Here is a 55,802-nt window from a genome sequence, read left to right on the forward strand (position 1 = left end):
AGGTTTGAGGCATATACCAAGCCAAAACGCCATAGACAAGAAAGCTCACGCAGAGCAAAACTGCCACAGTCAGAATAAAGACTTTAGCAAACAGACTGCCTTTAATTCTCTTTATCAACTTTATATCCCACCCCTCTGATCGTTTGAATGAAATCTATCCCCAGCTTCTTGCGTAAGTTTTTGATATGGGTATCAACAACACGCTCGTCCCCATAAAAATCATATCGCCACAGCTTATCCAACAAGTTCTGCCGGGTCAATATCCGGCCCTGATGGGTCAGCAGTTCCCGCAGTATTTCAAATTCCTTTTGTGTCAGTTCAAAATTAGCTCCGTCCACTGTGGCGGTGTAGCCGTCACAGTTCAAACGCAAATTGCCATAAGTAATGATTTGATACTTTTCATCTGTTCCCCGGTTACTGCGCCGAAGTACAGCCGCAATTTTGCGGAGCAGGACAGGCATAGAAAACGGTTTTGTAATGTAGTCATCCACCTGCAAATCCAATCCTTTAATCTGATCTTCTTCTCCGCTTAATGCGGTTAGCATGATGATAGGAACATCAGATTGTTTGCGTATCAATTCACAGACACCGTAACCGTCAATTTTGGGGAGCATAATGTCCAACACAATCAAGTCATATTGTTCTCCCGCAAATAAAGATAGTGCCTCGACACCATCATTTGCAACAGCTACTTCATATCCTGCTTCTTGTAAAAAATTCTGTAAAAGTTCTTGAATATCAAAATCGTCCTCAACGACTAAAATCCTTTGCATAATAACACCTCCAAAGATAGCGTATCATAGATTTTTGTGATTAAAGTGTAGTTTTCAAATTTTCTTTCTGTTATTATACCTTGTCCGTGTAACATCGGCAACCTTGCCGACGGGCAATAAAATACTACTAAAACATAAAATTGTGTTTCGTTCTCATAGTCAAACCCGAAATGTAAAATAATATAGGGGTGATATGAGAATGTACCAAGACACCAGACGGCTTGACTTCCACGCATTAGGCCGGGAGATCAAGCGCAAGAGAGAGGCGAAAGGCTGGACACAGGAATACCTTGCACAGCTCGTAGACCGTACCCCTCGTTCCATCATGTATTTTGAGAACCGGGGCCAGCATCCAAGCCTGAACACCTTTTACCAAATCGTCACCCTGTTGGATATTTCCGTAGACCAGTTCTTTTATCCTGACAGGCAGAACGGCGAAAGCGACTGCCGCCAGCATATTGACAGGCTGCTCAATACAATGGACGAAAAGGAATTGACGGTCATGGAGGCCACAGCAGAGGGACTACAAAAAGCCAGAGAAACGGAGGTCAAGTAAAAAGGGCCTTCGTTTTTCTCGTTTTTAGGGGGCTTTTCGGGGGTGCCGCTAAATGGCAAGCAATTCGGGTGTGGCCACACTCCGAAATTTTTGCAGGGCGCAGGGCCCGCAAAAATGCTTGTTGGGGAGCTCCCCAAACCCGCTGTACTTCGGGACAAATTGTCCCAAAGTCCCGGTGCGTTGCACCGTAGTCTGCGGCCCGTCACTATCGTTCCTGGGCCTTATTTTCACGCTCGTCTGTTATGCCGAGCAGATGATCAATGTTCGCTTTTATTGCCACGGCCTCCCGCATTTGCCGCTGGGCCTCCCGGTATTCTGCATAAAGCGCTTTCTTTTGTCCCGCCAGCTCACGGCGGGATTTTTTTAGTGCTTCAATCTTAGGGAGTTTTGCGCCGTTCAGTATGGTGTTCATAGTATCCTTTGCCGCCCGGTAAGTGGCAAGCTCCGCTTCGTGCTGGGCCAGATACTTTTTGCTGTACCGCGCAGCTTTGTATCCATCAAACACCGGGCGAGTCTTGGCATAGTCCACCGTGGCAGCCATCAGCTCCGAGGTTTTGGAAAGAGCCTCCTCCGTTGTGCGGAGCTCGTCAGACAGCTTGTGAAAGTGATCCACCGCAGCCTCGGTGCTGGCCGTCAGTGCCGCATAGTCTGTCAGATGATGCTCCTGCAAATACTGGAGCGCGGCGGCCATCTGTTTTAAGTTGTAGACCTTGGCCCATCGCTCATAGGCTGGGCCCTTGCCCTGAGCCATACGCTCTTGAATGTCGATGATGAGATTAACTCGCCGTGGCGGAACCGTGGGCTCCTCTGGCAGCTCGGGGAGCGGACGTTCCCCGGCAATTACTGCCTTGATGTCCTCCGGGTCAAATCCGGCTCCCAGTGTAGAAGCCCGGAGCCGAGTCGGTTTTTCCTGCCCGGGCGCAAGGAATGAGATGACACCGCCGCGTCCCTGTTTCACCGAAAAGCCGGACTCCTCCATGAGACGAAGAAAGTCGGCAAAGTCCGTGGGCTTTTTCTCCAAAGTGGCGAGAACAGCCAGCCGCACCCGCTGCTTGGCAGAGGGTGGCTTTTCTCCGATCCACTGTCCATAGTGGAGAAAACGACCCTTGCTGTGCTGGCACGGATTTTGGATAACAGACAATTCATGTTCGATGCACACGCGGTCAGAGAGCCTCCGCAGGGCAAAGGACGAACCAATGAAATTATGAAATTTCCGGGAGCGGTCAAAGGCCGTTGCATTGAAATAAATGTGATTGTGAATATGGGCCTTGTCGGTATGCGTACAGACGAAGAACTGATACTTTCCCTTTGTCCAGCGCATCGCCGTTTCATAACCGATACGATTTGCTTCTTCCGCCGTAACCTCCCCGGGCAGGAACGCCTGTCGGATCTGAAAGAACAGTGCCCCGCGAGATACGGCCCGGCCTGTCTCTGCATGGTATTGACTTTTTACCAGAAGAAACTCGGCGGGAGCCGTGTTCTGATCGCAGAGATAGGAAGATACGGCTCCCAGCTTTTCCGGGTTCAGACCATAGGTGAAACGATCCTCCATCGTTTGAATTGCACTTTTTCCCGCCGCTGTTTTATAAGGGCGGATGTAGGTGGTCGCCGTAAAAATCCCTCCTTCCGGCAAACAGTATTTTTACTTTGGGACACTTTGTCCCGAAGTAGAAAAAGCCGGGGAGTGGTATCAACCACTCCCCGGATGGATCAGAGCTCTACCAGCGCGGAGAGCTGTTTCAAGAGATCAGACAGCGGCCCCCACAAAGCGGCATAGTCCCGCTGTAAGGCTGCGAGTTCTTCGGGATAAATTGCGCCGTAGGTGTTGGCCTGAATTGCCACTTGGTTCAGATTGTTGGAGCAGCGCCGCTGGAGCGAAACCAGCACACGAACAGGCGAAAGGTCAACATGAAGCACATACCCACTCAGGGCCATTTTCCGCATATAGGCTCCCATATTACGGATGCCAGCCTCCGCCATACGTTCTTGAATCAGAGCCTGCTCCGCCTCCGACACCATCACATGAAGATGGATCGGACGGCGGCGCTTTTTTGTCATCGCTCCTCACGCTCCCGGCTGCGGCAGGCGCGGGGCGGCTCCTTTACCTTATCCAGCGGCTTTTCCTGTTCGTCTGCCGGAACAGGGTGCGGCAAATGAAATTCACGGTGCAGGCGCAGCACCTCCAGTACAGACAATTCCTGTTCACGTTTCTTTTCCATATACGCACCTCCTTATCTATCGCCACGGTCAGGCTGCCTCCGTTGGGGAGCCGGAGCCTCCGAGCCGCGATCTGCCTCCGCCAACTTTGCCGCATTTTTCATCTGCTCGGCAATCGGACGGGGCCTGTCGGGATTATCAGGCGCAGGACGCAGCTCATAGTCGGATGCCTGTTTTTCCGTTAGCGGGCGGGTATAGGTAAGATAGCCCCAAGTCAGGAACGAGCCATTTTCCACCGGGATGCGCTGATCGTAATTGAAGATTTCATCCGGCTTGTTATAAGGCGGCTTCGGGAATGTCCCGATGTCCACAGGCCGCTGGGTCGAATAATACTTGTAAAGGCCGGGAGCCTCGGTCTGCCTGATCCCCACGTTATAAATACGCTGATAGTCCTGCACCCGGTCTGCAAAATCCTGTTCCATCGCGGTGCGGTCATTTCCATAGTGACCCCATTCGTACTGCCGCTGGCCGTCCTTGTCATCATAGCAGGCCCATGTGACATAGCGGGATGGCGCGGTGGGATGTTCGCCCAATGCAAATTCCCGCCCATTTTCCAGCATGACCGCCTTCAAAATAGCATAGCCTTGATTTTTGTCCATAGTACACCTCCCATCATCGAGACATTTCTTTGTTTTCTCTTTTCACAAACGGCTGGAGCTGATAGGGGCTTGTACCGTCCTCGGGTCGCAGAAAGTCTATCCGGGCCGCAGCACGGATGGCGTTCTGGTTAAGCTGCCGCTGCCATGCCCCTTGGCTGGGAGCCCACTTAAAGCCGTTGCTTTTCAGTTCCTGCCGCTGATCGGCATCGGGCTTTTCCTCAAAAATAAGCTGCAAACGGTTTTCAGCCTCGTTGATTTTGGCCTCACCTCCGGGGAATGTCCAGCCAGCAAACTCGGAGCGGCTGCTCAGTTCCTCAATGCGCTGGCGTACACGGCGGATGTTGGCGTTGTTGTTGGAAAGCAGATAGGCGGGATACGGCTTGCTTTTATCCAAGTGCCATGACTGCGCCATATCTGCTTTGAGCTTTTCTGCCTGCTCCGGCGTAAGCTCCGGGCTGCCGTCCAGCGTTTTGTGTTTCCGAAAATACGCATTGACCGCCTTCATGGTGGCCTGCTGGGACTCCAGCCCCTCCAGCTTTTTTGTCAGCTTTTCCACGGCCAGATCATCGTCTGCGCTGATCCCGCCCATACCAACAGAGCGGATTTTATCAAGCAGCTTTGAAATCTCCGCATACTCTCCATAGTTGCGATCCCGGGCGGCGTTCTGCTTGTGCTTTTTTGCCACAGGGAAATTACCGCCCCCGGAGATCAGAATAGAGGGCACCCGGGCATCAATCACATTGCGTTCATTCAGATTTTCCGCAAGTTTCCGGGCATAGCGATCCACCAGAGCGTCAATCTTATCGTGGTACATGGGATCGACACGCGCTTTCTGGCGTTCCGCCGCTGCATACGCTTCATCGACCATTGCCCGGTAGCCCGCCGTAGCGGAGCCCGGCTGATAGTCGGAAAAGCTGTTCATATCTTTTGCCCGCTTTGCGGCTTCTTCGTTGATCGGATAATATTTCGGCATAGTATCTCCTTCCACAAAAGCTGGAACTTTGGGACAAATTGTCCCAAAGCCCCGGCAGCTAAAATGTTGACAGCATCTCACGGAAACAGGGGCGGACGTAGAAACATACGCCTCCCGCAGAAAAGGGCCTTAAAAAGCCTTGTCACAGGCGGGTTTGGGGTGTCCTAATTGTCAACACATCAGCCCCGTTTTTTTCGCATATATTCCCGCTGCTGTCTGCGGTGTGCCGCCTTTGCACAGGCCGCCGAACAATAGGTTTGCCGTCCATCAGGAGCCACGGCTCTGCCGCATACCGGGCAAGCCTTGAAATCCGGCCTTGGCCCTTCTGCCAGCAGCGCAGCCTCCAGCGCCGGATCAAGGGGCAGAACTGCCTCGCGGAAGTAGCGGCAATAAGCCCCCGTCCAGCATTTCCCAAACATATAGCACTCGCAATCCAGCGGCAGGCAGCCGCAGTCCCGGTCATAGTTGGCACACCATTTTGATACCAGCCTGCGGATTGCCGTTTTTTCTGTCCGGGTCAGTTCTCGGCCCACAGCATCACCTCCCGTTGCCCGGTGGTTTGAGTTGCTCCCGGTAGCAGAACACGCAGCCGATCCCGCGCCAGTAAGGGCAGCCGTCACAACGGGAGCCCTTCGGCGGCAGGCTGGGCGGCACACCCTTAAAGTAGCTTTTTTCTTTCATAAATCCCTCATAGGGGTTGTTGGTAAATCTCATTCATTATCCTCGCTTTCGGTATCGTCCTCGTCCCAAGGCGGCCCATCGTCCTCGGGATCGTCATAATCAGCCAGTTCCTCACTGTAATCCTCTTCGGGTACAGCAGCTTTTTCATGCTTCGGGCGGTAGATTTTCAAGTACCAGCCTGCACCGCCGCCCAGCACAGCCACTGCCAAAATCAGCAGAAGCGTCCCGGTATTGCTTTTCTGCTGGGGCTCGGGTTCCGGCTCCTCCGCAGGTTCCGTCACCGGAGCGGATTCGGGAGCTGTGCCAGCACACTCGGTCATGTTGACCGCGCAGACCTCGCAATCCGTATGGATGGCTCCGGGCGCACATTTTTCTGTGCAGGAGCAGGCCGGAAGTTCTCCGCCAGCGGCCTCCAGTGCCGCCAGCAGATCGGCTTCATCCACCATGTTCAAAAAGTAGGTGTGATACTGTTCGCCGTCCTCGTCCACAGGCTTGTCATAGTCAATGACAATGTAAAAGGTGTTGCCGCCGCTGGTTTCCACCGTGATGAACTGTTTGTTGGTTGCGGCATCGTAGAGCAGATCGCGGGTCACAAGGTTTCCATCCTCCGAAAAGCCCTCGCCCGGGGTAATGGTAGGCGCTGGCTCCGGGGCCGGAGTTTCTTCCACAACAGGCGGTTCCTCATTCCCGCCGTCCGAATAGGCATAGGCCGGGATTGCAAAGCCGCATAAAAGAACGGCGGAGCAAAGCCCCGCCGCCAACATACGAAAGTGTTTCATATTCAGTTTTCCTCCTTTTCTTCTTCGGACTTCGGGACACTTTGTCCCAAAGTACCTCCGTCCTTCAGCTTTTCAAACAGCAGCGGGAGCTCCGTAAGGGAAATGCTCATACCGCGCACAATGTCCACGATCTCGCTGTTTTCCGCCTCCAGCTTTTTCTGCTCCAGCTCCTTGAGCCGGGCCTGCTGTTCACTGATTTTGGCCTTGACCTTATCAATCTCGGCCTGAATTTTCATGCTTTTGGTAGTTGCCATTTCAAAACCTCCTGTCACGGTAAACGCCCATAGGCGTAAAAATGAGATTGCCAGTAGCTTGTATTCAAATTTGCGTAGCCGATGGGATCTCCGCAATGCAGCATTTTCCCGTCACCGACATAAATCCCGCAATGGCTCACGCTCGGCGTGTCATAGGTGCCTTTGAAGAAAACCAAATCACCGGGTTTGGGAGAGCTTGTTGGCGTACAGATGTTATAGAGCCCCTGGGCTCCCAGCCTGCCCACATTCCAGCCGGAGTGATTGATGACCCACGAAACGTACCCCGAGCAATCAAAGGAAGTGGCGGGAGAACTGCCGCCCCACACATAGGGATAGCCGATATATTTCTGTGCTTCGGCAAGCATCGCGGCAAAGGTTTCATCGTCCAGATATCCTCCGGGCACTTCGTAATCACCGGGTTTCCCGGTAATATACTTGTTCACATAGGGAGAATCCGGGAACAGATCAGGGCGGTTCCCCAGCGTTGCCATATAGATGGCATATCGGGAAAGCTGATCCTCGCCCATAACGTACACAGGTACATGGGACAAATCAAAGTTTTCCAACGTGACCGTACAGATGTAATAGTCGTAAGGCACCTGATAGGTGTCCGTATGGGAGTTGCCGTCCTCGTCCGTCCATGTGTCGGTTTCCGTGCGATACCGGGTTTCCACCACTACATCCTCCGTGAGAATGTACTGGCGGTCAAACAGCATTTGCAGCGTTCCCTGTACTTCGTCTATTGTCCATTGCCCCTCATGGAGCGCACACAAAAGAGAAAGCAGCACATAGGGGTCATGTTCGATTTCGTCCAGATCGAAGTGGTATTCGTCATAGTCATGGGTGCTTTCATAGGTGTCCAGATAATGCTGCAAATCATCTTCCAGCGCACAGTAGGCAGCTTCGGCGGCCAGCATATCCCGATCCTCGCAAGGATAGGTGCTGGCCCCTAATGCATCGGCCCCGGCGTTCCCCAGCATAAGCATGGTAGAGGAACAGGACTGCATAGCAAACAGGAGTAACACACAGAGCACCGCAACCACGGCACCTGCGGGATGACTTTTGACAAATTCCACTGCCCGGGCGGTCAGGCGTTCTGTGGCTGTGGCAGTTTTCCCAGCCGCAGCCGCGCCCTGCTTTGCAGCCTCCTTTGCCTGCTTGCGGTATTGCCTGCGAAGCCGTTGCTTTTGCCAGTAGCGGGTAAGGGCATTTTTCGTCAGCTCCGGGTGCTCCTGTGCGGCGGTGTGAAAATGGTAGTCCGCCGTGTATTTGGTATAGCGGGCCTCGGCCTTGCGTACCACTTTTGCCGGATGTTCCCGGACTTTACGGCGCACAAAGCGAGAGCCATGCCGCAGCGCGGTTTCTCCCACAAGCTCAGAACGGTGTGCGCCTTCCGTGCCGACATTTTCCTGTTCCACTTCAAAAATCTTGCCATGCACGAAGCTGTGAACGGAACCGCTGGCAACACGGCCTATGCGTTTTACCGGGCCGGGCTTTTTCGGCGGCTTTTGCTTTGCCAGCTTCTCCCGGGCCTGTTCCAGTTTTTCGCCTTGGGACTCCATGTGGAGCTTTGCCGCCGCAGCCTGTTCCTGCTGGCTCTTTTTGCGGAACTTGGACTTCGGGACACTTTGTCCCGAAGTGTCGGAAGCCTCCGGCCCGGGCTGTTCCCCGTCAGGGGCGTGGGCGGTCTGTGACCAAGCCTCCTCCTTGGTCTTATTCGTTTTTCGTTTCATTCTTCATATCCTCCGGGCGGGTAGTCAGCAGGTCATAGATTTCTCCGCGAGGGAACCGATCCACAAACGGAATGGTTACATTTCCATAGAACAACAGCCCCTCGCCGGAATTGCTGTGTGTGATATAGGAAAGCTGGTGCTCGGAAATACCGAGCTGTTTTGCCAGAATGGTACGGTCACTCTGCGCCTGCGAAAGCAGGATCATAAAATCCGTGTTATCCAGAATGTTCTCGATTTCCCGGCTGGCCAAAAGGTCTTTGACGTTCTGCGTTAAAGCAGACGGCACACATCCTTTTTTACGCAGCATTTTCCAGACCGCTACAAAGTAGCTGGCCGTCAGCGGATCGCGGAGCAGAATATGAAACTCGTCAAAGTAGCACCAAGTCGCCGCGCCCTCGTGGAAGTTCTGATCCACCGCCTGCGAAACAAACTCATTTGTGATGTGCATTGCAATCTTTCTAAGATTTTCGCCCATGTTTTTCAGAACGATGCACACTACACGGCTGTCCGTTTTGACGTTGGTAGGATGGTTAAAAAGATTGAGGGAGCCTGTGCAATAAAGCTCTAAGGCAGTTGCCACGCGCCGGGCCTCGGGCTCCGGCTGGCGTAAGAGCTCTTCGTACAAATCCTGCAACAGCGGTGTTTTTGCAGTTTCCAGTCCGAGCGCCTGTTCCCGGTACACCAAACGCACACAGCGGTCAATGACCGTCTTTTCAATGGGCTGCAAGCCTTCCTTGCCGCCGACCACCAGCTCGCATAGGGACAAAAGAAAATCCGCCTTCATGGAAAGCGGGCTTTCTCCGGCGGCCATATTGAGCTCCACATCCATCGGATTGAGGTGGTGCGGGCTGTCCGGGGCAATCTCGATCACCTGGCCGCCCAGCCTTCGCACCAGCGGAGCGTATTCGCCCATCGGGTCAACCACGATGATCCGATCCTGCGGGATGGTGAGAAACACATTCAAGAGCTCGCGCTTTGCGGCAAAGCTCTTGCCGGAGCCCGTAGAGCCCAAATACATCCCGTTTGCCGATTTCAGCTTTTTGCGGTCAGCCATGATGACATTGTGAGAAAGTGCGTTCATGCCATAGTAGAGGGCCTGCCCCGCCATGCGGAGCTCCCTTGTCATAAAGGGGATAAAGATGGCTGTGGAGCTGGTTGTCATACCGCGCTGGATTTCTACCTCGTTGTAACCAAGGGCCAGCGAAGAAACAAATCCCTGTTCCTGTTGCCAGTCCAGACGGCGCAGAGCGCAGTTGTATTTCTGCGCGATGCCGCCCACGGTAAACACATCGTTTTCCAGCCGCTGGCGAGTAGGGGCAAGGTTTACCACCGTAAAGGTCAGCAGAAACATTCGCTCATTGCGGGATTGCAAATCAGCCAGAAGCTCCGCTGCGTCCTTGCTGAATGTAATCAGGTCAGGGGGAAGAATATCCGGGTCATAGCCGGAGCGCACAGCCTTTCTCTGTTCCTCCACTTTCATTTTTCCGATGTCCGAGATTTTCCCCTTGATGGTCTTAATTGCCTTGAGCTGATCCACGGTCTGAATGTGCATGGTCACAGTCATTTCTGCATCCAGCTCCAAGATTTCCGCCAGCAGCTTATCCGAAAGCTCCGATGCCATAATCTGCAAATAGGACACCGCACCCCAATACTGGCCGATGCGGAATGTGCGGGACTGGCGGAAGTCGAGACTGTCCGGGGCAATAAAGTCTTTTGTGCCAAGCCCGGTCTGTGGGATGTCTTTCCACGAAAAGCGGAACGCCTCGCGGCTCCCCGGATGCATCTGGCTATGAAGCAGCGCAAGGCGGGCCCGCCCGTCCATCGGCTCCGAGGGAACGCCCAGTCGCTTAAAGTTTCCCATGACATCGGCCTCCACACGCTCCAGACGGGGCCGTGCCTCCGCAATCCCCTCGGCGGGTATGCCAAAGGTGATGTATTTTGAGCGTTCAATGCCGTTATTGCTTTTGGCAATCTGATTTTTCAGCATCCCGGTAAACTCATCCCGGACGCTGTTATAGTTGTCATCCGCTTTCGGGATATTGACCTGATAGCGGCTGCGGGAATGAGAACGGCGGTTGATAAAGGAAAGCTGGAACGGCAGCGAACTGTCAAAGTAGTTGAGGAATGAGCTCCATCCGCTGAATATGGCGGTCTGATCCTCGGTGGATGCCACGGAGTAATTGATGTCCTCATATTCCACGGTTTTTGTATAGAGCCCGCCCGGGAGCTTGCACACACCGTCCGGGTGCATGGACAGATACGGGATTGTCTGCTGAGCAGACAGAGTCGCCCGGCCTTTACCCTTGGCGGCGGCTCCGTTTTTCTTCTTTGTGTTTTTCAATCACATCCTCCTTTCCAGCGCCCAGCCCGGCAAAGGGCGCATAAATGTTTTCGGTTCGGTAGGCCCTGATCCCCGGCCTTAGAAACTTGGCCCGGATGATGTTTCGCACAACCTTTTCAAAGGGCAAGCCGTCCTTTTCATACATCGCCAGCAGGAACGCCGGGAGCATAATTCCCAGCATGAGAAACATCGCCCCGGTATTGCCGAGGGTGCCACGGGTCAGCAGATAGGCCGGAATCCCCACCGCGCCCGCGCTGCCGAAGCAGACAAGCTGGCGTTTGGTGAGGTTGAAAGCCATCTTTGTTTTGATTTTGGATAAATCGTTTGGTACGTTTACATAGGGCATAGATCACACTCCTTTCTGCACTTCGGGACAATGTGTCCCAAAGTCCGGGATGGTTGGCGTTACTTCATTCCCCCATACAGCCCAACCGGGCGGGGTCTGTCTGGCAAAGAGCTCCACGCGGGGCAGATCGCCCATCAGGGAAATAATTTTGTCGCGGGCCTCGTCCGGCTTTTTGCTGTGGGCCTCAATCGGGGAAACGATAAATTGATGGATGTTGGCAGCCTGCCGCTTCGGGTGGCCCTTGGTTGCCAGCAGGCAAATTTCTGCATTGCCTCTTGTCCAGAAGCCAAGGCCGTAAAACCAGCTATCCGCCTTCTTGTTCTTTTTCAGCCAGACAAAAGCAACGGATTTATAGTTGAAGCCCCAAGCCTCGATCAGCCGGAGCGCCTCCGGGAGCTGCGGGAAAGTGGCCCATAAAAAGAGTGCGCTGTCCGGGGCTGCAAGATCAGCCACAGGCAACGCACATAACTCCTCAATGCTCATAGTGGGATAATGGTTTTCCGCCGCGCCCTGTACTTTTTTAGCCGAGTAGCGCCACGGCGGGTCAGCGTAAATGATAGAATACTGCTGGATAATTACACTCCTTTCTCGCCAGAGCTTTTTACTGCCTGCGCCGCACGAATACGCTCACTGGCTGCGGCATAAAAGGCCGGGGCCGTTTCAAAGCATACAAAGCGGCGTTCTGTGTTGATAGCTGCAATCGCGGTTGTGCCGGAGCCAACGCAAATGTCCGCGACCAGTTCTCCGGGGCGGGTGTAGGTGCGGATCAGGTACTCACAAAGCTCCACAGGCTTCTGTGTAGGATGGATGCCGCCGGACACCGTAGGCACAAATAGTACATTTCCGGGATAGCGGCGGCCATCGTTGGACTCGGAGCCCTGCCGTTCAAATTTCCCATAGTTGGAGCTTGTACCGCTTCGGGAATGAACACGGGTATAAGGCTTGCCATAAGTAAACTGCGGATTGTAGACCGGGGACTTTTGGTAAAACACCAAGATGTTCTCGGACTTCTTCAGTGGAGCCCGGTTTGCATTGAGAAAGCCCGTTCCGCGCTCTTTGTACCAAATCCACTCATAGCGGAGCATGGCGAGGTTGGATGCGCCCAGCACCTTGTCAAAGGGGCACTGTGCGAAAAACAGCACTGCGCCATTCGGCTTGACCGCCCATTTCACCGCCTCCCACAGCTCCGGGAGCGGCAGGGGCACATCCCAATAATTCCGGGTTGTGCCGTAAGGCGGATCAGTCAACAGCATATCCACGCTATGTTTGGGCAAGGAGCGCAGGCCCTCAATGCCATCCATGAGAAACAAGCCCTCCTTCGGGACACTTTGTCCCAAAGTGCGGCTATCGGTCATTACGGGCCTCCTTTGCCTTGGCAGGCGCAGGCCGGGCAGCGTTTTCTTTTCCCGCTTGCTTTGCAGCCTCGGCCATCTGCTCCTTGATCGGGGCAGGTCGTACCGCCTGGGCCCGTGCAACAAGCTGTTCCACCGCCGCATGATACGCCTCCACACCAGCCGCGTTAATCCGTTCCTGTGTGGCTCGGTCAGGAATCCGAACCGTAGCCCGGTATCCCGTCCGGCTGGCAGGATCAGGTTTAGAGGGAGCGCCGAGGAAAATCCCGTTTTTCCCGTCCACAACCTTAAAATCGTCGATGACCACACCGCCAAAATTGACGCTGGCGAAGCCGATCAGTTTTCCCTGCGGCTCAATCGGGCGGACAGATACCGTGATCGGAACAACCGCCTCCTGCAAGACAGCATCTGTCCGCATTTTTACTGCCTCATCAATGCTAACGCCCTTGACTTCTGCAAGCTCCGCGATGGGAGCATCAAACAGCCAGCGCCGTTCCTCCGCAGCAATCTGCTCCGGGGTCAGCAATACATCGTCTTTCTTACTCAGATAAAATTCCTCCTTTCCGCTTGCCGGAGCAGGCTGGGCGGGGTCGTCCATCAACTCTTTTCTTTGCAGGACGGCCTCTGTTTCCGCCATAAAGCGGTAAGCGTCTGCCTCAGTAAACTCCTCCGGCGTTTTTCCATTCCATAAGCGCGTTCCGTCTGCCCCGTATCTTCTCGGCATAAGCACCACCTCCTGTTAATGAGCGCCAAAGATACGCTGGGCAATGCTCCCGGTCTTAAAGAGCATGAAGCAAAGCAGAACCGTGTAGCCCACAGTTCCCCAAATCGCCCCAATGGGATCGCCGCCTGTTGCGATGCCTTGAATGAGCACTGCGTAAATTGCAACACATACAAGGATCAGCAGCCCTTGAAAGCCCACGGCAAACAGGGACTTGATGTAGTTCTGCCCGGTGCCGCCAAGCTCCCGGTTGGAAAGCGTAGCAACGGGGATGGGGGCCAGACTGGTCAGCAGATAGATTTCCAGCATCCTGCCATACACCAAAACGAAAATGATAATTCCCATCGCCTTCATTGTGAAGCCAATGAGCGCAGACTGCAGCCACAGCCCCAAAAGCGGCCCCAAGTCCGTCGCCTCCAGCGAGGTTTCCAGTTCAGCAAGCATATCCGCCGAAACATCGGTAGAGCCTTGAATGAGCCCGCCTGCCTGCGCGATGACGCTCTGCGAGACATCGAACACGGCCATAACGATATTGAATGTGTTTGACAGGATCAGGATTGCACAGGCTGTTTTGAACATCCATTTATAGAGGTTCGCAACGTCAACCTCGTGCATATTGTTCTTTTCCAAAAGCATCTGTATGAGCTCATAAGTGGCAACAAAGGTCAGCACCATTCCGGCAATCGGCAGGATCACCGTTTCGGAAAGCTGTCGGATCAGGGAGAAAACCCCGGCGTGCCACGCCGCCGGGGTAGTCCCTACCTGTGCCGCAATCTCTCCGACTTGGGTATTGACAGTATCAAAAAGACCTTCGAGGTTCCCCATGATCCCGCCAATCAGAAGCTCTTTGAGCCAGTTTGTGAGCCAGTCGGTGAGAAAATCCATAAGCGCCTACCTTAAAACAGGCCAGACAGCAGAGGGATCAGTGTGGTGCCAATGACGATGATGCCGCCGCCCGCCATGAGCTGCTTCATGCCCTGGGACTTGGAGCCCGGGTTATCCGAGCCGTAGCCCTCCAGCAGATTGACCACGCCCCACACGCCAAGGCCAGCACCGAGAGCAATAACGAGGGTCTGTAAAGTGTCGATTGCAGATGAGAAAAATGCCATATAAGCCTCCATTTCTCCGGGATTTTCCCGGTAACAAAAAAGCCGCCCTTGCAGGCGGCAGGTTACAAACTTCGGGACACTTTGTCTCGAAGCGTTTATGCAAAGGCGTCTGGATCGTCGATGTCATCATAGTTGAGGATGTCCTCGTCCTCTTCTGTGAGCGCATCGTCCGGCACAGTCACCTCATACATCGTACACGCCTCGTTCAGACCGGGCCGCCTGCGGCGGTTAATGAGCCTGTCGAGGTCAAAAGCGTTTTTCTGTTTATCGGCCTCCGCCGTATAACGGTAGTTCGGATGCCGTTTCAGATCATACTTGGGAGAGAAGAACGGGGGTAGGCCCCGAAGCTGCAAAATACATTTATCTCCCGGCATGGTTGCAAGTTCGGCTGGGGTCATCAGTTCCCGGCCCAGCCGCTGGGTATTTTGACTGTAGCTTTCCGACTGACCACGGGAGCGGCTGTCGGTCTGCATACTGATTGTGGCCTTTCCCAGCCAGTTCTCGGATATTTCCTTGATGGTGCTGGCTTCGCGGCCACCGAGGAACACCACGCTGTCCATGTTGCCGAGGATTGTCTCGGCGTGTTTATCGTAAATGGCCTTGCACTGCGCCAACTGCTGATACAGCAGGCAAAGACTCACCTCACGGGAGCGGATAACCGCGACCAGCTTTTCGAGCTGGGGCACCTGTCCCGTGTTGGCTGCCTCATCCCACAACACCCGTACATGGTGCGGCAGGCGGCCACCGTGAACATTGTCCGCCCGTTCACACAGGAGGTTGAACATCTGCGAAAATGCAAGCGCCACTAAAAAGTTGTAGGTCTGCGTGGTATCGGAAATGATGAAGAATACCGCCGTTTTCCGATCTCCGATGCGGTCAAGCTCCAATTCGTCATAGGCCATGACTTCACGAAGCTGCGGGATGTCAAAGGGAGCCAGCCGCGCACCGCAGGAAATTAAAATGCTTTTTGCCGTCTTGCCGCTGGCCAATTTGTACTTTTTATACTGTTTGACCGCGAAGCAATCCGGCTTGCGCTTTTCAAGCCCGGCAAACATATAGTCCACCGCGTTCATAAAATCCTCGTCATCCTCCTTGACCTCCATGCCGGAAATCATATCCACAAGGGTATTCATGTTCCGATCCTCGGCAGGCCCCTCGAAAATGATGTAGGCAATCAGGGCGCAGTACAAAAGCGTTTCCGATTTTGTCCAGAATGGATCGCCTTCCTTGCCTTCGCCCTTGGTGTTGGAAATCAGGGCATCCACGAATTTCAGAATATCGGCCTCGTTGCGGATATACGCCAGCGGGTTATAGTGCATGGATTTTGAAAAATCTATGCTGTTGAATACCTTGATTTTGTACCCGCGTTTTTGCAGGAAAGCTCCGACCTGTCCCAGCACACCGCCTTTGGGATCGACCACCACATAAGAGGAATGAGCCTGTAAAAGCTGGGGCGTAAGCCAGAAGCGGGTTTTGCCGGAGCCGGACGAGCCGATAATACAGCAATTCAGGTTTCGGGCATTTGCGGGGATTTTCGGGCGGGTGTTCATCGTGAGAAACTCCGTCCCGGTCAAAATCACGTTGTTTTCAAACCTTGGATCAACAAACGGTTTGATGTCTTTTTCCGTTCCCCACCGGGCGCTGCCGTATTCTGCATCCCGCCGGAACTTCTTAGCGTTCTTGCTTTTGAAATAGATCAGCAGCCGGAAACCAACGGCTCCTACAATACCGATAAGCCAATCCAGCGGGGCAAGACCGGGTGCAAAGTCAGCAAAGGCCGGGCCAATCATCTGGCCCAGTCCGATGAGCTTATGTGCAAAATCGTTACCCGCTGCCAGCCGGTAGGCCGTTCCCAGCTTGAGGAACGCCCACAGGATGAACAGATAGGGAATGTTCGGAATGAGATATTTTCTAATCTTATCTGTCCTCATGGGCCACCTCCTTTGCACGTTCTTTCTGCTTCGGCTTTTCTTTGGAAAGCTGATCTGCCGCCTGTTGCAGTTGTTCCCGGATGGGAACACGGTTCGATTTTGCTTTGCTTAACACCTTCCGGGAATACTCAGAAAAGCAGGCGGTCATTGCGTCTGCCTGTCCAGCCTTGAAAAACAGCAGGTATTTGTCCGGCCCGGTTTTATAGAACGCATAGTCTACATTCCATTTCCGGGCCACGCGGTCAAAGGACTTGGCATCCCCGGATAGCTCAATGCTGTTTGTGGCTGTGCCGTGGGCCATGAGCTTTCGCACACTTTGTTTGCCATGCGGTACTTGCCGCCCACGGTATGCCTTGCGGATCTTCCGGCCCACCATGCCCAGCACATACGCCAGTCCCCGCGCCGTCAGCTTGGTCGTTTTTACAGATATGGCTATCGTGCGCCGGGAAATATCTTCATCAATCAGTTACACCGCCTCCTTCCTTGGGACAATTTGTCTCGAAGTACCGTCACCGATCCCCACGGTCTTTTTTCTGCATTTGACGGTAGCCCTCCAGCGAAGAACCGTCTATGATTTCCTGATAGGCCGCCATTTGCTCCCGGATAGAGAGCTTCGGGAAAGAGAACACCTTATGCTCCTTGGGAATATCCTGCAAGCCGTGATACACTTCCACGAAATGATCGCTTTCTTTGACAACATAGCCGCCCGGGGCAAAATGGCCGTTTTCGTGGATGCAGGCATCCCGGCCATACGCCTCATAATCGAAATACGGTTTTACCTGATCCGGCACATCCAACATTTCCAGATCGTCCACATAAATACGCCCCAGCGTTTCCTCATCGGATACGCCGGGGTAAAAGCCGTAACAGTCCAGATTTTGTGTCAGATTGATGATGTCCCGCACCGAAGAACAGTGATCGCCGCTGTCGAGGACGGCCTCCAGTGTTTCCAGCTCCGATGAGGTAAGCTCGGAAAGCAGGCAGGCCAGATGATTAAGCTCGTCCAGATTTTCATACTCGCTCAAATGGTCATAGAGCCCCAGCACATCCCCATCGAAAGAGGTAATAAAAATTTCCTGATAGCGGACGCCATCCACGCCGATCCGTTTCAAAAGAGCCTCCACCTCCTGGGCGGTTGTGGGAAATTTCAGTGTTTCACCCACAAGCTGGCCCTCGCTGTACTTTCCGGCGTTGGTAACGTAGGCTTCAAACAGGGTTGCCATTAGCGGCGGCCCTGTCCCTTGACGGTCAGGATGCCCTCAAGGGTTGTTGCCGTAATTCCCAGCCGCTGGGCCACGGCAATATCATTTTTCATGGCTTCGGTCATACTGTGCCCGCAAACAACCAGCACATGAGAACGGCGGAGCAGGTCACGGCTCATGTCGATGCCGCTTTTATGCTCCTCGGGAACAGCATCATTGAGAAACAGGGGCAAGTACAAAGGCGGACAAATAGGAGAAAAGCCTGCCTCATACACGGTGCGGCAATACTGCGCCGCCAGTTCTGCGTTTTCGCTATCGCCGCCGAGCCATGCAGCGGTGATATAAGCAAGGGGTCGTTTCATCGTTCATACCTCCGATATTTTAATAAGAAAGTTCAACCCAAACCCCACGCCCTTTCCCAGTCTTGGGAAAGGGGGCGGCTCTGGAGGATATACCCCCGCCGCTTGCCGGGGAAATAGCACAGCCGGGGCAGACCGTCAAGGGCGAGCCGCCGAAAACGGCGGTGCGCTGCACCCTTGACGGCCCACTCCCGGCTGTACTAAAAAACAGGCGGCGACGGGGGATATATACCACCAGAGCCTCTGCGCGAGGGCGGGGCCCTCGGGACAAAGTGTCTCGAAGTTGTTACTTGTCAAGTTCCTGCTTTTTCGGGGCTTTTGCCAGCTCCGGCGGCTGTTTTTCTTTCCAGTCATCCAGCAGGGACATAATCTGTTCTTTCATTTTGGCGGGAGTGACCTCCTTGCCAAAATACTTTTCCAGTTCCGCAGTAGAAATAATCACGCCTCGATCCTCCTTTTTCTGTTCTGATAAGATACCGTCAATGACATCGCCGTTGAGCTTGCCTTCCTTATCCAGCTCCCGGAGCCGTTTGGCCTGGGCCAGCGAGGGCGAAGCCTGCTCCCCGTCAATGGAAACAGCAATAAGCCTCTGATTTTTCGGTTTGATGTAGGAAAGCTCCACGGCAGGCATGAAGCCCATCTTTTTATCGTCTACCTTATCCAGAAGCTCCGGCACAAGGGAGTTGAGCCGCAAGTAGCGCATGACCTTTTTATAGTTCATTTCATGCGCCTCGCCCACAATCTCAACCGAGCGTTTTCCGACATCGCCTTCCGCAACGCCTTTCAGCCGCCCGCCCTGATGCTTGATGTCCTCAACTTCGAGTTCCAGCAGCGCGGCCAATTCGCTGGGGAGCATCCCGTCACGCTGCTTGTTGCTGTCCTTCATGGCCTGAACCGCTTCGTGGTCGGTCATTTCACGGACGATAAAGGGCATTTCCTCCAGCCCCGCCAGTTCACTGCCGTGGGTACGGCGATGGCCCGCTACAATTTCATAGCCGTTTCCGTCTTTCTCCGGGCGGGCAAGACCGGGAACCATTACACCGTTTACGCGGATAGAAGCAACGATTTCCTGCATCTTCGCATCGTCCCGTACCTTAAAGGGGTGCGGACGGAATGTGTGAAACGGATGAACCTCGGAAAGTTTCAGATAAACCAGCTTGCCTTCCTCAACCGGGCGGGGCGGTGTGGTCGGCTCGGGAGCCGTCTGTTCCGCAGTAGCAGTTTCCTTCGGTGCCGTATCCTGTGCGGGCTTAATGGGCTCCTTGGCATCCGGGGCTTTTCCGTCACTTCGGGACACTTTGTCTCGTTTGGACGGCTTGGGCTTGTCAGGGGCCGTCTTATCCGCCTTGGGTGGGCGGCCCTTGCGGGCCCCAGCCAATTTCTCCGATTTTTGATTTTCAGTCGCGGCCTTTTCTGCTTTCGGCGGACGGCCACGGCGCGGCTTTTTCGGTTCCTCCGTATTGGTGGGCTGCGGTGTTTCTCCGGGGGTTGCCGCCTCCGGCGCTTCGGGGGTTTCCGCCTTTTCGACTTCGGCGCGGGCGTTCTGTCTCTTTTCTGCCATAAGCTCATTGATTTTGTCAAAGGACACAACCACATCGCTGGGCTCAGGTATGGCAGGCCCGGTCTGTTCCTGCTGGGGTTCAGATGCTGCGGCCTGTTCGGGTGTGGCGATAGGCTCGGCGGCCTCCGGGGAAATATTCTCCGCAGGGCCAGTATTCAGTTTTTCATCGGCCATTTACGATCCTCCTTTTCGTTAAAGTTGCACAAATTAGAGCGCTGAAATTTTGTAGTTATTTTTGTGCCTCCTTTCCGTCTATCCACGCAAAAAAGCCGCCCGTTTCTCATGCCGGACGGCTTTTTGCGTAATGTGATAGATCAAATATTATTTTTTCTGGTTTGTAGGCTCCGAAAAGCCTTGTATTTACAGTGTTCCTAATAGGAAGTAATCATAAGCTGAACGCCTGGAAATATATCGTATAACTGTATGCTGGCATTTCCTTTTTCCATAGAATAGATAACATCCATGACAAACGGTTCATCTCTAAAAACGATTTTCTTATCTTTCAAATATTTTAATTCCGGCATGGCATTCTCCTTGTGTCCTGACTGATTCTATTTATATCCAAATGAATATTTCTTAATGTTACGGTCATCTCTTTGTTTCTACATCATTGTAAAATGTTTTATCTCTGATGGTTAGCAGCAACTAACTACACGGTGTTCATTATACTTCTTTTTGCGGTCAAATTCAATATCAAGCAGATTTTTGACAGGTAATTTCGTAAAAATATTCCTTTCGTACACAAATAAATTACTAATAATTATAGCTTACAATGTAAAAGATTCAGCTGGTTAAATAAAACATAAATAAAGCAGGAAAGCGGGAGTGCATCATTCAAAATGCACTCCCGCTGGAGTTTTATCGCTCCCAATCTCTTTGTTTCTGTTTATTCTGCTTCTGCTGAGTCTGCTGTTGCTGTTTCCGACGCAGCCGTTCACGAACAGATCGTGTTTCTGCTTCCTCGTGGAGAAGCGTTGCCACATCCCGCTTGCTGTCATACATCAGCATCGGGTCAAACTTTTCACCGTAGGCGGCCTTTATCCGGCTGGTGGCGGAACGTTCCTTTTCTCCACGGATGGAAAGTCGTGCGTCTATCAGCTCGGCAGCATCCATACCGGTGGCCTGCTCTTTCAGCTCATCATAGGTCTTTGTGTGCGATGAGCCGACGGCCAACCTCGATGCCGCCGGGACGAAGCAGCTTGAGCAGACCCTCCGGCAGCTCAAGGAGCAGGGCTTTACCCTGCTCATCGCGGAGCATCGGATCGACTGGCTGATGGGAATCGCAGACCGATTTTTGTATCTGCGGGACGGCAGAATAGAGGCCGAGTATACACCGGAGGATTTGCTCCTTCTGCCGGAAGCAGACATCTTGGGCATGGGTCTGCGCTCTCCGCGCAAGGGAATGAGCCCTCCCGCTCCCTCCGTATTGGACGAAAGCCCTGCCGTCTTGAAGACAGCAGGGCTCTCGAAAAGAATACGCAAGGAAGTCATTTTTGAGGATATTTCGCTGTCTGTTCCAGAGGGCGGCGTGACCGCCATAACGGGGCAAAACGGCGCGGGGAAAACAACCCTTGCGCAGATCCTCTGCGGGCTGGCAAGGCAGACAAGGGGACATATCCTGATAGACGGGAAAAACGAAAGAGCGGCAGTCCGGCGCAGGGAGGTCTATTACTGCGGCAACGACACGTCAACGCAGTTTTTTACGGCAAGCGTGGCGGAGGAGCTGCTGCTGAATACCAGATTGACAGAAGAAAGCAAAGATCGGGCAAGGAACCTGCTCAAAGAGTTTGGGCTTTACAAGTGCAGGGATGCGCACCCGTCCACCCTGTCCGGCGGGCAGAAGCAGCGCCTTGCCATTGCCTGCGCCGTCTTTTCCGGCCGCAGGATACTGATTCTTGATGAGCCTACCAGCGGCCTTGACGGGAAGAATATGCGCCTGATCGCAGAAAAACTGAAAAGCGAAGCGCGGAACGGCAGAACCATTCTCGTGATCACCCATGATAAGGAGCTGATCGAGAGCTGCTGCGATAACATTGTGGAGGTTGAAAAACAATCGCGGTGAAACCGCCGAGGACTATTATGGGATATCCGCGCCGGGGGGATCGTTTTCCGCCCCTGCCGGCAGCTCTACCGCGATGGTCGTGCCCTTGTCCGAGCTTTCCTCTACCCAAACGGAGCCGCCGTGGAGATCGGCGATCTCCCACACCAGCGAGAGCCCCAGCCCCGCACCGCCGTACTCGCGGCTGCGGGACTTATCCACCCGGAAAAAGGGCTGGAAGATGCTTTGTTGATACTTCTCCGGAATGCCGCAGCCGGTATCGGAAACGCGAATCAGGAGTTTTTCCGTTTCCTGTGTGACACAGACCCGCACCGAGCCGCCCGGCCGGTTGTACTTGACAGCATTCTCCGTCAGGTTGAAGATCAGCCGGTAGATCAGTGCATCGCTGCCGGTCATAATGCTGTCACCCTCCGCCGTCAGCGTGACGCCGAGCTTATCTGAGAGCGGCGCAAGATCTGTGAAGATCTCCTCGATCATGGGAGCAAGCTGGATCCGCTCGTTCCGTGCTACCTGCCGCAGATTGCTCATCTCCAGCAGCGTCTTGGTCAGCCGGGTTAGGCGTTCCGTCTGCTCCCGCAGGAGGGCGAGAAACTCCGCCGTCTCCGGTCGCACATCAGGATGCTCCGCGGAAAACAGCTCCAACTGCGCCTGCATTAGTGCCAGTGGCGTGCGCAACTCGTGGGCCGCGTTGCCGGTGAACTGCCGCTGGGCGGCAAAGGCATTGTTCAACCGCTCCAGCATCTGGTTGAACGAGCGGCTCAGCTGCCGGAATTCCGGAATAACATCTTCGTCGATCCTCATATCGGCAAGATTGTTCAACTGCACCTGCTCCACCTGCGAGGCAAAGCTTCGCAGGGGCTTGAGAGCGCGGCCGCTGACAAAATAGGCCAGAATACCGCTGAGCAGCGTCACTGCAGCCGTGATGTACCAGTTGGTGGTGCGGAAGAGCCCCTGCGCCCCATCAACAACGATGGTCAGCTCCTCGTTGGGTGCTATGAGCTGCGGGTCAAAGCTCGCCGCTCCGCCATCATTCAGGATTACCGTGCTGCCGCCCTGTAAGTTGTCCGCAATGGTGTCCATATAGTACACCCCGGAGGAGCAGAGCAGCAGATTCATGGCCACGCAGGTGATGCCGATGAGCAGGACGGTCATCAGGGTGATGCGCCACTGCAAGGAAAGCCGCTTCATTCCTCCTCGCCTCCCATCAGATAGCCCTCGCCGATGCGGTTGCGGATGGGGTCATAGCCCAGCGCGGCGCGGAGTTTTTTGCGCAGGGCGGAGATGTGGACGCGAATGGAATTGCTGAAGCTGTCCACGCTGTTGTCCCAGACGTGATCCATCAGCTCCTCCTGACTCACGGGCCGCCCCTGATGCACCATCAGGTATTCGAGTATCCCTGTTTCCTTGCGGGTGAGCGTCAGCGTCTGCCCGTTGACGGTGGCGGTACGGGAGCGGGTGTCAAAGGTCAGGCCGCCGCAGGTCAGCAGCACATCCTGCTGGGTGAACTGCCGCAGGGTCAGGCTGCGAATGCGAGCCTCCAGCTCGGCAAGATGAAAGGGCTTTGCCAGATAGTCATTGGCCCCGGCATCTAACCCCTCCACCTTGTCCTCCACCTCACCCCGGGCGGAGAGAATCAGTACCTTTGTCTCCCGGTCGGTCTGCCGCAGGGTGCGCAGCACTGTCATGCCGTCCTTCCCCGGCAGGTTCAGATCCAGCAGCACCAGATCGTAGCGCTCCACGCCCAGAAGCTCCAACGCCTTCTCCCCGTCGTAGCAGCAGTCCACGCTGTATGCTTGGTGCCGCAGGCTGCGGACGATGGTTTCGCACAGGGCGCGTTCATCTTCAATTACTAAAAGGTGCATAAGAGCCCTCCTTCTTTATTCATTTTCATGTTGTTTTTAATTATAGCAAACCCAGATAAGGTTTGCGTTAAATTTTCGTTCTTAACAAGGACTTTAACTCTCTTGCGTTATGATGGTAGCAGAAAAAGTGAAAGGGTGATGGAATTGAGCCATGTAAAAAAAACGGCGGCGCAGGCCTTGTTGCTGGTTGTGGGTATCGCCATGTTGTGCTTCGGCGTATGGCGCGGTGAGGCGGCGACGGTGCTGAGCAAAGCGATCAAATTATGTCTGGAGTGTGTGGGCATTGGGTAAGAAGTTTTCAGGCGTTTCACAGACCATGTCCCGCTTCCGGGGCTGGATCCAGGCGGGTGCAACGCTGCTGACCAACCTGCACCTGCCGAACTTCCTCAAAGGAGGCCTGTATCAGGGCGCAGGGAAAACCGCCTGCGTGCCGGGGCTGAACTGCTACTCCTGCCCAGCGGCCTCCGGTGCCTGTCCCATCGGGGCGTTTCAGGCAGTGGTGGGCTCGTCCAAGTTCAGCTTCTCCTATTATATCACAGGTTTCCTCATTTTGCTGGGAGTCCTGCTGGGACGCTTCATCTGCGGTTTTCTGTGCCCCTTTGGCTGGTTTCAGGAACTGCTGCACAAAATCCCCACGAAGAAGCTCTCCACAAAGAAACTCAAACCCCTGACCTATCTCAAGTACGCCATTCTGTTGGTGATGGTCTTCTTGCTGCCGGCGTTCTTTGTGAACGATGTAGGTATGGGCGACCCGTTCTTCTGTAAATACCTCTGCCCACAGGGCGTGCTGGAGGGAGCCATCCCGCTGTCCCTTGCCAATTCCGGCATCCGGGCGGCGCTGGGCAAGCTGTTTACATGGAAATTCAGCATCCTGCTGTCGGTGATCGTGCTGAGCGTGGTATTCTACCGTCCCTTCTGCAAGTGGCTCTGTCCGCTGGGGGCGTTTTACGCGCTGTTCAACCGGGTGTCCCTCTTCCAGATGAAGGTGGACAAGAGTAAGTGCGTCTCCTGTGGAAAATGTGCCAGAGCCTGCAAGATGGATGTGGATGTGACGAAAACGCCCAACCACACCGAGTGCATCCGCTGCGGAATGTGCGTCCGCGCCTGTCCGACGGGAGCCGTGAGCTTCCGCTACGGCTTCGGCAACGGGAAAGAAACACCAAAGAAAACAACGATGGAGGAATCAAAATGAACATGAAGAGAATTTTTGCACTGGCTTTTGCCGTGCTGATGGTGCTGGCCTTGGCGGCCTGCGGCACGAAGAACAATGACAAGATGGGCGACATGAGCGGCAACGGCTCCGCCATGACCGGCGAGCCGAAAACCGCCGAGGAGGCGCTCACCCTGCACAAGGAACTGCTGGAGCGGGAGAACGCGATCCTGTCGGAAAATACCGAGCTGTGGGAAAAGGTCTTTATGGAGGCCGACAAGGGCATGGCCATGGTCGAGGACGGGAAAAACTATGGTGATTTCCTGCTGGATACCGTCGAGACCGCGAAAGAGCAGTTCACCGACAAGGAGTATGAGTGGCTGAAGGAGTCAGCCACGGAGATCAGCAATATTGAAAACAAGCTGACCGAGTTGGAAGAGAAGTATCCCGAGATCATGCAGAAATCCATGGACGGCGATATGAGCATGCCTGCGGGCAGCGACACGAGCAACCCTCCCGATGACGGCAGTATGCAGAAATTCCCCGCCTTTGAGGGGAAAGACCTGGACGGCAACGCGGTGAAGAGCGACGAGCTGTTCTCCGGCAACGCCGTCACCGTGGTGAATTTCTGGTTCACCACCTGCAATCCCTGCGTGGGTGAGCTTTCCGAGCTGGACGCACTGAACAAGGAACTCGCGGAGAAGGGCGGCGCACTTATCGGTGTCAACACCTTCACATTGGACGGCGACGAGGCAGCGATTTCCGAGGCGAAGGACGTGCTGGCCAAGAAGGGCGCCACCTATCAGAATGTGTATTTCGATTCCGACGGCGAGGCGGGAAAGTTCACTACAAACATTTTTGCCTACCCCACCACTTATGTGGTTGACCGCAACGGCAATATTGTGGGCGACCCCATCGTAGGCGCCATCACGGAAAAGAAGCAGGCGGAGACGCTGCAAAAGCTCATCGACCAGGCTCTTGCCGCCGATATGGGCTGACAAACGAATTTATCATCTCAGAATGGAGGGAAACACCGTGTATCGGAGAGTATTGCCGCTTCTGCTCACTGCGCTACTGCTGCTGAGCGGCTGCACTGCCGGGCAGAAAAATATGTCGCAGAAAACGGACGAGAAGGAAAGGACCGGACAGCCCTCTGATATGTCCGGTGAAGGAAGCATGTATATGGATACCACGGAAAATGTCATCTATCTGGCGGGCGGCTGCTTTTGGGGCATGGAACAGCTGATGCAGTCCATCCCCGGCGTCATCGATGCCGAGAGCGGCTATGCCAACGGCACCTGCGAGACGGACGCCGATTATAAGACCGTCTGCAAGGGCGAGACCGGCTTTCGAGAGACCGTGCGGGTGGAGTATGACCCCGGACAGGTGAGTCTCGACGCCCTGCTGCTGGCCTACTTCTATGTGATCGACCCCACGGTGGAGAACCGGCAGGGCAACGACCGGGGCAGCCAGTATCAGACCGGTGTCTATTACACCAACGAAAGTGCGAAGGAAACGGTGGAGCGAATCGCGGAGATCGAGCGGGGACGCAGTGAAAAGTTCTTCGTGGAGATCGGCCCACTCAAGAACTACTACCCCGCCGAGGAGTACCACCAAGACTATCTGGAGAAGAATCCAAACGGCTACTGCCATATTCCAAAAGCGGAGATGGAGCTGTTCTCCAGGCTGCGCATCGATCCGGGTGACTATCAGAAGCCCGCGGCGGAATCCATCCGGGACAAGCTGACGGCAGAGCAGTACCGTGTTACGCAGGAGAGCGGCACGGAGCGCGCTTTCACAGGCGAGTTCTGGGATAAGTTTGAAAAGGGCATCTATGTGGATGTCGTCACCGGCGAGCCGCTCTTTTCCTCCACGGATAAGTACGAAAGCGGCTGCGGCTGGCCGGCTTTCACAAAGCCCATTGAAGAGCCTGCTGTGGTGGAACTGGAGGACCTGAGCCACGGCATGCGCCGCACAGAGGTCAGAAGCCGTGCCGGAGATTCTCACCTTGGTCATGTGTTCACCGGCGATCCGGAGTCCCCCAATGGCGTGCGCTACTGCATCAACAGTGCGGCCCTGCGCTTCGTCCCATACGAGAGGATGGAGGCCGAGGGCTACGGGTACCTGCTGTACCTGTTTGAAAAATAGGACGTAGGCGGTCGGCAGTTCTCATGCAAGGAACTTATCAGCACATCACAGCATATCGGACTGCCAAGCGACAGTCCGATATGCTGTGAACGAATTTTTTGACACGCTCAAGAGGCCGGTTTCAAAAAAGGAGAAGCACCATGTATCTTTTTCAAATAAGCAACTACGATGATCCCGCTGTGGACAGAGAAACCGCGGAACTGCTGCACCGGCATTTGGAAGCTGAGAGCCGGCGGCGCTGCCCCGCTATGTGGAATGCGATAGACCGCATCAGAACTCACGCTGCGAAAGGCCCGAAAGGCCCGGCGCGCGAAAAGCGGAAGGTGCGCTACCGCATTTATGGCGTGTTCCTGCTGGCGCTGGGCCTTTTGACGCTGATTCTCGGCTTGATGCCGCCAAGAACCACCGATGTAATCATTGTGGGCGGAGCCGTTATCATTGCGGGCCTGCTGGAGTTTGCCCTTGCTCGCGGAAGAACGCCGCCGCGCATACCGGCGTCCTGCAAAAAGGAGGCGCAGAAAGCGCTGGAGCTGCGGCGCACCGTTGATTGGGAAAAGCTCAAAACCGCCATCCGCTTCGAGGATGCCGGCATAACGATCTGCACGGAGGAGAACGAAGAACATCTCTCTTATACACGGATAAAGAGCGCCTTTGAATCATTGCATCTGTGGCTTGTGGTCTGCGACGATGAATGCGCGCTGCTGCTTCAGAAAAAGGACCTGAGGTCCGGGAACGCAGACAGCTTCCTCTCTGACATCATTTCAAAAATGAACACAGGAACAGATGCATCCGGCTGAACGCGGCAGCTATGTGACGTTACCAGCCCGTTTGTCCCAGTGGACTTCAACTATGGTCCAGCTATCGACGGAAGCATACAATTGAGCGATTACCAGAAGGATGATCGGAGGCAGATGAATAAGCGAGGGATAGCCTTTATAGTGGTAGATATCAGGACTGTTGTCAGCAAAATGTAGGATGCAAGAGGCCAATCGGCAGGCAACAAACATGGGAGTTGAAGCAGCATTTTATATCCGCCTAAGAAAGATCCAGTAGGCATTCGGCCACTGAGAACACACCATCTGATACCTCCCCCTGTTCAGAGCTTCTGAACAGCCATCCATGTCGAAAGCGGAGAGACTGCGATACAGCAATCTCTCCGCTTTTCTGTCGTGATCTCCTGCTTTGAGCGGAGAGGCCGAACCTGCACGACAATGAAAAAACATGGCTCCAAGCCGGGACAGGCGGTTCTTATGAGGTATCCTCACATCTGCGGCACTGTCGACGCTGTCCAAAGGCGGCCCACACTCATCCCTCTAAGTACGGGCATCGGATGCCCTGACTTTTTGCGGTCTTTTGAGGATATGCCTCCCCCGCCCACCACCACTAACCTCGAATATCCTTATGCCCACAGCGGTGTCGCTGTGGGCTTTTTTGCGCCCTTTGGGCAGCCTCGCTGCCGTAGCCCTCCTGTGTTCTGAAATTTACATCCAACAGATTTCAGAATATGGAGGAACCAAAAATGTATGACAGACGGAGCATCTACGCACTGAACAAGAAAAATCCAGACGCCATTGTACTTCCAGACGCCGATGGAAATCTGATCTGCCTGACCTGCGCTGATTTCACCGATGAAGCAGAGTTTCGCCGTTGGAAGAGGTGGTCGGACCAGGACTTTCACGCAGAGGACAAAAACGATGTGGAGGAAAGCGACCACACCACATCTATGGACATGGTTCCGGAAGCCGCCCTTGCTGTTCCCAATGAGGATGCTTTGGCAGAGGAAAGGCAGGTCAGAGAAGATCAGGTTCGTTGTGCGGAGGCGGCGGTTTCTGGGATCAGAAGCATACTGACTGGGGCACAGTTTTACAGACTCCGGCAGTATTGCATCGAAGGGAAAACAGAGAGCGAAATCGCTGAAGCAAAAGGCGTCACACAGCAGAAGGTAGGCAGAGCCTACAAGATCCCGAAGGTATGTGTAATCGAGTACCTGATGGGTGAGGATATGTGTCGCATCAATTTATCATGAGCCGAATTGGCAGATCGTTCAGAAAACAAGAGGTCGTTTGCCGAAAAGCGTAGAAAAGTCGAGTGGTATTTCTCCACTTGGAATATAGCTATTCCCAAAGTGTTGTGGTATGTTTGGGATGTCAATGGCGGGCAATACGACTACCTGTTATAGAATAGGAGGACATTATGATAACAGGCTGCCTGCAGCAAAAAAACGGTTTTTACTATGCGGTTCTTTACCTGAAGGTCAATGGCCGCCGCAGATGTAAATGGGTACCCATGCGACTTCCCGTCGAGGGAACCAGCGCACGCAAAGCCCAGAAAGCGTTTGATGAAATCCGGCTCCAGTATGAGCGGGAGGAAGAAGAACGGCTGGAACGAGAGGCAAAAGCAAAGGAGCTTGCCAGAGAATACGCATCCCGATGCCTTGCTCCCGTTTACCGAGTACATGGAAAAGTGGCTTCAATCGACCCGCAGCTCACTTGCAACGGCGACCTACCAAAGCTACTCTAATATGATTAAAGCAAGAATCCGGCCATACTTCACGCCGCTGGGACTCCAGTTTCGGGAAGTGACCCCACAGCACAATTGAGGAATTCTACCAGAGCATTCTGGCGGACGACTGCACGACAAACACGGTCATTCATTATCACGCAATCATCCGAAAGGCACTTCAGACAGCGGTTAAGAAGGATATCCTGCTCAAGAATCCTGCCGACAAGGTAGACCGTCCCAAGAAGAATGTGTTCCACGGTAGCTTCTACAGCGAGGAAGAGATGCTTACCCTGTTCGACGCAGTGTCTGGTGACCCGCTGGAATTGTGCGTAAAAATTGCTGCCTACTATGGCTTGCGGCGAAGCGAAGTTCTCGGACTGCGGTGGAGCGCCATCGACATGGAACACAAGACAATCTCCATCAGTCACAAGGTCATCGAAGCAGAGGTGGATGGAAAGTTCGTTCCGATGGGCGAGGATGTCCTGAAAACCAAATCCAGCTTCCGAACACTACCTCTGATTCCAGCAGTAGGAATCATCCTGCTGGAGGAGAAAGAGAAGCAGGAGATGTACCGGAGACTCTTCAAAAAAAGTTACTGCCGGGACTATCTCGACTACTCGGCACAGGAGGCTTCGGCAAACGCCATGAACGGGATGTTCAACCGCCCTGAAAAAGAGGAACAGCTGGCATAAATAAAAACCTGCAGTGGAATCACCACTGCAGGCTCTGGCGGAGATGGAGGGATTCGAACCCCCGGACGGTTTGACCCGTCAACTGATTTCGAGTCATTTCCCCCTTGTGATTTTTGGTGGAAATTAAGCGAAGATGGAAGTACACAACGGAAGCCCAAAAGCTGCGGTATACTGCGGATTTTGGCTTCCGTTTTTCGTTTTTATTTGAACCCACAGGGCTTTCCGAGTTCTTCCCATTTTTGCCCCGAATTATGACCGGAGGATAGAACAAGGATAGAACTGGACGCCAGATTGGGGGTATTCACACCCATACCATTTCACGAAAATGCAAATCACCATTTTGATTAGACAACTTGATCTTATTTGAACCCACTTCAAAATCCAATATTTTACACGCCAGTGAAGTACCTCACCTACCAATGACAGATGAACAAGAAAGTGAGTGCTGCACATGGATTTGACTAAGTATTACCCCGACATCGTCGCAAAGTATCCCGCCTATGTAACCAAACGGGAACTATGCGAGATCTGCCACATCTGTCCCAAGACCGCCTACAATTTGGAGCAACAAGGTGAGATTCCCTACACTATTGAGCAAAACCACCTGATCCGTAGCCACAAAATCAAGCTGACGGACATTCTTGCCTATCTCTATCGGCGTGAGTGCAGACAGGAAGCAGACAGTCCCTATATCTGTGCTATGAGAACATTCTATGACGAACACCTCTCTCCCTACTCAGACCTACTTTCCGTAAAGGATATTCAGCAGATCACAGGCTTTTCGTCCTCGGCAATCGTGCGGTGGATCAGCACAGGGATTCTGAAGGCTTTCCAGCCTGGAAAGCAGTACACCGTCCCAAAGGATTTTATGCTGGACTTTCTGATAAGCCCATATTACCGCCGTATCCGCCGAAAGACCCCTCTCCAAAAGGAATTGATGGATACATTTGAGCGTCTGTGGCAGGAAAAAGGAGGCGAGTAATGTGGCACAGGTATCCAAGTATCGCTATTTGCTGAATCAGTACCCAGAAACAGTCCAAAAAGAGCAATTCCGCATTATCTGTCATATCAGCAAACGCACAGCTCGTTATCTGCTGCAATCCGGCCTGGTTCCCTGCGTACAGAGTGGGAAAAAGACCCGGAATTACACCATAAAGATGAAAGACATAGTTCGCTACCTTGAGCGCAGGGAAATCCACCCCGAAAAATACAAACTTCCCCCCGGCTCATATAGCGGGACATACGCAGTCAAGCCCCTGCTTCCCGAATCTGTGACAACGGAGGAACTGCGAAAATACTACATAGAGAGTTTCCGGGATATTCCCGACATAGTTTCCACGAGAGAGGCCGCGGAATTAACAGGCGCCACGGCATCTACGGTCGCAAAATGGATCAGAACGAAAAAGCTAAAAGCTCTTTCACATGGTCCGGCATTTATCATCCCGAAGGTCAATCTGATCGACTTTATGGCCAGTGACGCATACTTGAACAAACGCTTGAAATCACAAAAATTCCACGAAAATATAGGAGGTTTTCTATCATGGAAAGCGGGAAAATAATTGTTGTAGCCAACCAGAAAGGTGGGGTAGCCAAGACCAGCACGGTCCGAAATCTGTCCTATGCGCTGGCCGAGATGGGCAAGAAGGTCTTGGTAGTTGACTTTGACCCCCAGTATAACCTCACCACCAGTTTCGGTGTCCTGCCGACCCAGGCGCCCTATAATACCGGGACTCTTATCACCAATCTGCTTCTGGACGAATCTCTGCCGGATACCAACGAGTTCATCCAGAAAATCGGCTCTGTGGACTTGATCCCTTCCAGCCGATCTCTCACCGTTGCGGAGGCAAATCTGCTGATGACGCCGGACAGCAATGATTACCTGGCCGCTCTGCTGAACCCTCTGCGGCTGTCCTACGATTACATTATCGTGGACACCAACCCCTCTCTTGGCTCGTTGACCATCAACGCTTTAACGGCTGCCGACGAGGTAATCATCCCGATTGACCCGGAACTGTTCGCTCTGACCGGTTTGCAGGCGTTGGTGGACACCATCAAGAAAATCAAGCGGAAATTAAATCCCAGCATTGAGATCGGCGGTATCCTGTTCACCAAATGCAACAAGCGGACGAACCTGTATCGCCGTACATACGGTCAGGTCACAAAGGCGTTTCAATCGCTCCCCATCTTCAACTGTCAGATTCCCTACACGGTCAAGGTGGGGAATGCAAACAGCTACGGAATGAGCGTCATGGAGCTGGAGCAGGCAAACCCCGCCTCTCTTGCCTATCTGGAACTTGCAAAGGAGGTGCTGGCAAATGCCTAAAATCAATCCGCGCATCAAGTCCATTGACGATCTTCTGGGCTTGGATGCCGCAGAAGAAAGCCCTATTGAACCTACCCCTTCCGTATCCTTGCCGACCAAGAACACCATCATCACCCTTCCCCCGCAGGCCATTCGTGCTTTCCGAGGCCATCCGTTCCGGCTGTATGAGGGCGACCGGCTCAATGATCTGGTAGAAAGCATTTCGGAACATGGGGTCCTGAATCCCGCCATCATCCGCAAGATCGAACGGGATGAAGATGGCTTTGAGTATGAAATGCTGGCCGGTCATAACCGGCAGAACGCCGCAGCTATTGCAAACCGTGAACTTCCCTGTATCGTCAAGGAAAATCTCTCCGATGAAGATGCTTGGATTTATGTGATCGAAACCAATGTCCTGCAACGCTCCTTCTCCGAAATGCTGCCCTCTGAAAAAGCGGCGGTGCTGACTCTGCGCTATTCCAGAATGATCTGTCAGGGGCGCCGGAACGATATTGTCGAGGAGTTGAAACGGCTTGAAAACCCTGATGAAATCAGGGAAAACGGGACTTGTGGCATCGAGTGCCACAAGTCGAAAAGCCGTGATGTTGTGGGCGCAGAATATGACCTGAAAGGCCGTGCTGTTGCAAACTATCTCCGCATCAATGAGTTGATTACTCCGCTGAAAAGGCGAATTGATGATGCCGAGTTCCCGATTGTGGTAGCTGTGCAGCTCTCTTATCTGACCGAGCAGGAACAGCAGATGGTTGACGATGTGCTTTCGGGAAGCGAGTACAAGGTCAATGAGGGAAAGGTTGTCCTGCTGCGGGAATATACCGGAAAGCTGACCCCGGAGCGTACCGAACAGATTTTGTCCGGCGAGTTTAACCGGAAACCAAAGAAATCCACGGCTACGGCGTTCAAGGTCAAACCGGCGATTTACAAGAAATACTTTACCGCCAGCATCAGCCAGAAAGAGTTCGACAGCATTGTGGACGAGGCGCTTGCCCTCTACTTTGCTCAGAAAGGACAGGAGTCCGAGCAAGAGGCCGGATAACCGGCCATAATCACCAATACAGGAAGGAGGTCAGATACCGTTGAGAAATGATGAACGCCTGCGGACGATATATGAAGTCATGGCTCCCTATATCGTCCGAAATGAACACAACTGGCGGGATTATCTGGCATTTGCATCGCAGTTCCATAAGCACAGTTTTGATAACATACTTCTTGTGTACGCACAGGACGAGGATGTTTCGATTCTGGCAACACGAAAGCAATGGGCAGCCATAGGCAGAAATTTGATTCCCCGTGCAAAGGGCGTTGCCGTTTGCGTCTACCGGAATGCCAAACTCACTCTTGACTATCTCTTTGATGTAAGCCAAACTACTGGCAAAGAGATTCATCCTACGGACTGGCAGCTTTCCGATGAAATGAAAAAGGCCCTGACCGAGCGCCTGTCGTATGCACACGGTTTCCCCAAGCAGGATTTTCCCCAAGCGCTGTATGCGATGGCAAGCGAATCTGTCGCAGAGAATTACAACCACTTTTTGCAGGAACTCAAGCAGGAAACCAAAGGCCATTTGTTCACCGAGATCCCGGCCGGTGGTTTTGAAGCCCAATACATCCAGCTTTTGACCGACAGCATTTCTTATTTCATCGGCAAAAAGTGTCACCTGCCGGATGAAGAAATCCAGTTGAGTGACGGCATGGCGACGGTCAGCCATTTTAATACACTCCCGCTGGTTGCACATCTGGGTACGGCAGTAACCGCCCTTTCCAAAGGTATCCTGTTAGAAGTAGAACGGAACATCAAGATTATCAATCGTGAAAGGATGGCACAACATGAGCAAACCGAATATCAATCTGAAATACAGGGAGCAGGACGGGATGATGCTTCCCGATCTGCAAATCTCCAACAGCAGCGAAGCAGATCAACCTCTGGGCAGGTACGGCCGGATGGCCCTGGAATACCTCAGAGAGAATCACCCGGAGCGATTTACGACTTTGAAAATGGATGGCAGTCTGATGGAGATCATGCACCGGGTACAGGACGAGGCGACCGAGAAGATCGAAGCCCTGACGCAGCAAATGCTCCAGCAGGAGCCGCTTCCGCAGACCGAGGACATCATGGAGCGGACGCGACACCTGAACAGTCTGAAACTGATGGCGGAGGAAACCGTACTCCAGAGCGTAGTCCTGATTCCCCGCTGACCGAAGAACAGCCAAATACAGAAGTGGCGCCGAGCGCCGCACCTGTGGGAGAGCCGTCTGAAAAGGACGGCTCTTTTTCTGTTCCTGCGGAACAACCGACACGCCATTTTACCGATGCAGAAGTCCGGCGCAATTATGAGTACATCCTGACTAGCACCAATCTATACCCCCCAGAGCTGCACAGCGCGGTTCGCAGCGTATTGTCAGAACCGCCGCTCAATCCTGACTGGTCAGACAAAGGGCGGCAGATTGCGGCTCTCTTTACTCCCTATGGCGACCGTGAATATCAGGGCGATCTTCTCTATCGTACCCGGTTGCATGGTGAAGATGGCATTTCATTTTTCTTTGATGAGGGCTATACCTACATTCCCTGGAACGGGCTGGCGTTTTTACTGGATGCCATGATCGAGGATGGCGACTATCCCAATCCTGTTGTAGAGGAGCAACCTGACCCCATCGGGGATTATAACATCCCTGATGAAGTTGATGAAATGGGCGGTCCTCACCGGCAAATGACCATCGGAGAAGCGGATTTCGATTATGTCCTGGATTCTGTTGCCTATGAAGCCGGAGAAACCGTAGTGGAACCGGTCAAGCCACCGGCGATTGTTCAAATGGAAAACGACACACCAGCAGCCGGTGACGAGCCTGCATCCGTTCCTGACGAGAATCCCCATGCTATTGTGGAGGCCCCCGAAACAGCTCTCCCCACAGATACAGCGGAGCAGCCTGCACCGCCGCCCGTCAAGGGAAACACGACGGCGCACAAGAATTTCCGCCGCTTTCAAGAGTTGTTCCCGGAGATTGTGTCCGGTCAATATGAGTATCTGCGGCTGGAGGCCGGAGAAGCCTACTACCCTCTGGTCATTCACCATAAATACGGTTCCCATTACTGCATGGAGCATTACTATATGCAGAACGGCGACCGGATGTATGACCCCTATATGGATTTCCAAATCGACAAAGAGGCCGGAACACTTCGGGCTTTCAGCTATGAGAACAGCGGCATTGGTGTCTATAACGAGGCTGATCCCGACGACCCCGCACATGAAAAGAAAATCAATGGATTCAACAAATTCTTTGCCACTTGGCTGAACAACATCCGCAGCCAGGGCTATGAGCCGGTGCGGGCCTCTATGATGGTCAACGATGAAGAAGTCGATGTGGATTTGCGTCCGGCTGCCGAAGCTGTTCCGGTCGTGGAAGAAGAACAGCCGGAGCAGCTCTCGCTTCTGTCCCTGGAAAAGAGTACGGAAGATCTGCTTGTTGAGCGTGTCATGCAGAAAGGTCCCCTTACCGCAGGGAAAAAGGAACAAATCTCCGAGTTTGCCCAGACCCACCCCACCGGATCGGAATTTACTGCTTTCCTAAAAAAGCTATATGGCTATGAAGGGTTCTCCGGTGATGAAATGGGCGTGAAATACGCCATGTTCAATAGTGAAGGTGTCACTATCGAATGGCAGGATAAGCAGAGCGAAACACAGGAAACAAAGCTGTCCTGGGCGCGGGCTGCCGGTGTCGTGCAACGCCTGGTGGATGAAGGCCGCTATCTGGAAACCCCTGTTGTCAGCCAGACGGAGCAGCAGGATGAAGTGCAGCCTTTCAGTGACCAATACCGTCTGTTAGACCGTCTGTGTGCTGACTGCGAGTATTTTCTGGGGGCGGGACAGCGGGCAGAAAAGCATTTGTGGGCAGGCAGCGTGGATGCACAGATTGAGAAAATGCGGGAACTGTATGCCCAACTGCCGGAAAAACCTGATTGGATTTCCCTGGATGTAATCAACGCCTACGCCCGCCGCATGGCAGCCCCGGAGCCGGTAGAAAATACTGCGGAAGCCTCGCCGGAGGAAACGCAGATTTTGGACGAAGCCCTGGACGCCCATCATGGGCAGATTGATATGCTGATGCAGGCGGTCCGAGGTGAGCTGACGGTTGGAACCATCCGGTACAGTATTTTTGAGGGGCGGCCCCATATCAGCATGATTGAAGTCCTGGAGGACTACCGCCGTCAAGGTATCGCAACCCAGATGCTCCGCTATCTGCAAGGGCAATATCCCAATGAGGAAATTGTATGGGGGTATTTAACCGAGGATGGTTCGGCCCTGTACCAAGCTGTGGTGGATGAGCAGCCCAATCCCGACTATCTCCGGGTACAAAATGACCTTGAAGATATTACGCGGGAATTTGACGCTTATGTACGACGCCTGGACGGTGGGGCTATCCTCTCCCCCCAAGAAGCTGCCGACATGGACGATCTGGAGGACACGCAATACCGGCTGGAAAAAGAGTTGGAAGAACTGCGCCCCATTCGCGCCTTTGTGCGAATGGGCGATGGTACAGCAGCAGAGGCGCCCGCAGTTATGGATGAAGCCACCCCCACTGATCTGGCGCCCCTTCGTGAGCCGCCTGCGGCGCCGCAGGTCGCCGCACACAACTTCCGTTTTTCCGAGGACTATGACCTGTATCCAAGTGGGGCAAAGACCAAATATAAAAACAATGTCATGGCGATCAAGCTGCTCAAGCAGATTGAGCTGGAAAAGCGGACAGCGACACCAGAAGAACAAATCATCCTTGCCCGTTATGTCGGTTGGGGTGGGCTTGCCAACGCTTTCTCCAGTACGGCCTCTGGTTGGGAGAACGAATATCAGGAGTTGAAGTCCCTGCTGACTGATGTGGAATACAAGGCGGCCATGAACTCCACCATCACAGCCTACTACACCGAGCCTGACCTGATCCGGCACATTTACCGCGCTCTGGAACGGTTTGGCTTTGAAGGTGGTCCCGACAGAAAAATCCTGGACCCCGGTATGGGAACCGGCAACTTCTATTCTGTGCTGCCGGAGCAATTTCAAGGGAGCAAGTTGTTTGGCGTAGAGTTGGATTCCATTACCGGCAGAATCGCAAAGCAGCTCTACCCTGATGCGGATATTTCCATCATGGGATATGAAGCCACCAAATTTGAGGACAACAGCTTTGATGTGATTCTGGGCAATATCCCGTTCAACTCCGTGAAAATCTATGACCGGCGCTACAATGACCTGAACCCGTACATCCATGACTATTTCTTCATCAAGTCCCTGGACCTTGCAAAACCGGGCGGCATCATTGCCTTTATCACCAGCAAAGGAATTATGGATCGCAAGGACGAGAGCCTTCGAGAATATATCGCGCGGCGGGCAGAGTTCATCGGTGCTATTCGCCTACCCAACACAGCGTTCAAGGCTTTGGCGGGAACCGATGTGACTGCGGATGTCGTTTTCTTGAAAAAGAGAGAGCGACCCATAGAACTTGACCGCACGAATCTTCCGTCCTGGATTGAAACTGACCTGGACCGCAGTAAATGGATCGCCTATAACCGCTATTTCAAAGACAATCCCGAAATGCTCATGGGCGAGATGGTGAGCAGCCGGAATATGTACGGCAACGAAGATGGGACGGCCTGTATTGCCCCGGAAGATTTTGACCTGAACCAGCATCTTACCCAAGCGGTTGATTCCCTGTATGCCCGTTTCACAGCAGAGCCGGATGAAGAAATCGAGGCGGACGAACCGGAAGAAAGCAATGCAGAGTATGAGGACGCACCGGACGGAACCAAGAACTTCACCTATGTTGTGCGGGATGGCGAGATCTTCTTCTGTGAAAGAGATAAGCTGATTCCGCAGCCTTACACCGGCATGAAGGCCAAAAGAATCAAGGGACTGTGTGAGATTCGGACTGCGCTGCTGGAGGTTATCAACATCCAGTCCCATGAGTATGACCCGCTTGATCTTCAGAAAGCGCAGGACACACTCAATCAGGTATATGACCGCTTCGTTGCAAAGTATGGAGCCATCAACAGCAAAGGAAACATCCTCGCTTTTTCTGATGATGACCAATTCCCCCTGCTGCGCTCTATCGAGGATGAGCGGAAAGACAAGACCGGTTGGGATAAATCAGCGATCTTCACCAAAGCCACCATCCGCCCCTTCCGTCAGGTCAATCATGCAGACACCGCCGAGGACGCCCTTCAAATCTGCCTAAATCACAAGCTGCGGGTGGATCTGCCCTATATGTCCTTCCTGACGGGAAAAGAACCGGAAGAATTGGTGCGTGAACTGGATACTCGCATCTATCTCAATCCCCAAAAATACTACGGCAACCCGCTGGAGGGATGGGAACTCGCAGAAGAATATCTCAGTGGTCATGTGCGGGATAAGCTGCTTTACGCACGTCAGAAGGCAGCGGAAGAACCGGAACTCTTTACCCGGAATGTAGAGGCCCTGGAAGAAGTACAGCCGGAGCCGCTGACTCCTGCCGACATCGAAGTGAATATGGGCGCCATCTGGGTTCCCATTGAGTATTATCGCCAATTCATGTATGAAACCTTCCAGACCAGCGGATATGAAAAGGTCATCGAGGGCGGCGACAACCGGAACCGCATTGACATTGAGTATTTTTCCTATACCACGACCTGGCGTGTCACCAATAAAAGCGCAGAACCGGATTCCGTAATGGTCAACCAGACTTTTGGAACCAAGCGGAAAAATGCTTATGAGATTTTTGAGGATTGCCTTAATATGCAGTCCACGACTGTCCGTGACCGGCAGGAATACATCAATGAAAAGGGCAACAAGTCGGTTAAATATGTAATCAACGCACAGGAAACCATGATTGCCCGTGCCAAACAGCAACAGATTCAGGAGGCGTTTGCATCCTGGGTTTGGAAAGAACCGGAGCGCCGGGATACGCTTCTGCGAATCTACAATGACACTTTCAACACGGTTCGTCCCCGTGAGTTTGACGGGAGCCATCTGGTATTCCCCGGCATGAACACGGAGATGAAGCTGCGGAAGCATCAGCTTGATTTTGCTGCCCGTGTCATCTATACCGGGACGGGGCTTGCTGCACATGAGGTAGGCGCCGGAAAGACCGCTGCTTTAATTGCCGCCGGGATGTACCTCAAGAACCTGGGAGCGATCCACAAGGCTGTGTTTGTAGTTCCCAATCCCCTGGTAGGCCAGTGGGCAACAGAGTTCTACCGCTTTTTCCCCAACGCAAACCTTTTGGTATCCACCGCAGAGGATTTTACCCCTAAAAACCGCAACCGCTACATTTCCAAAATCGCCACCGGAGAATATGACGCCGTAATTTTGGCACATAGCCAGTTTGAGAAAATCCCAATCTCCACAGAGCGGCAAATCGCTATGTTGGAACGGCAGATCAACGATATTGAAAATGCTATCTATGAGATCAAAAGCGAAAACGGCGAAAATTGGTCCGTCAAGCAGATGGTCATTTTCCGCAAGAATCTGGATGAACGGCTGAAAAAGCTGTCTGCCGAGGAAAAGAAAGACGATCTGCTGACCTTTGAGCAGCTGGGCGTAGATATGATGATGGTGGACGAGGCGCACTTTTTCAAAAACTGCTTTGTCTTTACAAAGCTGCGAAATGTGGCTGGTATTACAACCTCAAGCAGTCAACGCGCCTTTGATATGCTGCTCAAATGTCAGTATTTGCAGGAAACAAATCAGGGGCGCGGCGTAGTATTTGCGACTGGAACGCCAATCAGCAACTCGATTTCCGAACTGTTCGTCATGCAGCGGTATTTGCAGCCGCAGGAGTTGGAACGCTTTGGCTGGTCCTACTTCGACACCTGGATCGCTCATTTTGCCAAACGAACCTCTGTGCTGGAATTGAAGCCGGAGGGCGGCGGCTATCGGATGCGTGATCGCTTCGTCCGCTTCTACAATCTCCCTGAACTGATGGCGGTCTTTCGTGAGGTCGCTGACATCAAAACAGCGGATATGTTGGATATTCCCGGACTCCCGGCTGTTCGCACTGGTAAAGCGGAGATTGTTTCGGTGGAAGCGACCCCCGCACAGCAGGCAATTATGGCCGATTTTATCATGCGGGCAGAAGCAATCCGAACTGGCCGAGTGAAGCCGGAAGAAGATAATATGCTGAAGCTGACCGGTGAGGCTCGCCTGATGGCGATTGACCCGCGCCTGATTCGACCGGATGCGGATGGTACAGGAAGCAAGTTGAGTGTCTGCATTGAGGATGTTTATCAGGTTTGGAAGGACACCGCCGCCTCTGCTTCCACGCAGCTTGTCTTTTGTGATGTTGGCACTCCCAAAGCCGGGAAATTCAATGTATATAATGAAATAAGAAATGTGCTGCTGGCAAAGGGTGTGCCGGAATCGGAGATAGCCTTTGTTCACGACGCCACTTCTGAAGCACAGCGGCAGGAGCTGTTTGAGCGTACCCGTCAAGGAAAAGTCCGTATCCTGATCGGCAGCACAAGCAAGCTGGGAACCGGCGTGAATGTTCAGAATAAGGTAATCTCCATTGACCATCTGGACTGTCCGTGGAAACCCTCTGACATTACACAGCGAAATGGGCGTGGGGTACGGCAGGGCAACGAAAACCCGGAAATTATGATAAAGCAATTCGTGGCCAAAGGGACATTTGATGCGTATCTCTGGCAGATTCAGGAGCAGAAATTGCGGTATATCACGCAGATTCTTACCGGGAAACACATCGCCCGCTCTTGTGAGGATGTGGATGAAACCGTTCTGTCTGCCGCCCAGTTCAAGGCGGCGGCTACCGATAATCCGATGGTTGCACAGAAGATGGAACTGGAAAACCGGGTCACGGAATTGAAAATCCTGCGGGGTGCGTGGAGTAACGGGCAGCTTTCTTTGGAGCGCAAAATCAGCACTATTTATCCTGGGCAGATAAAGCGGTATGAAAAAGAAATCGACCAGATCGGTGAGGATATTAAACTGCTGAACCAATCGGCCGGCAGCGACTTTTCGATTGTCCTGGATGGCAAACGCTATACAGAACGGTCAGAGGCCGGAGAAGCCTTCGGGCTGCTCTATCGCATGATAAAGGAAGGCGCAAAGGACGATTCGGAAGAATTTGAGATTGGTGCTTATCGCAGTTTCCCGTTGTATCTGTCGGTTGGGTATGTTTCACGATTGGTTTTGAGATATAACCACCACTACACAACGGAGGTTGGAACTTCCGCTTTAGGTGCTATCACCCGCATTGAACACCTTGCCGAACGGATTCCCGGCTATCTTAAAGAGGCCCAGCGTGAGTTAGAGGAAGTGCAAAAACAACTGGCGGTTGCCCAACAACAGGTTGGACAGCCGTTTATTTATGAGGATGAGTTGTCGGAAAAGGTTGCCCAACTCACAGAAATCAATACCAAGTTGGAGTTTGAGTCATTACAGGAAAGCGAGGTGATTTTGGATGAAAACGGACAACGATCTGATGGCGAGGAAGATTGGGATTCTGAAAGAGTTCCTTCCTGCGCTTCTGCCGAAGTATAAGATCATGCTGCTGGAAGCATTCAGCCCCCATGATCTTCTCACGGCGTATATCAAAAACACACTGTCGGGCTACCCCCGTCTGGAAGATCAGAACCTGGACGACCTGACGGTGGAACTGCTGTACCCCACTGACGAGGCGGCGGAACACTGTATCAAAGAGTTCCTTGCTCTGCGCCTGGACGATGACAACGAGCATGAGCTGGAGCAGTGATGTGAGGTGGTGATATATGGGCGAGAAACATTCGGCTGTCGGCTATCTCTTTCGAGAAGGTGCTTTTTTGCCAGCCCAGGAAACAAAGCCGGTCCGCAATGAGTTTGGCCTGGACCTGTTTCAGCATAGAGGCTCCGTTTATGAAGGAAAAACCGGGCTGCAATTCTGTTCTCTCCAGCAGGCGGAGGACTTGGCCGGTTTCGTTGAGAAGCATGGCGGTATTGAAAAAGTACAAAAGCTGATTGCAGACAGTTTGGAGCGCACCGGTCTTTCTCCCCGCTATACCCGACCGGATGAAAAGAAAAAGGACATCTTTCCGCCAAAGGAAAAAGACGAGAACCGGGTTTTTGCCAAAGACCTGATGGGCAACAAGCACTACTACTACCGCTTCTACAACGAAAATGGCATTGAACTCTACACAATGGAGAAGAAACGGGAGTTCTTCCAAACGGTTTATATTCCATGTGACGGGTTTATGGTGGGCATTGACCAGCGGCACCGACTTGAAGAAGTTCTGAAATGGCTGCCCACGCTGGAGCATGGCATCCGGGGTGAGATCGAGAGGGTTTTCAATCAGAGTATGGAAGCCTCGGACCGGTGGGCTGATTTGGGATTTGCAAATCTGCTTGGACGGTATGAAGAAGCAAAAGCCCACAATGCCCCCATTGCTACGGAACGGCAGCGGCAAGCTGATGAAAGGCGGGCGCAGCAAGAAGTCCGTGAACAACAGTTGGCACAAGAACGACAGGCCCGTTACGATTCCGCCATCCGTGAGGCCGAAGGAAATATTATGGCGGGAAAGGAGGTGATAAACCGGGAGATCAACGGCAAATCTCTCATTATGCAGCTTTTTCGTGAGCATGAAATTCCTGTTCCTCTCAAAACACAGGGCTGGATCATCAATTCGCTTCACAGTATCCGGTACGACCCCAAAATTGGAGAATGGAACTACCGCTATTTCAAAGGCAGCCGGAACAGCACCAAAATGTTTGACCTGCTTTCCAAACTGTCCGCTGCGATTCAGACCCGACAGCAGTTTGAAGAACATGGGGCGTCCTCGCCGGACAGCCCTGTATTGGACTGTGAGGAAGAACAGGATATGGAACTGTAAATCTGGTTTTTGAAAGGAGCCAATATGAAAAAAGCAATTTTGAGCGTATCCGCTGCCGCCGCCATGATTGGCGGCCTTTTCTATTTTGGCTGGTATCGCAGCCGCCACGGCGCCAACTAAGCAAATCGACCTGTCTGGAGGGAGGTGAAGCGATATGCCGATGACAGCGACAATGGCGCCCTACACCCTTTTCATACTGGATGATGATACCCCTCTGAACCCTCGTGAGGATCACGACTGCCTGGGAAAAATGGTCTGCTGGCATAGCAGATACAGCCTGGGCGAGAAGCACGATTATGATGAGCCAAGCGATTTCCTGCGGAGCCTGCTGTTCTCTGAATACTCCAGCGGCCACAACCGTAACAATCCGGTTTTCGCGTTCCTCAAATCCGGCAAGGCAAAGGATGCCCGCCTGGAATACAACCGCTCCACACGGGAGTGGGAATTGCGTGAGAATCAGCACTGGAGTTCAGACAGCGATTGGTATGTGTCCTCCAGCTATGCCGCCTCGTTGAAAGATGAAGTCCCGGACTGGTTTTTGGATGATTGCCTTTCTGCCCTCTCCACCGGCGAACTGTTTTCGCTGGTAGAACAAATGGATGGCATGGTGATTCTTCCTCTTTACCTGTACGATCACAGCGGGATCACCATGAACACCTGCGGCTTTTCTTGCCCGTGGGATTCCGGTCAGGTTGGCTGGATCTACGCGGATAAAGCGATGATCGAGCAGGAACATGGGAAAATCACTCCTGAAATATTGGAGAAGGTTCGTCAAACGCTGGAAGCCGAAGTCAAGGAGTACGACTACTACCTGACCAACCAGTGCTATGGATTCCAGCTTTTCAAGGAAGATGTGGAGGTGGATAGCTGCTGGGGATTCCTGGGGGAAATCCGGGATGTTCAGGATGCTGTAAAGGAGTATCTGCCGGAGGACTGCAACCCGGCAATCGTTGAATCGCTCCAATTTCAGTATGAGGAACCGGACATCGACGAGTATTTGGAGCGATTGCAGGAAGAAACGGAGGGATTAGACTGTGAGCCTGGATAACGCGGCAAATGTTTTCATTCTGTATGGTTGCTCCTTGAGTAAGGAGCGAAGTTCCATGAGAATCGTGGCCGCCACTACGGATGAAGAAATGCTGCATACCATCATCGGCTCCCAAATCCTCGGCGGCACAATGGACTACCGGGGCTTCAGCAATATGAAGGGCTTTGAACAGTTCCGGGCGGCCTGCCGTACCGGTGATGTTCAGTATAGCAATCTGGACTATGGCTTTGTGGAGCAGACGGAAAATCTGATGCTCCCGGACTGTGCAAAGGAGCCGCAGCTTGAGAAAGCATATCGGCTGCTGAACCTGTCCGACCATGAGTTCAATGCCATCCGCAATGGTTCTCTGGAGAGCCTGGGCGAAGATCGCGCCCGTTTGATTCTGGATAAGGCGCTGTCCTGGGCAGCACAGAACTATGCCGGATGGGACTTATATCGCCATTTGAGAGATGAACTCGGCATGAGCAACGAGGAAATCGGAAAAACCGGATTTGACCTGGATGAGTTCTATGAGGACGAAGCGGCGGACTCTGCGGAGTACGAAGTGGAGGCTGACTATGGCGAAGAACTTTAATCCTGCTGCTCTGCCGGAACATTGCTATGCGGTTCTTCCCGGCTCCGGGCAGCTCATAGAGGTCAGGCGCGGCGAAAAGGGCTACTATCCCTGTGCCTACTCCACCGGCGACCGTGAGTATAACAAGGTTCTGGCAAATCAGTTCAATGCCCATGAGGGCATATCAAAGGCACAGGCGGCAGCTATGCTGGCCGGGTCTATGTTTGGCTGGAATGTTCCTGCTGCCGATCCTGCCTGTTACAATGCAGAGGGCATCCCGATCCAACCGGGAGAAAAGAAAGCGCCCACCAGATCGCCGGAATATCAGTACGAGCAGGCAAAGCTCATTCGGTAGAACTACCAGCCTGGAACCAAGGTTGTTCTGGATGAAAAGATGGAAGATCCCTACCGTGAAATGCCTGCGGGACTGACCGGCATCGTAGATTCCGTTGACGATCTGGGGCAAATTCATTGCCATTGGGAGAATGGTTCTTCGCTGGCGCTTATTCCGGGCGTTGACCATTTTCATCAGGATATGACTCAGGAGCCTGTGATTGAGAGCAGCGAAGAACAGGAGCCTGATTTGGAATTGTGAGGTGATGTGATATGAGCAGAAGCGCCGCTGCGTATCAGAAATTTACCGAGGATGAGATTCGGAAAGCAAACAGCGTGGATATTCTGTCCCTGGCCCGTGGCTATGGATATGAGCCGGAAAAGGCAGGCCGCAAAGCTGTCCACATGAAGCACAGCGGCGGGCTTTACATCTTCCCCGAAAACAATCGCTTTTTCCAATGGACGGGTCCTGATGATGGAGTCAAAGGCGGCGCCATTGATTTTGTCATGCGGGAAGAAAACCTGTCCTTCCCCGAAGCGGTGGGCAAGCTGATCGGCAAGGAGTTCTCTCCATCCGTAAAGCAGGTGGTTCCCTATGAGAAAAAAGAACGGGAGCCGCTGGTGCTGCCCGAAAAGGCAGACAACATGAAGCGGGCCTATTGGTATCTGGTTTCTGTCCGAGGTATCAGCCCCAAAATCGTAAGCCACTTTATGAATCGGAAGATGATTTATCAGGAAAAGAAGTATGGCAACTGCGTGTTTGTAGGCTACGATGCGGAAGGAACCGCCCGGTACTGCTCCATGCGGGCGGCCAGAGATAACAGCTCCTTCAAAATGGATGCGACCGGCTCAGATAAAAGCTACCCCTTCTTCCACGAGGGCAAAACCGATCTGCTGATTGTCACCGAGGCGCCCATCGACCTGATGAGCCATGCTTCTATTGCCGCTGACTTTTATGGGCGTGACTGGATGCAAGATCACCGTATCTCTACCGGTTGCCTTTGGAATGGAGCCATTGACCGTTATCTGGAAGGCCATCCGCAGATCAAGCGGCTGGTGTTTGCAGTGGACAATGACTATCTGGCCCGTGACAAGAATGGGCAACTGCGAAATTGGGGGCAGCTTACAGCGGCAAAATGGATGAAGGCATACACCGAAAAGGGATATGCCTGCGCGGTTCATGTGCCACATTTGAATGACTTTAACACCGACCTGGTGGAAATGCGGAAGGGGCGTTCTGTGGAGGATTTAGACCGTCAGCGTATGGCGGAGCTGGAAACCGCATTTGAACAGAGCGCCGAGGAAGAACCGGAACAAGGTATGGAGGTGTAAAATTGGCAAAAATCAAAACCTTTGAATTGGATCGCTGGAGTGAGCCGGATGAAAAGCGGCGTGTCCGGCACATCGGCATGGCCGACGCAAAAGAAACCTTTGACAGACTGCAAACGCACCTGGAACTGAAAGGTCTGCTCCCGGATGAGTATTTCCTGTTCTCCGATGAACTGACGGGCGAGCTGCCTGAATTTGACCAGGCGCTCTGTATTCCCAATTTTGGGGCCAGCGAAGGTATCTATCTGGACATTTCCCTGGCCTGCCGCGACAAAGATGGCAAGCGCTATTTTCAAAACTTTGCTACCGGCAAGACATTGGGAGAAACTGCGGACGACTATTACAGGATGTTCCGCATTGCTGCCGAATGTTCCCTGATGCTCAATGGCCGTGGAAATACCTATGAACAGAAAAAAGTGGACATCGTTCTGACCGAACAAGAGGCGGAAGCCGTGGGGACTGTGGTGGATATGGAACTCTGCGGCCACCATCCGCCGGAGGCCGAGGCAATTTTGAACTCTGCGCTGGAGAAGATCGACCGGATTGCCTTTGCAAAAGTCCAGACCATCACCTGTCACGGGAAAGACGATTACTCTCTCTGGTCTGCGGAGATCCCCAAAGATATGCTGCACTCCATCCTACACGAAGCCTGCGAACGGGTTGGAACCCTGGATGAACTGATGGACGCAATGAACCCGAAGGACGGGTATGAAATGCGGCTGTTCATTCAGACACCGGGACGGCAGTTTGCGTTCTACCGTATCCCTGAACGGCTCTCCAATCTGGAGGACTACGCCAATGAGGGCTGCTCTGTCCGAGGAACAAAGGACGAAATCATGGCGGAGATTTTTACCGAGTGGGCGCCCGCCCAAGAAGATCTGGAAGATGACTTTGAACTGTGACAGCCCGCACTTTTCTTTTCATCTGTACCTGCCCGCCCCCCTGCGGGGGCGCCCCGCAACCGGAATCCGCAGGCCACGCCCTGCGGTTCTCGGTTAAGGCAGGAATAGCCGTCATACCTGACGGCGGGCTGACAGCTTGAAAGCAGTGCTTTCAACGGGTTTGCGGGTTTTTGAATCGGTATGACTTTCAAGTTCCGGTGTGATTTTTGTCACACCTCTCTTTTCAGCCATTCTACCCGCCGATTCTAACCATTCTAACGCCGAGAATGTGAGAAGTATTGGTTGGGGCCTGTTGTCTGGTACTCACTCATTTGAAAGGAGGATTGATTTGAAGGAATCGCCCATTAAAACAGAGCGCAAGACGCTCCATCTGCCGGAAGATACAGTTCGGGCGCTCAATAAACTGGCAGCCAAGAATGGGACGGACTTTTCCAAAGAAGTGCGCAGGGCGATTGACGAATATCTGGATTTGGAAACCACCGCCGAAAATATTGACATGATAAACGGGGTCATCCGGCAGGAACTCAGCGGGCAGCTCAAAGCCCTGGGAAACCGGTTGGCCGGACTGATAAATCGCCTGACGATCATATCGGCTGCGGGCTATTATGCCAACATTGCCATTATCGCAGACCTCATTGACCAAGATCGCTATTCGTCTTTTGAAAAAATTGAGTCGGCGGCCCGAAAACGGGCATTGGCATTTGCCAATCAGAAAAACGCGGATGCGCTGCGTACTTTCATGGATGACGAGGAAATGCAGAAAGCCATCCATGCCGTACAAGGAGGTTCCCGTGTCGATTCTGATTTATAAGCAGCGCCACCGGCACCCCAACTATAAGAAAACTCCAAAAGGCAACTATGCACATATCGGTTACATTGCAACTCGTCCCGGTGCCGTGAAGAATGAGGGGATGCGCCACGGACTGTTTGGCAAGCTGGAGCCGGGGGTGGTCAAAGAGTTTGACACTTGGCAGGAAGCCGCCCGCCTGGTTCGGGAGCTTTCCTATCGTCGGGTCAATATGTATCGTGGTATTATCTCTTTTTCACCTGAAACGGCCGCCGAATTGGGGCTGTCCGATCACAAAGCGTGGGAGGACTATATCGACCGCCACATTTTGACCCTGGCAAAGTTCAATGGAATCCGGGTGCAGGACTTGCAATGGGTGGCTGCCCACCATAACGAAAAAGGTCATCCCCACATCCATGTGGTGTTCTGGAATAAACATCAGCGAACAATGGTCCCTTTTGTCCATCCAAGCATCCCGGATAAAATCCGAAAACAACTCATTCGAGATACCTTTGCCGAGCGTATCAAAGAGTATTGCGAGGCCAAACAGCGGGCAAAGGAACACCTGTCGGCCATCACAGACGAAATGATTGACGAGTTTGAGAAGTACATGGAGCATCTTCACCCGCAGGAATATCGTCGCCTGCGTGAAGCGTTTGGGCGTATCACGGATGATGAGCTGGGGACTTCCCCCTTGGATAGCGTTGTTGGTGCAATGAAGATTGCCCCCTTTATCTCACGCCTGTTCGCGCTGAAGGAGAAAATGCCGAAAAAGGGGCGACTGTATTACAAATTGCTTCCAGAGGATGTGAAGGCCGAATTAGATGCCTTTGTTGCCTTCTTGAAGGAAAACAACGAGTACATCCGCAATTTGGTACAGGACTATGCAGAGAGCAAGACCCGTCTTGCCATGCTCTATGACACCGACCCGGCGCACATCAAAGAACAGCAGGAAAAGGCTGTGGCGGAGGCCGATAAGCTGATTGCCAATAAAATTCTCGACGTGATCCGCACCATGCTGTGCAAAGACCGTGAGGTCCAGTCTTTTGAATATACAGAGGCCCGGAAAGCCTACTTCACCGAACAGATGATTTGCGAAATTCTAATAGCGCTGGAGCAGGCTGCTATGAGTTTTGACATGGAATACGACGACCGGCAAAAGGCCATGAGTACCGAACTGTCAAAGGCGGCCCGAAAAGAGTGGTATCTGCGGCATAAGGACAAGGGAGTGGAACCATAGCAATCCGCAAATAAATGTATTGTCGAAAAGTTTTGCGATTATAAACCGCAAAACTGATTGACCACCTGTGCGTTTTGCGGTATAATAATAGCGAATGGAGGTGGTCACGATGATTGAAAGACCGTTATATGTGGATAAGATTATGGCCTATGTAGATACTCCTTTTGTTAAAATCCTTACAGGGGTGCGCCGCTGCGGAAAATCTACCATACTGAAAATGATTATGGAAAGACTGAAAACGGAACGAAACATCCCGGAAGATCGCATTATAAGCTGTCGTTTTGATTCTATGGAATATGAGGATATGACGGCAAAGCAGATCTACACGCTATTGAAGGATCAGCTTTCCTCCACAGGAAGGACTTATCTGTTTCTGGACGAGGTTCAGGAAATCAAAGGCTGGGAAAAGGTCGTAAACTCGCTGGCATCCGATTTTGATGTTGACTTGTATATTACAGGCTCCAACTCCAGAATGATGTCCTCTGAAATAGCGACCTATCTTACTGGCCGATACATTTCCTTCCGCATTTTTACCCTGTCTTTTGGCGAATATCTGATGTTCAAAAGCAAATTCGCCAATGTTGGGGAGCCGAAAGCAGAACTTGCCAATTATGTTCGCCTGGGAGGATTTCCGGCAACGCATTTGCAGGCGTATTCTCAGGATGAAATCTACACGATTGTCCGGGATATATACAATTCCACGATCTTCTCGGATATTGTAAAGCGAAATCAGGTTCGGAAGATCGACCAGTTGGAGCGTGTCGTAAAATACACATTCAATAATGTCGGCAACACCTTTTCCGCCAAGTCCATTGCAGATTACCTGAAAGCAGAACGGCGATCCCTCGACAACGAAACGGTTTACAGCTATTTGGAAAAGCTGGAAAAGGCATATCTGCTTCACCGCTGTTCCAGATATGACTTGCAGGGGAAGGAAATCCTGAAAACGCAGGAAAAATTCTATCTGGCCGATGTTGCCTTGCGATACAGTGTTCTCGGCTATAACGCAGACAGCGTTGCTTCCAGCCTTGAAAATATCGTATATTTGGAACTCTGCCGACGGGGATATACTGTCAATGTGGGGAAAACCGGAGATAGCGAGATTGATTTTGTAGCAGTCAGACAAAACGAAAAAATCTATGTTCAGGTGACGCAGGAGATCAACTCGGAAAAGACAGAAAAGAGAGAATATAGCCGCCTGCTTGAAATACCGGATAATTACCCCAAATTTGTTCTCACAACAGACGAATTTGCCGGTGGGAACTATGAGGGAATCAAGACAATGCACATAGCGGATTTCCTGCTCAGTGCGGAGTATTGACATCGAACACCAGATGAAACTCAATGAAAATCTACTGTCTGCCGGAAAAAGTCCCTTGAAAAAGTTGTGACTTTGGAAGAAAAGTCCCTTGAAAAAATTGATATTGCCATACAGAAAGCAGTCCTGCGGGGCTGCTTTTTCTATTTTCAGATGATTATGAAAAACAAAAAAGTGACCGGCCACCCGGTTCCAGAAAGGAGAAAGGATGAGAACAGCGAACACTTCCTATAAGCAAAATGGTGTGCCGGTGTCGATTCCGAGCGGTTCGTATGGCATTGCTCATTTGACGGTTCACCAATATGAATACCCCAAAGGACACCCCTGCCATAACTGCCCTTATACCCTGCGCACCTCTGTCCCGTCCTGTATGTTCCCTGAACGAAGGGACGGCGGCTGTCTATGGTACGATCTGAAAAAACAGCGGCGCCCTCCGCTGCCTGCGGTTTACCCCAAAAATCAGGCGGCGGCAGAGCGCATTTTTGCTTTCGTTGAAGTTCTCAAAGATGTAATGAAGCGAAAAGGTTATCAGGAAAGGAGGAAACCGATTGCGAAATAAAACCGATTTTTACAGGCTGTTCTTTGAACAGCTTGCCCGGCGCGGCTTTGATGTGAAGCGGTCCCAATCTTCCGATTACATCGCTGATATTTATTTCAAGAACCAGCTTGTGGCCTATTTCTCCAAAGCCGATACGGTGATCCAGAACCCCTTTGTCACAGTCAAGGACAAACTCATTCGCCTTATCAACGATACGGCCCAGGACACGGCGAACAAAGCGGGTATCTGCCGCGACTGTCCTTATACTGACGCCAATGAGAAACTTCCCAATGGCTCTTATAAGCTGGCAGAATACAATGGCGTGACTCTCGCCTGCAAGGAGCATCATCTGTTTGGCTATGTGTTCTCCACCTACCGCACCGCCCCGGATTCCGGCGAAATGATGGCCCGCCAGATTTTTTACAACAAGGAATTTGCAGGACAGGATTTCGCCAAACGGAGCGGTTTGGTGGATGAACGTGCGCTGTTTACCGAAGAAGAACTCCGGGTCCTTCATGCGGGCTTGGTTAAGATGAGCATACTCGATCAAGATGTTTCCAACGAGGCCCGTGAATCTGTGGAACGGATTCTTGACAAAATCGAGGACATTATCCCGGAGCTGCGGGAGCAGGAAATGGAGTTTGACTTTGATATGGAGTTCGGCCAGCAGGAAGAAATGGAGATTGGAGGATAGCAAGAATGAGCAGCAAGAGAAATCAGACCATCGCTATCGCCCGTTTCCTGATGTATAAATACGGGCTGAACCAGCAGCTTGAGGGCATGACGGACGAAGAATACCTGGCGCATCCTATTGGCTTGGATGTGGGGCAATATGTAGCTGACCTGATGAAATACTGCCCGGAGCATATCGTCGATCAGGTCATGGAACATCAGGATGCTCTTTTGCGGCGCCTGGGTACGGATTATCTCACCGTCATAGCCTATATGCCTTATGAGGAAGATGGAGGGACAAAGTATGCGTGATGGACGCCCGAATCCTGATATTTGGGGAAATATCATCACCTGCGGGGAGATTGCCGTGGGCATTTATGAGATTGTCGGCACAAAGAAACGTGGGCTGGAAGTGCCGAAGGCCCTTGCCGAAGAAATCCTGCCGGAATCTGTGATGGAGCAGGCTGCACAGGACGGTGAGAACCTTTGTTTTACCGACCCGGTTTCCAACGCCATCGTTGCGGACGCCCTGCTGGAACAGGAACTTGTTACTGATCCGCAGGCAGCGGCCCGTCTGGACGCAATCCGGCAGCTTGATGATGTGGCCTATGATACGGCCTTTGAACCGCCTGTTTCAGACTATGAGCTGGACGGGCTGGACTTGGAAAGATAGGAGTTTACAATGAAAATCCTGGATTTCGACCTGGAAGGAAGTCACTTCATCATCGAAGCAGACATTGCGCCGCGCCAAGAGGCGGATGATGATATGGAGTGTCAATGGCTCCGGTACGACTTTGATAACACGCAGGTTTATAAGGAAACGGACGGCGCTGTTTCGCCGTTCCAAATTACAGCCGTTGCCTGGGCTGGCTATCAACTGACTGCCGATCATGCGTTGAAAGATGTGATCGGACGCATTTCCCGCAATGAAACCGGCAAGCTGACCGTTCATTATGTTTGTCCAGAGCTTCAAGAGTTTTTCGATGAACTCAAAAAATATCCGGCTATCAGCGGGGAACGAACGATTCCGTACTTCATTTTTCACGGCGGCGATATTGCAAAACTGGCGTATGCGACCAACGAGTTTCTGTATTACGAGGACAGTAACTATATGCCGCTGATGTTCCGTACCGTTGACGGAACTCTTGTTTCCGACAATGAATTTGCCGATATGGGGCTGTATGAATCCGAAGAAAATGTTGAGAACGGCACAGAACACATTTTGCCGTTCACAGATTACGGTTCCGATGTGGAAAGCGCCTGTGATTTAGAGGACGAGGAAGATCTGGAAATTTGAAACTCAGAGGTTTGCGTGCTATGTTCCGTGGCCGGTGGGCAGTTTTCATCGACTTTTGCACCGTCCATCTGTTGGGTGGATGGGCTTAATTTGGAAAGGTAGGTGTTATTTTGAGGCTGGTCTATATTTCTTCCCCTCTGCGGGGAGATATGGAAAAGAACAAGGAAAAGGCAAAGGACTACTGTGCTTATGCGGCATCCTGCGGCGTGATTCCCTTGGCGCCGCACACGATTTTCACGCAATATCTGAATGACGCAGTGCCGGAGCAGCGGGAACAGGGTCTGCGAATGGGTCACGAACTGCTGGAACGCTGCGATGAACTCTGGGTTATGGGCGACACCATCTCTCAGGGAATGAAGGACGAAATTGGCCTGGCTACTTTTCTGCAACTCCCGATTCTCTATGTATCCGATGATATGGTGAAGAATCAGAAAATGATCCGCCAGTCGGATCGCCCTCTGGACATCAATGACTGCATCCCCGATAGTAGCCAGTACAACTACGAAAATCAATTTCTGGTTCTCAAACCTGGGGTGAGCAGCAAGGGCAAGGACATGACTGCCGACGACTCCATCTGGTATGCCCGTAACGGTTTTGGATGTATTTATGGAGCCAGAGGTCAGGCCGTGTATGCAGAAAGCCTGTTGACCGGCAAATACATTCATTGGGAACGACATGACTTCTGTGGCATCGTCAAACCGGAAAGTTTGAAAGAATGGCTTCTGGATAAGCCGGTCAGGAATGAGGCTGCCGAAGAACTCACCAAGTTTGTCACCCCTGAACTTATCAGCGCAGCCAAGCAAAACCATACTGCTTGCGGCTATCCTTTTCTAATCGGGTATGCCCCTGCGGAGGGCGGTCTGCATGAAGCGTTCTGCCTGGACCCCGATCCGGTCAATCTTGCATCTTTTATTGTGAAGATGGGGAAAGAGCGCGGCGACCTGATGATTTGTACTCCGTTGGATACCCCGTTTCTGAATACCGTTGGTATGTTCACTGACCAATGCGTAGATTTTGATTTTTTACAAGATCATCTGCTGCCGGTTCTGATTCCCATGCAGATGGGCAAAACGGAGCCGCAGGAAATCAAGCTGACCGAGGATCAGGATAACGAAGCGTTTCTGGATGATTTCGCTGTTGAGGATGATATGGAATTATGAAAACAAAGCCTAAATTGATGGTTTGTGCGCTGATCTTCGTTTCCGGCGCGATTCTCAACCTGTTTTTCTCAACAGCGGTTCACGGTCTGCTGACAAGAGAGATCACCCGGCTTTCACTTCTCCCCATCGGGGACTGCCTTGCCAGCCTATTTTCCAACCGCCAGCACATGATGTTGTATCTGTGTCTGCAAGGGTTTGTAAGTGTGTTGGCGGTTATGTTCTTCCTGACCAACATGAGGCCGTATGAATCAGACCTGGACACGATCACCCCGGAAATTCAGACACCCAGAGCCGTGGGCCAATACCAGCATGGTTCAGCCCGGTGGATGACCGATTCCGAGAAAGACAAAGCATTTGACAGCTACATTCTTGACCCGCACGACCCGACGATCCGGCAGCTCTTAGAAACCGGATACGATGGTTTGGACTTTCTCAAAGAAAAATAAGGAGGCGATAAATTGAAGTTGAACCTTCATCCCAAAGGTATTCCCAAGCTGGAGCCTTTGGGAACGGGTACTCCGCTGAAAAAAGGCGGTGTGGTGGTAGGTATGCGAAAGGAGGGCGATAAAGAAAAAATCTATTTTGTCGGTGATGACTGCCACCTGCTCTGTGTCGGCGCGACACGTTCAGGAAAGTCAAGATGTCTGGTTCTTGAGAGCATTTGCCTGTTGGGACTTGCCGGAGAATCCATATTTTGCTCCGATCCCAAAGCAGAATTGTTCCACTACACCGCTGATTTCCTGAAAAAGTTGGGTTATGAGGTTTTGGTGCTGGACTTCAAGAACCCCGAAAAGAGTATGCGCTACAATCTGCTCCAGCCCATCATTGACGCCATCAATGAGGGCGACACCGACCGGGCAGAAATGCTGGCTTGGGACTTGACGAACAATCTGGTGGGCAAGCCGGAGGGCGAAAAGATTTGGACGAACGGTGAATGTTCCATCATAGCGGCCGCCATTCTCTGCGTGGTGTGCGACAATCAAAAACGGCCGGAATTTCAGAACATGACCAATGTGTATTGGTTCATTTCGGAAATGTGCCGTACCATCGGAAATAAGATGCCGCTGTTGGAGTATGTCAAGAAGCTCTCTCCATTCCACCCGGCACGGGCGCTTCTGTGCATTTCCGATGTGGCGCCGTCCCGTACCAGAGGTAGCTTCTATACCTCTGCCCTGACCACCTTGCGGCTGTTCACCTCGAAGTCCATCTACGCTATCACCCATACCAGCGATTTTACCCTTGCAGATATGGGCAGTAAAAAGCAGGCGTTGTTTGTAATCCTGCCCGACGAGAAAACCACCTTTTATCCCATTGCTTCTCTCATTGTGTCGCAGCAATACGAACTTTTGGCAGAGGCGGCAGACCGGCGCGGCGGGCGTCTGGAACGCCGTGTCAACTTCATCCTTGACGAGTATGGCAACTTTACTCCCATCAGCGACATGACCAACAAACTGACCGTGGCGGCTGGCCGTGGGATGCGATATGCCCTGTTTGTGCAGGGCTTTGACCAACTGAAAGAAAAGTACAGCGACAATATCGCCAACACGATCAAGGGCAACTGTCAGGTTTGG

63 protein-coding genes (2 of these 63 only partly in view) are annotated in these 55,802 nt (G+C 52.6%); 35 read left to right on the top strand and 28 right to left on the bottom strand.

Annotation, left to right across the window (positions count from 1 at the left end):
- On the bottom strand, positions 1-118 hold the start of the coding sequence (locus ACSAMP_RS12245) for a sensor histidine kinase (RefSeq protein WP_343221143.1). Its footprint begins 1,295 nt before the window's first position; only the first 118 of its 1,413 coding nucleotides appear in the window; the start codon lies at positions 116-118; its stop codon lies off the left edge, out of view.
- On the bottom strand, positions 102-776 hold the full coding sequence (locus ACSAMP_RS12250; RefSeq protein ID WP_457800981.1) for a response regulator transcription factor: 675 nt from the start codon (positions 774-776) through the stop codon (positions 102-104). The genes ACSAMP_RS12245 and ACSAMP_RS12250 overlap by 17 nt, the downstream gene beginning before the upstream one ends.
- A 190-nt stretch (positions 777-966) precedes the next feature.
- Between ACSAMP_RS12250 and ACSAMP_RS12255 the strand changes: the two genes are divergently transcribed.
- Positions 967-1,329, top strand: coding sequence for a helix-turn-helix transcriptional regulator (locus ACSAMP_RS12255; protein WP_330366484.1), 363 nt, complete (start codon positions 967-969; stop codon positions 1,327-1,329).
- A 205-nt stretch (positions 1,330-1,534) separates the two neighbouring features.
- Here ACSAMP_RS12255 and ACSAMP_RS12260 read toward each other — a convergent pair whose 3' ends face one another.
- The 24 genes from ACSAMP_RS12260 to ACSAMP_RS12375 all read right to left on the bottom strand — a co-directional run bounded on the left by ACSAMP_RS12260 (position 1,535) and on the right by ACSAMP_RS12375 (position 20,600).
- Complete coding sequence (locus ACSAMP_RS12260) at positions 1,535-2,881, bottom strand: relaxase/mobilization nuclease domain-containing protein (protein WP_457800656.1); 1,347 nt, start codon at positions 2,879-2,881, stop codon at positions 1,535-1,537.
- 158 nt (positions 2,882-3,039) lie between these two features.
- Positions 3,040-3,387: a plasmid mobilization protein gene (locus ACSAMP_RS12265; protein ID WP_457800657.1), complete on the bottom strand. Its 348-nt coding sequence runs from the start codon at positions 3,385-3,387 to the stop codon at positions 3,040-3,042.
- Positions 3,384-3,548 (bottom strand): hypothetical protein, encoded by a 165-nt coding sequence (locus tag ACSAMP_RS12270; protein WP_014080207.1) that lies wholly within the window; start codon positions 3,546-3,548, stop codon positions 3,384-3,386. The genes ACSAMP_RS12265 and ACSAMP_RS12270 overlap by 4 nt, the downstream gene beginning before the upstream one ends.
- Positions 3,549-3,560: 12 nt before the next feature.
- Positions 3,561-4,145, bottom strand: coding sequence for a defense against restriction DarA-related protein (locus ACSAMP_RS12275; protein WP_457800658.1), 585 nt, complete (start codon positions 4,143-4,145; stop codon positions 3,561-3,563).
- 13 nt (positions 4,146-4,158) lie between these two features.
- A complete protein-coding gene (locus tag ACSAMP_RS12280; protein ID WP_457800659.1) occupies positions 4,159-5,118 on the bottom strand; it encodes a DUF8626 domain-containing protein in 960 nt (319 codons plus the stop codon).
- Positions 5,119-5,297: 179 nt separating this feature from the next.
- The gene (locus ACSAMP_RS12285; RefSeq protein ID WP_173687167.1) at positions 5,298-5,651 is read right to left on the bottom strand and encodes a cysteine-rich VLP domain-containing protein; all 354 of its coding nucleotides are present in this window, start codon (positions 5,649-5,651) and stop codon (positions 5,298-5,300) included.
- 4 nt (positions 5,652-5,655) lie between these two features.
- Positions 5,656-5,832: a hypothetical protein gene (locus ACSAMP_RS12290; RefSeq protein ID WP_014080211.1), complete on the bottom strand. Its 177-nt coding sequence runs from the start codon at positions 5,830-5,832 to the stop codon at positions 5,656-5,658.
- The gene (locus tag ACSAMP_RS12295) at positions 5,829-6,578 is read right to left on the bottom strand and encodes a DUF4366 domain-containing protein (RefSeq protein WP_457800660.1); all 750 of its coding nucleotides are present in this window, start codon (positions 6,576-6,578) and stop codon (positions 5,829-5,831) included. Before ACSAMP_RS12295 ends, ACSAMP_RS12290 begins: the two co-directional genes overlap by 4 nt.
- Before the next feature lie 2 nt (positions 6,579-6,580).
- A complete protein-coding gene (locus tag ACSAMP_RS12300; protein ID WP_015563850.1) occupies positions 6,581-6,832 on the bottom strand; it encodes a DUF4315 family protein in 252 nt (83 codons plus the stop codon).
- Positions 6,833-6,846: 14 nt separating this feature from the next.
- The gene (locus ACSAMP_RS12305) at positions 6,847-8,565 is read right to left on the bottom strand and encodes a C40 family peptidase (protein ID WP_457800661.1); all 1,719 of its coding nucleotides are present in this window, start codon (positions 8,563-8,565) and stop codon (positions 6,847-6,849) included.
- Entirely contained in the window at positions 8,546-10,906 is a 2,361-nt protein-coding gene (locus ACSAMP_RS12310; protein WP_173765246.1) for a VirB4-like conjugal transfer ATPase, CD1110 family, read from the bottom strand. The genes ACSAMP_RS12305 and ACSAMP_RS12310 overlap by 20 nt, the downstream gene beginning before the upstream one ends.
- Entirely contained in the window at positions 10,863-11,252 is a 390-nt protein-coding gene (locus ACSAMP_RS12315; RefSeq protein WP_118594482.1) for a PrgI family protein, read from the bottom strand. Before ACSAMP_RS12315 ends, ACSAMP_RS12310 begins: the two co-directional genes overlap by 44 nt.
- A 3-nt stretch (positions 11,253-11,255) precedes the next feature.
- A complete protein-coding gene (locus tag ACSAMP_RS12320; RefSeq protein ID WP_118685249.1) occupies positions 11,256-11,810 on the bottom strand; it encodes an MT-A70 family methyltransferase in 555 nt (184 codons plus the stop codon).
- A 17-nt stretch (positions 11,811-11,827) separates the two neighbouring features.
- Positions 11,828-12,607, bottom strand: a complete 780-nt coding sequence (locus ACSAMP_RS12325; protein ID WP_270258257.1) for a DNA-methyltransferase — start codon at positions 12,605-12,607, stop codon at positions 11,828-11,830.
- On the bottom strand, positions 12,597-13,328 hold the full coding sequence (locus ACSAMP_RS12330) for a septation protein SpoVG family protein (RefSeq protein ID WP_003020333.1): 732 nt from the start codon (positions 13,326-13,328) through the stop codon (positions 12,597-12,599). Before ACSAMP_RS12330 ends, ACSAMP_RS12325 begins: the two co-directional genes overlap by 11 nt.
- A 15-nt stretch (positions 13,329-13,343) precedes the next feature.
- Entirely contained in the window at positions 13,344-14,210 is an 867-nt protein-coding gene (locus tag ACSAMP_RS12335) for a VirB6/TrbL-like conjugal transfer protein, CD1112 family (protein WP_457800662.1), read from the bottom strand.
- Between the two features lie 11 nt (positions 14,211-14,221).
- Positions 14,222-14,434, bottom strand: coding sequence for a Maff2 family mobile element protein (locus ACSAMP_RS12340; protein WP_044963257.1), 213 nt, complete (start codon positions 14,432-14,434; stop codon positions 14,222-14,224).
- 95 nt (positions 14,435-14,529) lie between these two features.
- On the bottom strand, positions 14,530-16,365 hold the full coding sequence (locus ACSAMP_RS12345) for a VirD4-like conjugal transfer protein, CD1115 family (protein ID WP_370824049.1): 1,836 nt from the start codon (positions 16,363-16,365) through the stop codon (positions 14,530-14,532).
- On the bottom strand, positions 16,352-16,741 hold the full coding sequence (locus ACSAMP_RS12350; RefSeq protein ID WP_003020228.1) for a PcfB family protein: 390 nt from the start codon (positions 16,739-16,741) through the stop codon (positions 16,352-16,354). Before ACSAMP_RS12350 ends, ACSAMP_RS12345 begins: the two co-directional genes overlap by 14 nt.
- Before the next feature lie 133 nt (positions 16,742-16,874).
- Positions 16,875-17,588, bottom strand: a complete 714-nt coding sequence (locus ACSAMP_RS12355; protein WP_014080243.1) for an antirestriction protein ArdA — start codon at positions 17,586-17,588, stop codon at positions 16,875-16,877.
- A complete protein-coding gene (locus ACSAMP_RS12360; protein WP_003020223.1) occupies positions 17,588-17,929 on the bottom strand; it encodes a DUF7768 domain-containing protein in 342 nt (113 codons plus the stop codon). The genes ACSAMP_RS12355 and ACSAMP_RS12360 overlap by 1 nt, the downstream gene beginning before the upstream one ends.
- Before the next feature lie 283 nt (positions 17,930-18,212).
- A complete protein-coding gene (locus tag ACSAMP_RS12365) occupies positions 18,213-19,661 on the bottom strand; it encodes a ParB/RepB/Spo0J family partition protein (protein WP_457800663.1) in 1,449 nt (482 codons plus the stop codon).
- A 197-nt stretch (positions 19,662-19,858) separates the two neighbouring features.
- On the bottom strand, positions 19,859-20,011 hold the full coding sequence (locus ACSAMP_RS12370; protein ID WP_457800664.1) for a hypothetical protein: 153 nt from the start codon (positions 20,009-20,011) through the stop codon (positions 19,859-19,861).
- A 334-nt stretch (positions 20,012-20,345) separates the two neighbouring features.
- The gene (locus ACSAMP_RS12375) at positions 20,346-20,600 is read right to left on the bottom strand and encodes a hypothetical protein (RefSeq protein WP_457800665.1); all 255 of its coding nucleotides are present in this window, start codon (positions 20,598-20,600) and stop codon (positions 20,346-20,348) included.
- 181 nt (positions 20,601-20,781) lie between these two features.
- On the opposite strand from ACSAMP_RS12375, the gene ACSAMP_RS12380 reads away from it, so the two are divergent.
- A complete protein-coding gene (locus ACSAMP_RS12380) occupies positions 20,782-21,549 on the top strand; it encodes an ATP-binding cassette domain-containing protein (protein WP_457800666.1) in 768 nt (255 codons plus the stop codon).
- A 15-nt stretch (positions 21,550-21,564) separates the two neighbouring features.
- Here ACSAMP_RS12380 and ACSAMP_RS12385 read toward each other — a convergent pair whose 3' ends face one another.
- Both ACSAMP_RS12385 and ACSAMP_RS12390 read right to left on the bottom strand, forming a co-directional pair.
- The gene (locus tag ACSAMP_RS12385; RefSeq protein ID WP_457800667.1) at positions 21,565-22,734 is read right to left on the bottom strand and encodes a sensor histidine kinase; all 1,170 of its coding nucleotides are present in this window, start codon (positions 22,732-22,734) and stop codon (positions 21,565-21,567) included.
- Positions 22,731-23,408 carry a response regulator transcription factor gene (locus ACSAMP_RS12390; protein WP_457800668.1) on the bottom strand — a complete coding sequence of 226 codons (678 nt, stop codon included), beginning with the start codon at positions 23,406-23,408 and terminating at the stop codon, positions 22,731-22,733. The genes ACSAMP_RS12385 and ACSAMP_RS12390 overlap by 4 nt, the downstream gene beginning before the upstream one ends.
- A 144-nt stretch (positions 23,409-23,552) precedes the next feature.
- On the opposite strand from ACSAMP_RS12390, the gene ACSAMP_RS12395 reads away from it, so the two are divergent.
- The 33 genes from ACSAMP_RS12395 to ACSAMP_RS12555 form a co-directional block, all read left to right on the top strand.
- A complete protein-coding gene (locus ACSAMP_RS12395) occupies positions 23,553-23,699 on the top strand; it encodes a CD1871A family CXXC motif-containing protein (protein WP_173011513.1) in 147 nt (48 codons plus the stop codon).
- Between the two features lie 25 nt (positions 23,700-23,724).
- Positions 23,725-24,600: a 4Fe-4S binding protein gene (locus ACSAMP_RS12400; protein ID WP_457800982.1), complete on the top strand. Its 876-nt coding sequence runs from the start codon at positions 23,725-23,727 to the stop codon at positions 24,598-24,600.
- Entirely contained in the window at positions 24,597-25,556 is a 960-nt protein-coding gene (locus ACSAMP_RS12405) for a TlpA disulfide reductase family protein (RefSeq protein ID WP_457800669.1), read from the top strand. Before ACSAMP_RS12400 ends, ACSAMP_RS12405 begins: the two co-directional genes overlap by 4 nt.
- A gap of 37 nt (positions 25,557-25,593) precedes the next feature.
- Positions 25,594-26,706: a peptide-methionine (R)-S-oxide reductase MsrB gene (gene msrB, locus ACSAMP_RS12410; RefSeq protein WP_457800670.1), complete on the top strand. Its 1,113-nt coding sequence runs from the start codon at positions 25,594-25,596 to the stop codon at positions 26,704-26,706.
- A gap of 140 nt (positions 26,707-26,846) precedes the next feature.
- The gene (locus ACSAMP_RS12415) at positions 26,847-27,503 is read left to right on the top strand and encodes a YcxB family protein (protein ID WP_457800671.1); all 657 of its coding nucleotides are present in this window, start codon (positions 26,847-26,849) and stop codon (positions 27,501-27,503) included.
- 722 nt (positions 27,504-28,225) lie between these two features.
- Complete coding sequence (locus ACSAMP_RS12420; RefSeq protein ID WP_457800672.1) at positions 28,226-28,732, top strand: hypothetical protein; 507 nt, start codon at positions 28,226-28,228, stop codon at positions 28,730-28,732.
- A gap of 167 nt (positions 28,733-28,899) precedes the next feature.
- On the top strand, positions 28,900-29,226 hold the full coding sequence (locus ACSAMP_RS12425) for a hypothetical protein (protein ID WP_457800989.1): 327 nt from the start codon (positions 28,900-28,902) through the stop codon (positions 29,224-29,226).
- A complete protein-coding gene (locus tag ACSAMP_RS12430; RefSeq protein WP_457800983.1) occupies positions 29,162-29,305 on the top strand; it encodes a tyrosine-type recombinase/integrase in 144 nt (47 codons plus the stop codon). The genes ACSAMP_RS12425 and ACSAMP_RS12430 overlap by 65 nt, the downstream gene beginning before the upstream one ends.
- Before the next feature lie 184 nt (positions 29,306-29,489).
- Positions 29,490-29,900 carry a site-specific integrase gene (locus tag ACSAMP_RS12435; protein ID WP_457800673.1) on the top strand — a complete coding sequence of 137 codons (411 nt, stop codon included), beginning with the start codon at positions 29,490-29,492 and terminating at the stop codon, positions 29,898-29,900.
- Positions 29,901-30,351: 451 nt separating this feature from the next.
- A complete protein-coding gene (locus ACSAMP_RS12440; RefSeq protein ID WP_025544194.1) occupies positions 30,352-30,882 on the top strand; it encodes a helix-turn-helix domain-containing protein in 531 nt (176 codons plus the stop codon).
- 1 nt (position 30,883) lies between these two features.
- Positions 30,884-31,459 carry a helix-turn-helix domain-containing protein gene (locus ACSAMP_RS12445; RefSeq protein WP_006354099.1) on the top strand — a complete coding sequence of 192 codons (576 nt, stop codon included), beginning with the start codon at positions 30,884-30,886 and terminating at the stop codon, positions 31,457-31,459.
- Entirely contained in the window at positions 31,441-32,223 is a 783-nt protein-coding gene (locus ACSAMP_RS12450) for a ParA family protein (RefSeq protein WP_457800674.1), read from the top strand. The genes ACSAMP_RS12445 and ACSAMP_RS12450 overlap by 19 nt, the downstream gene beginning before the upstream one ends.
- Positions 32,216-33,256 (top strand): ParB N-terminal domain-containing protein, encoded by a 1,041-nt coding sequence (locus tag ACSAMP_RS12455; protein WP_457800675.1) that lies wholly within the window; start codon positions 32,216-32,218, stop codon positions 33,254-33,256. Before ACSAMP_RS12450 ends, ACSAMP_RS12455 begins: the two co-directional genes overlap by 8 nt.
- Positions 33,257-33,296: 40 nt before the next feature.
- Positions 33,297-41,732, top strand: a complete 8,436-nt coding sequence (locus tag ACSAMP_RS12460; protein ID WP_457800676.1) for a GNAT family N-acetyltransferase — start codon at positions 33,297-33,299, stop codon at positions 41,730-41,732.
- A gap of 4 nt (positions 41,733-41,736) precedes the next feature.
- The gene (locus ACSAMP_RS12465; RefSeq protein WP_087180008.1) at positions 41,737-41,943 is read left to right on the top strand and encodes a hypothetical protein; all 207 of its coding nucleotides are present in this window, start codon (positions 41,737-41,739) and stop codon (positions 41,941-41,943) included.
- Between the two features lie 16 nt (positions 41,944-41,959).
- Entirely contained in the window at positions 41,960-43,054 is a 1,095-nt protein-coding gene (locus tag ACSAMP_RS12470; RefSeq protein WP_457800677.1) for a hypothetical protein, read from the top strand.
- A 154-nt stretch (positions 43,055-43,208) separates the two neighbouring features.
- Positions 43,209-44,102, top strand: coding sequence for a hypothetical protein (locus tag ACSAMP_RS12475; RefSeq protein ID WP_457800678.1), 894 nt, complete (start codon positions 43,209-43,211; stop codon positions 44,100-44,102).
- A gap of 55 nt (positions 44,103-44,157) precedes the next feature.
- Positions 44,158-44,676: a hypothetical protein gene (locus ACSAMP_RS12480; protein WP_457800679.1), complete on the top strand. Its 519-nt coding sequence runs from the start codon at positions 44,158-44,160 to the stop codon at positions 44,674-44,676.
- Positions 44,660-45,010, top strand: a complete 351-nt coding sequence (locus tag ACSAMP_RS12485; protein WP_457800680.1) for a hypothetical protein — start codon at positions 44,660-44,662, stop codon at positions 45,008-45,010. The genes ACSAMP_RS12480 and ACSAMP_RS12485 overlap by 17 nt, the downstream gene beginning before the upstream one ends.
- A gap of 39 nt (positions 45,011-45,049) precedes the next feature.
- Complete coding sequence (locus tag ACSAMP_RS12490; protein WP_242864940.1) at positions 45,050-45,250, top strand: DUF4314 domain-containing protein; 201 nt, start codon at positions 45,050-45,052, stop codon at positions 45,248-45,250.
- 11 nt (positions 45,251-45,261) lie between these two features.
- Positions 45,262-46,320 (top strand): DUF3991 domain-containing protein, encoded by a 1,059-nt coding sequence (locus ACSAMP_RS12495; protein WP_025544417.1) that lies wholly within the window; start codon positions 45,262-45,264, stop codon positions 46,318-46,320.
- Positions 46,321-46,322: 2 nt separating this feature from the next.
- Positions 46,323-47,219 carry a hypothetical protein gene (locus tag ACSAMP_RS12500; protein WP_055180672.1) on the top strand — a complete coding sequence of 299 codons (897 nt, stop codon included), beginning with the start codon at positions 46,323-46,325 and terminating at the stop codon, positions 47,217-47,219.
- A gap of 328 nt (positions 47,220-47,547) precedes the next feature.
- The gene (locus ACSAMP_RS12505) at positions 47,548-48,030 is read left to right on the top strand and encodes a ribbon-helix-helix domain-containing protein (RefSeq protein ID WP_006354114.1); all 483 of its coding nucleotides are present in this window, start codon (positions 47,548-47,550) and stop codon (positions 48,028-48,030) included.
- Complete coding sequence (gene mobP3 / locus ACSAMP_RS12510; protein WP_457800681.1) at positions 48,011-49,246, top strand: MobP3 family relaxase; 1,236 nt, start codon at positions 48,011-48,013, stop codon at positions 49,244-49,246. The genes ACSAMP_RS12505 and mobP3 overlap by 20 nt, the downstream gene beginning before the upstream one ends.
- A 109-nt stretch (positions 49,247-49,355) precedes the next feature.
- A complete protein-coding gene (locus tag ACSAMP_RS12515; protein ID WP_025544412.1) occupies positions 49,356-50,567 on the top strand; it encodes an ATP-binding protein in 1,212 nt (403 codons plus the stop codon).
- 205 nt (positions 50,568-50,772) lie between these two features.
- Entirely contained in the window at positions 50,773-51,123 is a 351-nt protein-coding gene (locus tag ACSAMP_RS12520) for a hypothetical protein (RefSeq protein ID WP_087242549.1), read from the top strand.
- On the top strand, positions 51,113-51,796 hold the full coding sequence (locus ACSAMP_RS12525) for a hypothetical protein (RefSeq protein WP_071434875.1): 684 nt from the start codon (positions 51,113-51,115) through the stop codon (positions 51,794-51,796). The genes ACSAMP_RS12520 and ACSAMP_RS12525 overlap by 11 nt, the downstream gene beginning before the upstream one ends.
- Before the next feature lie 5 nt (positions 51,797-51,801).
- Positions 51,802-52,086: an aldo-keto reductase family protein gene (locus tag ACSAMP_RS12530; RefSeq protein WP_087180016.1), complete on the top strand. Its 285-nt coding sequence runs from the start codon at positions 51,802-51,804 to the stop codon at positions 52,084-52,086.
- Positions 52,079-52,447, top strand: a complete 369-nt coding sequence (locus ACSAMP_RS12535; RefSeq protein ID WP_006354119.1) for a hypothetical protein — start codon at positions 52,079-52,081, stop codon at positions 52,445-52,447. Before ACSAMP_RS12530 ends, ACSAMP_RS12535 begins: the two co-directional genes overlap by 8 nt.
- A gap of 9 nt (positions 52,448-52,456) precedes the next feature.
- Entirely contained in the window at positions 52,457-53,071 is a 615-nt protein-coding gene (locus ACSAMP_RS12540; RefSeq protein ID WP_025544409.1) for a hypothetical protein, read from the top strand.
- A 110-nt stretch (positions 53,072-53,181) separates the two neighbouring features.
- Positions 53,182-54,231, top strand: a complete 1,050-nt coding sequence (locus ACSAMP_RS12545) for a DUF7768 domain-containing protein (RefSeq protein ID WP_457800682.1) — start codon at positions 53,182-53,184, stop codon at positions 54,229-54,231.
- Positions 54,228-54,677: a TRAG family protein gene (locus ACSAMP_RS12550; protein ID WP_087182911.1), complete on the top strand. Its 450-nt coding sequence runs from the start codon at positions 54,228-54,230 to the stop codon at positions 54,675-54,677. The genes ACSAMP_RS12545 and ACSAMP_RS12550 overlap by 4 nt, the downstream gene beginning before the upstream one ends.
- A gap of 12 nt (positions 54,678-54,689) precedes the next feature.
- On the top strand, positions 54,690-55,802 hold the 5' portion of the coding sequence (locus ACSAMP_RS12555) for a VirD4-like conjugal transfer protein, CD1115 family (protein WP_457800683.1). The gene runs 453 nt beyond the window's last position; the window shows 1,113 of its 1,566 coding nt (coding positions 1-1,113); the start codon lies at positions 54,690-54,692; its stop codon lies off the right edge, out of view.

It is taken from the genome of Flintibacter sp. SJQ-8 (assembly GCF_054108085.1).

Bases quoted from the DNA above. Each gene is read 5' to 3' on its own strand.
- ACSAMP_RS12290 (WP_014080211.1), bottom strand. From the start codon at position 5,832: ATGAGATTTACCAACAACCCCTATGAGGGATTTATGAAAGAAAAAAGC.
- ACSAMP_RS12340 (WP_044963257.1), bottom strand. From the start codon at position 14,434: ATGGCATTTTTCTCATCTGCAATCGACACTTTACAGACCCTCGTTATT.
- ACSAMP_RS12405 (WP_457800669.1), top strand. From the start codon at position 24,597: ATGAACATGAAGAGAATTTTTGCACTGGCTTTTGCCGTGCTGATGGTG.
- ACSAMP_RS12375 (WP_457800665.1), bottom strand. From the start codon at position 20,600: ATGGATGCTGCCGAGCTGATAGACGCACGACTTTCCATCCGTGGAGAA.
- ACSAMP_RS12550 (WP_087182911.1), top strand. From the start codon at position 54,228: ATGAAAACAAAGCCTAAATTGATGGTTTGTGCGCTGATCTTCGTTTCC.
- ACSAMP_RS12265 (WP_457800657.1), bottom strand. From the start codon at position 3,387: ATGACAAAAAAGCGCCGCCGTCCGATCCATCTTCATGTGATGGTGTCG.
- ACSAMP_RS12425 (WP_457800989.1), top strand. From the start codon at position 28,900: ATGATAACAGGCTGCCTGCAGCAAAAAAACGGTTTTTACTATGCGGTT.
- ACSAMP_RS12450 (WP_457800674.1), top strand. From the start codon at position 31,441: ATGGAAAGCGGGAAAATAATTGTTGTAGCCAACCAGAAAGGTGGGGTA.
- ACSAMP_RS12415 (WP_457800671.1), top strand. From the start codon at position 26,847: ATGTATCTTTTTCAAATAAGCAACTACGATGATCCCGCTGTGGACAGA.
- ACSAMP_RS12470 (WP_457800677.1), top strand. From the start codon at position 41,960: ATGGGCGAGAAACATTCGGCTGTCGGCTATCTCTTTCGAGAAGGTGCT.
- ACSAMP_RS12315 (WP_118594482.1), bottom strand. From the start codon at position 11,252: ATGCCCTATGTAAACGTACCAAACGATTTATCCAAAATCAAAACAAAG.
- ACSAMP_RS12420 (WP_457800672.1), top strand. From the start codon at position 28,226: ATGTATGACAGACGGAGCATCTACGCACTGAACAAGAAAAATCCAGAC.
- ACSAMP_RS12255 (WP_330366484.1), top strand. From the start codon at position 967: ATGAGAATGTACCAAGACACCAGACGGCTTGACTTCCACGCATTAGGC.
- ACSAMP_RS12390 (WP_457800668.1), bottom strand. From the start codon at position 23,408: ATGCACCTTTTAGTAATTGAAGATGAACGCGCCCTGTGCGAAACCATC.
- ACSAMP_RS12495 (WP_025544417.1), top strand. From the start codon at position 45,262: ATGAGCAGAAGCGCCGCTGCGTATCAGAAATTTACCGAGGATGAGATT.
- ACSAMP_RS12370 (WP_457800664.1), bottom strand. From the start codon at position 20,011: ATGCCGGAATTAAAATATTTGAAAGATAAGAAAATCGTTTTTAGAGAT.
- ACSAMP_RS12295 (WP_457800660.1), bottom strand. From the start codon at position 6,578: ATGAAACACTTTCGTATGTTGGCGGCGGGGCTTTGCTCCGCCGTTCTT.
- ACSAMP_RS12330 (WP_003020333.1), bottom strand. From the start codon at position 13,328: ATGCCGAGAAGATACGGGGCAGACGGAACGCGCTTATGGAATGGAAAA.
- ACSAMP_RS12270 (WP_014080207.1), bottom strand. From the start codon at position 3,548: ATGGAAAAGAAACGTGAACAGGAATTGTCTGTACTGGAGGTGCTGCGC.
- ACSAMP_RS12475 (WP_457800678.1), top strand. From the start codon at position 43,209: ATGCCGATGACAGCGACAATGGCGCCCTACACCCTTTTCATACTGGAT.
- ACSAMP_RS12280 (WP_457800659.1), bottom strand. From the start codon at position 5,118: ATGCCGAAATATTATCCGATCAACGAAGAAGCCGCAAAGCGGGCAAAA.
- ACSAMP_RS12530 (WP_087180016.1), top strand. From the start codon at position 51,802: ATGAGCAGCAAGAGAAATCAGACCATCGCTATCGCCCGTTTCCTGATG.
- ACSAMP_RS12335 (WP_457800662.1), bottom strand. From the start codon at position 14,210: ATGGATTTTCTCACCGACTGGCTCACAAACTGGCTCAAAGAGCTTCTG.
- ACSAMP_RS12385 (WP_457800667.1), bottom strand. From the start codon at position 22,734: ATGAAGCGGCTTTCCTTGCAGTGGCGCATCACCCTGATGACCGTCCTG.
- ACSAMP_RS12430 (WP_457800983.1), top strand. From the start codon at position 29,162: ATGGAAAAGTGGCTTCAATCGACCCGCAGCTCACTTGCAACGGCGACC.
- ACSAMP_RS12540 (WP_025544409.1), top strand. From the start codon at position 52,457: ATGAAAATCCTGGATTTCGACCTGGAAGGAAGTCACTTCATCATCGAA.
- ACSAMP_RS12465 (WP_087180008.1), top strand. From the start codon at position 41,737: ATGCTGCTGGAAGCATTCAGCCCCCATGATCTTCTCACGGCGTATATC.
- ACSAMP_RS12355 (WP_014080243.1), bottom strand. From the start codon at position 17,588: ATGGCAACCCTGTTTGAAGCCTACGTTACCAACGCCGGAAAGTACAGC.
- ACSAMP_RS12485 (WP_457800680.1), top strand. From the start codon at position 44,660: ATGGCGAAGAACTTTAATCCTGCTGCTCTGCCGGAACATTGCTATGCG.
- ACSAMP_RS12400 (WP_457800982.1), top strand. From the start codon at position 23,725: ATGTCCCGCTTCCGGGGCTGGATCCAGGCGGGTGCAACGCTGCTGACC.
- ACSAMP_RS12360 (WP_003020223.1), bottom strand. From the start codon at position 17,929: ATGAAACGACCCCTTGCTTATATCACCGCTGCATGGCTCGGCGGCGAT.
- ACSAMP_RS12455 (WP_457800675.1), top strand. From the start codon at position 32,216: ATGCCTAAAATCAATCCGCGCATCAAGTCCATTGACGATCTTCTGGGC.
- ACSAMP_RS12535 (WP_006354119.1), top strand. From the start codon at position 52,079: ATGCGTGATGGACGCCCGAATCCTGATATTTGGGGAAATATCATCACC.
- ACSAMP_RS12520 (WP_087242549.1), top strand. From the start codon at position 50,773: ATGAGAACAGCGAACACTTCCTATAAGCAAAATGGTGTGCCGGTGTCG.
- ACSAMP_RS12275 (WP_457800658.1), bottom strand. From the start codon at position 4,145: ATGGACAAAAATCAAGGCTATGCTATTTTGAAGGCGGTCATGCTGGAA.
- ACSAMP_RS12440 (WP_025544194.1), top strand. From the start codon at position 30,352: ATGGATTTGACTAAGTATTACCCCGACATCGTCGCAAAGTATCCCGCC.
- ACSAMP_RS12325 (WP_270258257.1), bottom strand. From the start codon at position 12,607: ATGACCGATAGCCGCACTTTGGGACAAAGTGTCCCGAAGGAGGGCTTG.
- ACSAMP_RS12305 (WP_457800661.1), bottom strand. From the start codon at position 8,565: ATGAAACGAAAAACGAATAAGACCAAGGAGGAGGCTTGGTCACAGACC.
- ACSAMP_RS12515 (WP_025544412.1), top strand. From the start codon at position 49,356: ATGATTGAAAGACCGTTATATGTGGATAAGATTATGGCCTATGTAGAT.
- ACSAMP_RS12490 (WP_242864940.1), top strand. From the start codon at position 45,050: ATGGAAGATCCCTACCGTGAAATGCCTGCGGGACTGACCGGCATCGTA.
- ACSAMP_RS12260 (WP_457800656.1), bottom strand. From the start codon at position 2,881: ATGGAGGATCGTTTCACCTATGGTCTGAACCCGGAAAAGCTGGGAGCC.
- ACSAMP_RS12365 (WP_457800663.1), bottom strand. From the start codon at position 19,661: ATGGCCGATGAAAAACTGAATACTGGCCCTGCGGAGAATATTTCCCCG.
- ACSAMP_RS12350 (WP_003020228.1), bottom strand. From the start codon at position 16,741: ATGGTGGGCCGGAAGATCCGCAAGGCATACCGTGGGCGGCAAGTACCG.
- ACSAMP_RS12345 (WP_370824049.1), bottom strand. From the start codon at position 16,365: ATGAGGACAGATAAGATTAGAAAATATCTCATTCCGAACATTCCCTAT.
- ACSAMP_RS12300 (WP_015563850.1), bottom strand. From the start codon at position 6,832: ATGGCAACTACCAAAAGCATGAAAATTCAGGCCGAGATTGATAAGGTC.
- ACSAMP_RS12480 (WP_457800679.1), top strand. From the start codon at position 44,158: ATGAGAATCGTGGCCGCCACTACGGATGAAGAAATGCTGCATACCATC.
- ACSAMP_RS12435 (WP_457800673.1), top strand. From the start codon at position 29,490: ATGCTTACCCTGTTCGACGCAGTGTCTGGTGACCCGCTGGAATTGTGC.